Annotated in this window: 57 protein-coding genes, 1 tRNA gene and 1 riboswitch (2 of these 59 only partly in view); of the genes, 43 read left to right on the forward strand and 15 right to left on the reverse strand. The window is 45.7% G+C overall.

Going from position 1 to position 57,214, the window contains the following annotated elements; translation table 11 throughout:
* The 3 genes from ablA to Q7P67_RS07920 all read right to left on the reverse strand — a co-directional run.
* A protein-coding gene (gene ablA, locus Q7P67_RS07910; RefSeq protein ID WP_369696014.1) for a lysine 2,3-aminomutase crosses the window boundary here: on the reverse strand, nucleotides 1–65 show its start. It extends 1,249 nt beyond the left edge of the window; only the first 65 of its 1,314 coding nucleotides appear in the window; it begins with the start codon at nucleotides 63–65; its stop codon lies off the left edge, out of view.
* Nucleotides 66–168: 103 nt separating this feature from the next.
* On the reverse strand, nucleotides 169–387 hold the full coding sequence (locus Q7P67_RS07915) for a hypothetical protein (RefSeq protein ID WP_303851424.1): 219 nt from the start codon (nucleotides 385–387) through the stop codon (nucleotides 169–171).
* 310 nt (nucleotides 388–697) lie between these two features.
* Complete coding sequence (locus tag Q7P67_RS07920; protein ID WP_303851425.1) at nucleotides 698–1,537, reverse strand: DMT family transporter; 840 nt, start codon at nucleotides 1,535–1,537, stop codon at nucleotides 698–700.
* A gap of 282 nt (nucleotides 1,538–1,819) precedes the next feature.
* On the opposite strand from Q7P67_RS07920, the gene Q7P67_RS07925 reads away from it, so the two are divergent.
* The gene (locus Q7P67_RS07925) at nucleotides 1,820–3,121 is read left to right on the forward strand and encodes a citrate (Si)-synthase (protein ID WP_303851426.1); all 1,302 of its coding nucleotides are present in this window, start codon (nucleotides 1,820–1,822) and stop codon (nucleotides 3,119–3,121) included.
* 259 nt (nucleotides 3,122–3,380) lie between these two features.
* Here Q7P67_RS07925 and mobB read toward each other — a convergent pair whose 3' ends face one another.
* The gene (gene mobB, locus Q7P67_RS07930; protein WP_303851427.1) at nucleotides 3,381–3,878 is read right to left on the reverse strand and encodes a molybdopterin-guanine dinucleotide biosynthesis protein B; all 498 of its coding nucleotides are present in this window, start codon (nucleotides 3,876–3,878) and stop codon (nucleotides 3,381–3,383) included.
* A 71-nt stretch (nucleotides 3,879–3,949) separates the two neighbouring features.
* Here mobB and Q7P67_RS07935 point away from each other — a divergent pair, with 71 nt between their 5' ends.
* From Q7P67_RS07935 to Q7P67_RS07945, 3 genes are all read left to right on the forward strand, one after another.
* Nucleotides 3,950–4,537, forward strand: coding sequence for a molybdenum cofactor guanylyltransferase (locus Q7P67_RS07935; protein WP_303851428.1), 588 nt, complete (start codon nucleotides 3,950–3,952; stop codon nucleotides 4,535–4,537).
* A 2-nt stretch (nucleotides 4,538–4,539) separates the two neighbouring features.
* Complete coding sequence (locus tag Q7P67_RS07940) at nucleotides 4,540–5,469, forward strand: exopolyphosphatase (RefSeq protein ID WP_303851429.1); 930 nt, start codon at nucleotides 4,540–4,542, stop codon at nucleotides 5,467–5,469.
* A gap of 175 nt (nucleotides 5,470–5,644) precedes the next feature.
* Complete coding sequence (locus Q7P67_RS07945; protein WP_303851430.1) at nucleotides 5,645–6,298, forward strand: hemolysin III family protein; 654 nt, start codon at nucleotides 5,645–5,647, stop codon at nucleotides 6,296–6,298.
* 59 nt (nucleotides 6,299–6,357) lie between these two features.
* On the opposite strand, the gene glyA is transcribed toward Q7P67_RS07945, so the two are convergent.
* Entirely contained in the window at nucleotides 6,358–7,602 is a 1,245-nt protein-coding gene (gene glyA, locus Q7P67_RS07950) for a serine hydroxymethyltransferase (RefSeq protein WP_303851431.1), read from the reverse strand.
* 57 nt (nucleotides 7,603–7,659) lie between these two features.
* A riboswitch (ZMP/ZTP riboswitch) is annotated at nucleotides 7,660–7,749 on the reverse strand.
* Between the two features lie 37 nt (nucleotides 7,750–7,786).
* Nucleotides 7,787–8,212 (reverse strand): rhodanese-like domain-containing protein, encoded by a 426-nt coding sequence (locus tag Q7P67_RS07955; protein WP_303851432.1) that lies wholly within the window; start codon nucleotides 8,210–8,212, stop codon nucleotides 7,787–7,789.
* Nucleotides 8,213–8,373: 161 nt separating this feature from the next.
* Here Q7P67_RS07955 and Q7P67_RS07960 point away from each other — a divergent pair, with 161 nt between their 5' ends.
* From Q7P67_RS07960 to Q7P67_RS07985, 6 genes are all read left to right on the forward strand, one after another.
* A complete protein-coding gene (locus Q7P67_RS07960; protein WP_303851433.1) occupies nucleotides 8,374–9,819 on the forward strand; it encodes a glyceraldehyde-3-phosphate dehydrogenase in 1,446 nt (481 codons plus the stop codon).
* Between the two features lie 247 nt (nucleotides 9,820–10,066).
* Nucleotides 10,067–11,191, forward strand: a complete 1,125-nt coding sequence (gene carA / locus Q7P67_RS07965) for a glutamine-hydrolyzing carbamoyl-phosphate synthase small subunit (RefSeq protein WP_303851434.1) — start codon at nucleotides 10,067–10,069, stop codon at nucleotides 11,189–11,191.
* Nucleotides 11,192–12,187 carry an endolytic transglycosylase MltG gene (gene mltG / locus Q7P67_RS07970; RefSeq protein WP_303851435.1) on the forward strand — a complete coding sequence of 332 codons (996 nt, stop codon included), beginning with the start codon at nucleotides 11,192–11,194 and terminating at the stop codon, nucleotides 12,185–12,187.
* Nucleotides 12,188–12,231: 44 nt separating this feature from the next.
* Entirely contained in the window at nucleotides 12,232–13,578 is a 1,347-nt protein-coding gene (locus Q7P67_RS07975; RefSeq protein WP_303851436.1) for a hypothetical protein, read from the forward strand.
* Nucleotides 13,579–13,581: 3 nt separating this feature from the next.
* The gene (locus tag Q7P67_RS07980) at nucleotides 13,582–14,496 is read left to right on the forward strand and encodes a Ppx/GppA phosphatase family protein (RefSeq protein ID WP_303851437.1); all 915 of its coding nucleotides are present in this window, start codon (nucleotides 13,582–13,584) and stop codon (nucleotides 14,494–14,496) included.
* Nucleotides 14,477–15,976 carry a DUF445 family protein gene (locus Q7P67_RS07985; protein WP_303851438.1) on the forward strand — a complete coding sequence of 500 codons (1,500 nt, stop codon included), beginning with the start codon at nucleotides 14,477–14,479 and terminating at the stop codon, nucleotides 15,974–15,976. The genes Q7P67_RS07980 and Q7P67_RS07985 overlap by 20 nt, the downstream gene beginning before the upstream one ends.
* Here Q7P67_RS07985 and Q7P67_RS07990 read toward each other — a convergent pair.
* Complete coding sequence (locus Q7P67_RS07990; RefSeq protein ID WP_303851439.1) at nucleotides 15,961–18,120, reverse strand: transporter substrate-binding domain-containing protein; 2,160 nt, start codon at nucleotides 18,118–18,120, stop codon at nucleotides 15,961–15,963. The two genes, Q7P67_RS07985 and Q7P67_RS07990, sit on opposite strands and share 16 nt — an antisense overlap.
* 149 nt (nucleotides 18,121–18,269) lie before the next feature.
* Between Q7P67_RS07990 and Q7P67_RS07995 the strand changes: the two genes are divergently transcribed.
* The 4 genes from Q7P67_RS07995 to Q7P67_RS08010 all read left to right on the forward strand — a co-directional run bounded on the left by Q7P67_RS07995 (nucleotide 18,270) and on the right by Q7P67_RS08010 (nucleotide 20,741).
* Nucleotides 18,270–18,353 (forward strand) — tRNA-Leu (locus Q7P67_RS07995).
* Between the two features lie 147 nt (nucleotides 18,354–18,500).
* On the forward strand, nucleotides 18,501–20,135 hold the full coding sequence (locus Q7P67_RS08000; protein ID WP_303851440.1) for an ABC transporter ATP-binding protein: 1,635 nt from the start codon (nucleotides 18,501–18,503) through the stop codon (nucleotides 20,133–20,135).
* Nucleotides 20,136–20,178: 43 nt separating this feature from the next.
* On the forward strand, nucleotides 20,179–20,448 hold the full coding sequence (locus Q7P67_RS08005; protein ID WP_303851441.1) for a type II toxin-antitoxin system Phd/YefM family antitoxin: 270 nt from the start codon (nucleotides 20,179–20,181) through the stop codon (nucleotides 20,446–20,448).
* On the forward strand, nucleotides 20,448–20,741 hold the full coding sequence (locus Q7P67_RS08010) for a type II toxin-antitoxin system RelE/ParE family toxin (protein WP_303851442.1): 294 nt from the start codon (nucleotides 20,448–20,450) through the stop codon (nucleotides 20,739–20,741). Before Q7P67_RS08005 ends, Q7P67_RS08010 begins: the two co-directional genes overlap by 1 nt.
* A 13-nt stretch (nucleotides 20,742–20,754) precedes the next feature.
* On the opposite strand, the gene Q7P67_RS08015 is transcribed toward Q7P67_RS08010, so the two are convergent.
* Both Q7P67_RS08015 and Q7P67_RS08020 read right to left on the reverse strand, forming a co-directional pair.
* Nucleotides 20,755–21,162 (reverse strand): hypothetical protein, encoded by a 408-nt coding sequence (locus tag Q7P67_RS08015; protein WP_303851443.1) that lies wholly within the window; start codon nucleotides 21,160–21,162, stop codon nucleotides 20,755–20,757.
* A gap of 81 nt (nucleotides 21,163–21,243) precedes the next feature.
* On the reverse strand, nucleotides 21,244–21,984 hold the full coding sequence (locus tag Q7P67_RS08020) for a slipin family protein (protein ID WP_303851444.1): 741 nt from the start codon (nucleotides 21,982–21,984) through the stop codon (nucleotides 21,244–21,246).
* A gap of 81 nt (nucleotides 21,985–22,065) precedes the next feature.
* On the opposite strand from Q7P67_RS08020, the gene Q7P67_RS08025 reads away from it, so the two are divergent.
* The 14 genes from Q7P67_RS08025 to Q7P67_RS08090 all read left to right on the forward strand — a co-directional run bounded on the left by Q7P67_RS08025 (nucleotide 22,066) and on the right by Q7P67_RS08090 (nucleotide 35,780).
* Nucleotides 22,066–22,935: a YicC/YloC family endoribonuclease gene (locus tag Q7P67_RS08025; protein WP_303851445.1), complete on the forward strand. Its 870-nt coding sequence runs from the start codon at nucleotides 22,066–22,068 to the stop codon at nucleotides 22,933–22,935.
* Complete coding sequence (gmk, locus tag Q7P67_RS08030) at nucleotides 22,932–23,543, forward strand: guanylate kinase (RefSeq protein WP_303851446.1); 612 nt, start codon at nucleotides 22,932–22,934, stop codon at nucleotides 23,541–23,543. Before Q7P67_RS08025 ends, gmk begins: the two co-directional genes overlap by 4 nt.
* A gap of 14 nt (nucleotides 23,544–23,557) precedes the next feature.
* Nucleotides 23,558–23,770, forward strand: coding sequence for a DNA-directed RNA polymerase subunit omega (gene rpoZ / locus Q7P67_RS08035; RefSeq protein ID WP_303851447.1), 213 nt, complete (start codon nucleotides 23,558–23,560; stop codon nucleotides 23,768–23,770).
* Nucleotides 23,763–24,965, forward strand: a complete 1,203-nt coding sequence (gene coaBC / locus Q7P67_RS08040; protein ID WP_303851448.1) for a bifunctional phosphopantothenoylcysteine decarboxylase/phosphopantothenate--cysteine ligase CoaBC — start codon at nucleotides 23,763–23,765, stop codon at nucleotides 24,963–24,965. The genes rpoZ and coaBC overlap by 8 nt, the downstream gene beginning before the upstream one ends.
* On the forward strand, nucleotides 24,952–25,581 hold the full coding sequence (locus Q7P67_RS08045; protein WP_303851449.1) for a uracil-DNA glycosylase family protein: 630 nt from the start codon (nucleotides 24,952–24,954) through the stop codon (nucleotides 25,579–25,581). The genes coaBC and Q7P67_RS08045 overlap by 14 nt, the downstream gene beginning before the upstream one ends.
* A gap of 61 nt (nucleotides 25,582–25,642) precedes the next feature.
* Entirely contained in the window at nucleotides 25,643–26,848 is a 1,206-nt protein-coding gene (locus Q7P67_RS08050) for a CsgG/HfaB family protein (protein WP_303851450.1), read from the forward strand.
* A gap of 101 nt (nucleotides 26,849–26,949) precedes the next feature.
* A complete protein-coding gene (locus tag Q7P67_RS08055) occupies nucleotides 26,950–28,056 on the forward strand; it encodes a flagellar assembly protein T N-terminal domain-containing protein (protein ID WP_303851451.1) in 1,107 nt (368 codons plus the stop codon).
* Nucleotides 28,057–28,158: 102 nt separating this feature from the next.
* Nucleotides 28,159–30,243: a CHASE2 domain-containing protein gene (locus tag Q7P67_RS08060; protein ID WP_303851452.1), complete on the forward strand. Its 2,085-nt coding sequence runs from the start codon at nucleotides 28,159–28,161 to the stop codon at nucleotides 30,241–30,243.
* A gap of 8 nt (nucleotides 30,244–30,251) precedes the next feature.
* Nucleotides 30,252–31,214, forward strand: a complete 963-nt coding sequence (gene pfkA, locus Q7P67_RS08065; protein ID WP_303851453.1) for a 6-phosphofructokinase — start codon at nucleotides 30,252–30,254, stop codon at nucleotides 31,212–31,214.
* Nucleotides 31,214–31,711, forward strand: a complete 498-nt coding sequence (locus Q7P67_RS08070) for a cob(I)yrinic acid a,c-diamide adenosyltransferase (RefSeq protein WP_303851454.1) — start codon at nucleotides 31,214–31,216, stop codon at nucleotides 31,709–31,711. The genes pfkA and Q7P67_RS08070 overlap by 1 nt, the downstream gene beginning before the upstream one ends.
* Complete coding sequence (locus tag Q7P67_RS08075) at nucleotides 31,711–32,163, forward strand: GatB/YqeY domain-containing protein (RefSeq protein WP_303851455.1); 453 nt, start codon at nucleotides 31,711–31,713, stop codon at nucleotides 32,161–32,163. Before Q7P67_RS08070 ends, Q7P67_RS08075 begins: the two co-directional genes overlap by 1 nt.
* Complete coding sequence (locus Q7P67_RS08080) at nucleotides 32,150–32,851, forward strand: CvpA family protein (protein WP_303851456.1); 702 nt, start codon at nucleotides 32,150–32,152, stop codon at nucleotides 32,849–32,851. Before Q7P67_RS08075 ends, Q7P67_RS08080 begins: the two co-directional genes overlap by 14 nt.
* Nucleotides 32,851–35,127 (forward strand): endonuclease MutS2, encoded by a 2,277-nt coding sequence (locus tag Q7P67_RS08085; protein WP_303851457.1) that lies wholly within the window; start codon nucleotides 32,851–32,853, stop codon nucleotides 35,125–35,127. The genes Q7P67_RS08080 and Q7P67_RS08085 overlap by 1 nt, the downstream gene beginning before the upstream one ends.
* A 62-nt stretch (nucleotides 35,128–35,189) precedes the next feature.
* On the forward strand, nucleotides 35,190–35,780 hold the full coding sequence (locus Q7P67_RS08090) for a helix-turn-helix domain-containing protein (RefSeq protein ID WP_303851458.1): 591 nt from the start codon (nucleotides 35,190–35,192) through the stop codon (nucleotides 35,778–35,780).
* Nucleotides 35,781–35,881: 101 nt separating this feature from the next.
* Here the strand turns inward: Q7P67_RS08090 and zapE are convergent, their stop codons facing one another.
* A complete protein-coding gene (zapE, locus tag Q7P67_RS08095; protein WP_303851459.1) occupies nucleotides 35,882–36,949 on the reverse strand; it encodes a cell division protein ZapE in 1,068 nt (355 codons plus the stop codon).
* A gap of 64 nt (nucleotides 36,950–37,013) precedes the next feature.
* On the opposite strand from zapE, the gene Q7P67_RS08100 reads away from it, so the two are divergent.
* Entirely contained in the window at nucleotides 37,014–37,781 is a 768-nt protein-coding gene (locus tag Q7P67_RS08100) for an inositol monophosphatase family protein (protein ID WP_303851460.1), read from the forward strand.
* Nucleotides 37,782–38,150: 369 nt separating this feature from the next.
* Entirely contained in the window at nucleotides 38,151–38,732 is a 582-nt protein-coding gene (locus tag Q7P67_RS08105; RefSeq protein ID WP_303851461.1) for a response regulator transcription factor, read from the forward strand.
* 9 nt (nucleotides 38,733–38,741) lie between these two features.
* Here the strand turns inward: Q7P67_RS08105 and Q7P67_RS08110 are convergent, their stop codons facing one another.
* The 5 genes from Q7P67_RS08110 to Q7P67_RS08130 are packed head-to-tail and all read right to left on the reverse strand — an operon-like array spanning nucleotide 38,742 to nucleotide 42,853.
* The gene (locus Q7P67_RS08110; RefSeq protein ID WP_303851462.1) at nucleotides 38,742–39,695 is read right to left on the reverse strand and encodes a hypothetical protein; all 954 of its coding nucleotides are present in this window, start codon (nucleotides 39,693–39,695) and stop codon (nucleotides 38,742–38,744) included.
* A complete protein-coding gene (locus Q7P67_RS08115; protein ID WP_303851463.1) occupies nucleotides 39,692–40,333 on the reverse strand; it encodes an ABC transporter ATP-binding protein in 642 nt (213 codons plus the stop codon). Before Q7P67_RS08115 ends, Q7P67_RS08110 begins: the two co-directional genes overlap by 4 nt.
* Complete coding sequence (locus tag Q7P67_RS08120; RefSeq protein WP_303851464.1) at nucleotides 40,330–41,502, reverse strand: ABC transporter permease; 1,173 nt, start codon at nucleotides 41,500–41,502, stop codon at nucleotides 40,330–40,332. The genes Q7P67_RS08115 and Q7P67_RS08120 overlap by 4 nt, the downstream gene beginning before the upstream one ends.
* The gene (locus tag Q7P67_RS08125) at nucleotides 41,499–41,744 is read right to left on the reverse strand and encodes a hypothetical protein (RefSeq protein WP_303851465.1); all 246 of its coding nucleotides are present in this window, start codon (nucleotides 41,742–41,744) and stop codon (nucleotides 41,499–41,501) included. Before Q7P67_RS08125 ends, Q7P67_RS08120 begins: the two co-directional genes overlap by 4 nt.
* Complete coding sequence (locus Q7P67_RS08130) at nucleotides 41,741–42,853, reverse strand: nitrous oxide reductase accessory protein NosL (protein ID WP_303851466.1); 1,113 nt, start codon at nucleotides 42,851–42,853, stop codon at nucleotides 41,741–41,743. Before Q7P67_RS08130 ends, Q7P67_RS08125 begins: the two co-directional genes overlap by 4 nt.
* A gap of 154 nt (nucleotides 42,854–43,007) precedes the next feature.
* On the opposite strand from Q7P67_RS08130, the gene Q7P67_RS08135 reads away from it, so the two are divergent.
* From Q7P67_RS08135 to Q7P67_RS08195, 13 genes are all read left to right on the forward strand, one after another.
* On the forward strand, nucleotides 43,008–43,787 hold the full coding sequence (locus Q7P67_RS08135; protein WP_303851467.1) for a substrate-binding domain-containing protein: 780 nt from the start codon (nucleotides 43,008–43,010) through the stop codon (nucleotides 43,785–43,787).
* A 5-nt stretch (nucleotides 43,788–43,792) separates the two neighbouring features.
* Nucleotides 43,793–46,978: a PAS domain S-box protein gene (locus tag Q7P67_RS08140; protein ID WP_303851468.1), complete on the forward strand. Its 3,186-nt coding sequence runs from the start codon at nucleotides 43,793–43,795 to the stop codon at nucleotides 46,976–46,978.
* A 1-nt stretch (nucleotide 46,979) separates the two neighbouring features.
* Nucleotides 46,980–48,023 carry an HD domain-containing phosphohydrolase gene (locus Q7P67_RS08145; RefSeq protein WP_303851469.1) on the forward strand — a complete coding sequence of 348 codons (1,044 nt, stop codon included), beginning with the start codon at nucleotides 46,980–46,982 and terminating at the stop codon, nucleotides 48,021–48,023.
* A gap of 241 nt (nucleotides 48,024–48,264) precedes the next feature.
* Complete coding sequence (locus Q7P67_RS08150; protein ID WP_303851470.1) at nucleotides 48,265–48,822, forward strand: HD domain-containing protein; 558 nt, start codon at nucleotides 48,265–48,267, stop codon at nucleotides 48,820–48,822.
* Nucleotides 48,819–49,580 (forward strand): radical SAM protein, encoded by a 762-nt coding sequence (locus Q7P67_RS08155; RefSeq protein WP_303851471.1) that lies wholly within the window; start codon nucleotides 48,819–48,821, stop codon nucleotides 49,578–49,580. The genes Q7P67_RS08150 and Q7P67_RS08155 overlap by 4 nt, the downstream gene beginning before the upstream one ends.
* A 222-nt stretch (nucleotides 49,581–49,802) precedes the next feature.
* Nucleotides 49,803–51,284, forward strand: coding sequence for an anthranilate synthase component I family protein (locus Q7P67_RS08160; RefSeq protein WP_303851472.1), 1,482 nt, complete (start codon nucleotides 49,803–49,805; stop codon nucleotides 51,282–51,284).
* A complete protein-coding gene (locus tag Q7P67_RS08165) occupies nucleotides 51,268–51,828 on the forward strand; it encodes an aminodeoxychorismate/anthranilate synthase component II (protein WP_303851473.1) in 561 nt (186 codons plus the stop codon). Before Q7P67_RS08160 ends, Q7P67_RS08165 begins: the two co-directional genes overlap by 17 nt.
* Nucleotides 51,825–52,814: an anthranilate phosphoribosyltransferase gene (gene trpD, locus Q7P67_RS08170; RefSeq protein WP_303851474.1), complete on the forward strand. Its 990-nt coding sequence runs from the start codon at nucleotides 51,825–51,827 to the stop codon at nucleotides 52,812–52,814. Before Q7P67_RS08165 ends, trpD begins: the two co-directional genes overlap by 4 nt.
* 1 nt (nucleotide 52,815) lies before the next feature.
* Nucleotides 52,816–53,571, forward strand: coding sequence for an indole-3-glycerol-phosphate synthase (locus Q7P67_RS08175; RefSeq protein ID WP_303851475.1), 756 nt, complete (start codon nucleotides 52,816–52,818; stop codon nucleotides 53,569–53,571).
* Nucleotides 53,568–54,098, forward strand: a complete 531-nt coding sequence (locus Q7P67_RS08180) for a hypothetical protein (RefSeq protein WP_303851476.1) — start codon at nucleotides 53,568–53,570, stop codon at nucleotides 54,096–54,098. Before Q7P67_RS08175 ends, Q7P67_RS08180 begins: the two co-directional genes overlap by 4 nt.
* Complete coding sequence (gene trpB, locus Q7P67_RS08185; RefSeq protein WP_303851477.1) at nucleotides 54,091–55,257, forward strand: tryptophan synthase subunit beta; 1,167 nt, start codon at nucleotides 54,091–54,093, stop codon at nucleotides 55,255–55,257. The genes Q7P67_RS08180 and trpB overlap by 8 nt, the downstream gene beginning before the upstream one ends.
* Nucleotides 55,254–55,952: a tryptophan synthase subunit alpha gene (gene trpA, locus Q7P67_RS08190; RefSeq protein WP_303851478.1), complete on the forward strand. Its 699-nt coding sequence runs from the start codon at nucleotides 55,254–55,256 to the stop codon at nucleotides 55,950–55,952. Before trpB ends, trpA begins: the two co-directional genes overlap by 4 nt.
* Nucleotides 55,953–56,055: 103 nt before the next feature.
* Nucleotides 56,056–57,214: the 5' portion of a metallophosphoesterase gene (locus Q7P67_RS08195; protein WP_303851479.1), read on the forward strand. The gene runs 143 nt beyond the window's last position; the window shows 1,159 of its 1,302 coding nt (coding positions 1–1,159); the start codon lies at nucleotides 56,056–56,058; its stop codon lies beyond the right edge, outside the window.

Consider the following 57,214-nt stretch of genomic DNA (forward strand, 5'->3'; position numbering starts at 1 on the left):
TTGATGTTTGAGTCCGGGCTAAGACTCTCAGCAATTTCCTGCTGATGTTTCGTATAGATCATAATGTCTCCGTGTAATAATATATATACATGAAACATCATAGCATGAAAATGACGAATGTCAAGGTAAGTGGAGAATTAGTTCTAGTATGTTCTAAACTATTTGGTGTTAATCATATTTGTATTTAACATTAAGATTTATGAAAGAATTAAGTCCATCACCTGCTAAAGCTAATTTCTTCATTCTTTCAACATTTGCTGAACCAGCCTTGTTGTATGAGTACCTATAGATTTTTGCTGTGCCTTTAAATTTGAAATCAATAAAAGTGTCTTCTATGTTGTAAGCCTCGACGTTTGAATCACCATTAATGTTTTTATAGCGTACCATAAGCATTCTCCATCTTTTATATAATTGGGATGTTGTTGGGATTATCTAATTGTAGCATGTGGAAATAAAGATAAAAGGCATTTGTTCGAAATGTGTAGCCGAAGTATATATAAATGTTTATACAACCAATTGTCTTGGCTATAGGCAGTTGTGAAAGCATGTCCTTGCTTAGAAATGCACTGACTAATAAAATAGTCAAATTAAGGCGGGTTATATATATAAAAAAGGAAGGCCGGCCTCCTGCCGGCACTCACAGTGAGCTCCGTCTCAGCGGCGCGGTTGTTCCGCTACCGATGAGAGGTATATCAAGTTACATGCCAACTTTTATCAGAACTATGCCAGCCATTATTATAAGGGTGCCTAATATCTTGTAGGCAGTGAACTTTTCTTTGAAAAAGAGGATTCCCATTATAACTCCGAACAGCGTGCTGACCTGTCTCAGCGCCGACGCATAGGAAAGGTTTACCATGTTTAGACCATAGCGGTAGGAAATAAAAGACCCGAACACCACAAGTCCGGCAAAAACAACCCACCATCTGTCTTCTTTTATATAATTAAACGTGATTTCACCACGACGTATAGAATAAACAAATATGAACATTGTCATAAACAATGACATTGAATAGACGTATAGAATGAAATTGCCTCCACCAACGCCTTTCTTGTCCATGAGCGCACCGAAGGAATAGAAAAATGCACCGGCAAGGGCAAAAACTGCTCCTTTCCCAAATTCGCCCCACTTACCCTTTACGCGATTTAGAACAGCCGTTCCCAAAACAGTCAATATAACCCCTGTTAACCCCATAACTGTCAGATGTTCTTTAAGAAAAATTACAGCCCAGATTACAATGAAAAAAGGAGATGCTGTGGTGAGCGGGTAAACCAATGATACGTCTGCATATTTATAGGCAGTTGATACGGAGAGATGATAGATGGAGAAAAAAATAGCTGCGATAAAGGCTGTTATAACCACTCCTTTATCGAAGTACATATAGTCTCTGAAAACTACGGGGTACACAGCCGTAAAGAATATAATATTTGCAAAATGCATGTAAAAATTGAATGCGTATTTATTTTTTGATCTTTTAAGCAGCACATTCCACAATGAATGTGTGAAAGCACTGAAAATTATGAATAGAAATCCAACCATTTTTTCCCGTTTAAAATTAGAACTGGCAAACGTTTTTCAATATTTGAAATAGCGTCTTTTTTATCTTGTTATTTTTTTGATTATGACATACCTCTGACATCTGCGTCAATAATAAATATTTGTCAGACAAGTATAAAATTGCACTTTCAGGGGCTTTATGTTATTAGCTTTTTCTATGCATTAGTGCACACTGTATACAATTTGGGTGTTGACATAGGCTATCATTAATGTTAAAAATAAACACTGTTTAAATCTGACGACAATAAAAGTGGAGGCATTTCAATGGGACTTAAAGAAGTACTCAAGCAGAAAATCGATGCTCACCGCCCCAGAACAACCAGACTCCTTAAAGAGTTCGGAAACGTTAAACTGGGTGAATACACAATCGAACAGTGTATCGGCGGCGGAAGAGGCATCAAATCTCTCGTTACGGATATCTCCTACCTCGACCCTATGGAAGGTATACGTTTCCGCGGATATACAATCCCCGAAGTAATGGAAAAACTCCCCAAACCCGACGGCAAAGACTACCCTTATGTTGAAGGCTTCTGGTATCTCCTTCTGACAGGCGATATCCCCACAAAAGCTCAGGCAGAGGAAGTTGTTGCAGACTTCAAAACACGCGCTCAGGTTCCCCAGTACGTTTTCGACATCCTTCGCGCTATGCCCAGAGACGAGCACCCCATGGTAATGTTCTCTGCTGCTATCCTTGTTATGCAGCGCGAGTCTAAATTCGCAAAATTCTATAACTCAGGCTTCAACAAAATGACAGCTTGGGATTCTATGTATGAAGATGCTACTGATCTTCTGGCAAAACTGCCCGAAATCGCTGCATACATCTACAGAATGAAATACAAAGGCGATACTCCTATCGCTCCCGACTACAGCCTCGATTTCGGCGGCAACTTCGCTCATATGATGGGCATCAAACCTCCGTATGATGATGTTGCAAGAATGTATTTCATCCTTCACTCCGACCATGAGTCAGGCAACGTTTCCGCACACACAACTCACCTTGTTGCGTCTGCGCTTTCCGATGCATACTACTCACTGTCTGCCGGTATCAACGGTCTTGCAGGTCCTCTTCACGGTCTTGCTAACCAGGAAGTTCTCGGCTGGATTCAGGACGTTTATCAGAAACTCGGCGGTAAAGTACCTACTAAGGAAGACCTTGTTAAATTCCTTTGGGACACTCTGAAAAGCGGTGCGGTTATCCCCGGATACGGACACGCGGTTCTCAGAAAAACCGACCCCAGATACACTTCTCAGCGCGAATACTGCCAGAAATATCTGCCTAACGACGAACTGTTCACAGTTGTTTCAATGATCTATGAAGTTGCCCCCGGCATTCTTCAGGAGCATGGAAAAGCTAAAAACCCCTGGCCTAACGTTGACGCACAGTCCGGTGTTATCCAGTGGTACTACGGTCTTACAGAGTACGACTTCTACACAGTTCTTTTCGGTGTCGGTCGTGCGCTTGGTGTTCTTGCGAACATCACTTGGGACAGAGCACTCGGTTATGCGATCGAGCGTCCCAAATCAGTTACTACAAAAATGCTCGAAGACGCTGCCGGTATCCAGTAAGCGATTCTTTAAAGCAGAACATATCGAAAAAGGCGAGCCATCAGGTTCGCCTTTTTTTATTGATTAATAACTATTTTATCAGAAAGACTGTGGCTGGTGCATTTAAAGTAAATAACGACGCATCTTAGGACGAAACAACAAAAATAAACTAAGATGAGATCGCTTCGGGCATAAGACCCTCGCGAAGACGAAACGAAACCTTGTAACTGCGAGAAGCAAAGCGAGGAAGCAGTCTCATCTTTGAAAATGCGCAAAAGTTCTACAGAATATTTTTGATGATAAAGTCAGCTATCTGCTGCGGATTGTTCAGGTCTAAAAGCACTCTGCCCTGAACCTGAGGATTTTCAGGCATATCTGTTGCCACAGCTATCAGGTTTTCATCTTCCGCACATTGCAGCTTTGTGGAATATCCGCTTCTGAAAACCTCTATCTTTTTTTGCAGTTCCTTTTTAAAACCTTCTGCTATAATAATATCGGTGTAATCGGGCAGCATCGCCGTGAGTTCCTCGATGGACTTTTCTTTGTCAACATCGCATATCATGGCGTATTTTTCTTTATTTGATATTAAGATGGCTCTTGCTCCGGCTTTTTTGTGACGCCATGTGTCTTTGCCTTCCTTGTCCATCTGGAAATCGTGAGCGTCATGTTTAACAGTGGATACGTTGTAGCCTTTTGTCGTCAGCAGCGGAATTACTTTTTCTATAAGCGTCGTTTTTCCGCAGCCCGATGTCCCCACAAATGATACTAAAGGTTTCAAAACATACCTCCATGTGTGTATACTACCGAATGTAGGCTGAAAATATTGAAAATGCAAGAAAGGTTGTGCAAATGATTAGAAACACAGCGATTATGGCGGGGGGACAAAGCCGCAGATTCAATTCAGACAAAACTCTGGAAGAGGTTTTAGGAAAAAAACTTATCCGGCATACGCTTGACGGAATATCGGAATGGGCGGACGCTCTGGTTGTTGTTGCAAAGGACTGCGGAAAATATTCGTTTCTGGGCGTTCCCTGCGTAACAGATCTGTTTGAGCAGCAGTGCCCTATGGTTGGCATACTCACTGCGCTTAAATTTTTTGATTCTCACGTTTTTGTGGTAGCTGCTGACACTCCTCTGGTGAACAGTGTACATGCGGAAAAGCTGCTGGCGGCTTGCCGGGGAAGAGACGCTGCGGTACCCGTTATAGACGGAAAGATGCACCCGCTTTATGCCGCGTATGCGCCGAGTCTGATACCGATACTTGAGAAGCAGATAGCTGATGAAAACTACCGTCTTACTACGGCATTTGACCTGTCAAATGTGGTATATCTATACGAGAGTGACATATTAGCCTCGGAAAATGAAAAAAAATCGTTTATAAATATAAATACTAAAGAGGATCTCGAAGCAGCTATTGATTTTATGCAAGGAGAGTAAGGATGGCAGAGAAAAAATTCAGACTGGTGACAAGAAGCGATTTTGACGGGCTTGTCTGCGCAGTGCTTCTGAAAGACATGGATATCATCGACGATATCAAATTTGTTCACCCTAAAGATATGCAGGACGGACTCATTGAGATAACAGGAAGCGATATCACGACCAACCTGCCATACGTTGATGGCGTGTATCTCGCTTTTGACCACCATCTCAGCGAAACCATCCGCGTTGGCAAAAAAAATAATCATATTATAGAACCGGATGCTCCGTCGGCAGCCCGTGTGGTGTATAACTACTACGGCGGAAAGGCGAAATTTCCGAATATAGGCGACGATATCATGGAAGCGGTGGACAGGGGCGATTCCGCAAATTTTACCCTTGATCAGGTGCTCAATCCGAAAGGCTGGGATCTGATGAACTTTCTGATGGATGCCAGAACCGGACTGGGGCGTTTCCGTGATTTCCGTATATCAAACTATCAGCTCATGATGAAACTCATCGACCTCTGCAAAGACCACTCCATTGAAAATATTATGCAGGATGAAGATGTTAAGGAGCGCGCAGAGCTGTATTTCGAACAGCAGAAGCTGTTTGAAGATCAGGTGAAAAAATGCGCTAAGATATACAGCAACCTCGTTGTGCTCGATCTGCGCGAAGAGGAAACCATCTACGCAGGCAACAGGTTTATGATATACGCTTTGTTTCCTGAACAGAATATATCAATCCATGTCATGTGGGGGCTTAAAAAGCAGAATACTGTATTTGCCACAGGTAAATCCATATTCAATAAAACGTCGAAGACAAACATCGGTGAACTGATGCTCCAGTACGGCGGCGGAGGGCATATGAACGCCGGAACCTGTCAGGTTTCCAACGAAGAGGCTGAACAAAAACTCGCCGAAATTGTCAGAAAGATAAACGCTGACGGCTGATATTTTACGCATATATACCGCCGTCGGCTCCGGCGGCGGTTCTTTTAAAATGAACCAATGTTAACTTATATAAAAAGGTTGCATTTGTCTTATTTTTGTATTGACAAATCGGTTAGCAAACGAACATATTATATGGACAGGGCTATACATTGATAATCAATATCGGGAGGTTGCCATGACTGTTAAGGATCCGGTAAGCGGAATTTCGCATCTTATAGGAGCTATTTTATCTATAGCAGCACTTACTGTACTTGTGGTTCTTTCCGCTTATTACGCAACAGCATGGCACGTCGTATCGTTTTCCATATACGGAGCGAGCATGACAATGCTTTATCTTGCGAGCGCGGCGTACCACATATTCAATCTGGGCGAAAAGGGTACCAGAAGACTTAAAAAAGTTGACCACGTTATGATATTCATGATGATAGCGGGTACTTACACCCCGTTCTGTCTGATACCGCTGCGCGGCGGCTGGGGATGGAGTATTTTCGGTGTTGTGTGGGGTATAGCGGTGCTGGGCATCTTCTTCAAGCTGTTTTTCATCCATGCACCGAGGGTGATATCCACTGTCATTTATATAATAATGGGTTGGATAAGTGTTGTCGCCATCTACCCCATAGTTAAAAATATCCCTACTGGCGGTGTAATGTGGCTGGTTGCCGGAGGGCTTTTCTATACCGTAGGCGCGGTGGTTTACGCGACCAAAAAGCCTAACTTTTCAAAACATGTGGGATTCCATGAGATATGGCACTTCTTTGTTCTGGCGGGCAGTTTCTGCCACTTCATGACCATGATACTGTATGTGCTCTGGATAAACCCTGTGAAATAAGAGATAAAATAAAAGGCGGAAGTTTTTGACTTCCGCCTTTTTTTTGATGTTGGTGAGGTTTAGTATTTCAGACCGGGAGGCGGGAACTTTCTGCAAAGTTCTTTAACCTCTTTGGCTATTTCTTCAAGAAGTGCTTCGTTTTCAAAATTATCAACAGCTTTGTTCATCCACTCTGCGGTCTTTTTAACTTCCGCTTCTCCGAAACCTCTTGAGGTGAGGCAGGCAAGACCAAGTCTGATGCCCGACGGGTCGAAAGGTTTGCGGGTGTCGTAGGGAACGGCGTTGTAGTTAAGAACGATGCCGGCTTTGTCCAGAGCTTTTGCAGCCTGTTTGCCTGTGATGTTCTTGTTGGTGAGGTCTATGAGCATAAGGTGGTTATCGGTGCCTCCTGTAACGAGGTTGAATCCGTAACCTTTAAGAGCTTCTGCCATTGTTTTTGCATTTTTGCAGATATTTGCTGCATATTCTTTAAATTCGGGCAGCATAGCCTCTTTAAGAGCAACTGCGATACCTGCTGTTGTATGGTTGTGGGGTCCGCCCTGAATACCGGGGAAAACGGCTTTGTCAATAGCCGCGGCGTGTTTCTCTTTGCAGAGTATCATACCGCCTCTGGGACCTCTGAGGGTTTTATGTGTAGTTGTAGTTACGACATCGGCATAGGGAACGGGGCTGGGGTGCGCACCGCCGGCAACGAGACCTGCGAAGTGAGCCATGTCAACAAAGAGGATTGCGCCGACTTCGTCAGCTATCTCTCTGAATTTTGCGAAGTCGAGCTGACGGGGGTATGCGGAGTGCCCTGCAATTATCATTTTGGGCTGGTGTTCGACAGCAAGTTTTCTGATGGTGTCGTAATTCAGAAGACCTGTTTCCCTGTCCAGTTCGTATGAAACTATGTTGAAATATTTACCTGTGATGCTCACGGGTGAGCCGTGGGTAAGGTGTCCGCCGTGGGGCAGAGCCATCCCCATAACGGTTTCGCCGGGTTTAACGAAAGCAAGGTAAACCGCGAGGTTTGCGGGTGAGCCGGAATAGGGCTGAACGTTTGCGTGTTCTGCTCCGAAAAGTTCTTTTGCGCGTTCGATAGCCATCACTTCGATGGGATCGATGAACTGCTGACCTTCATAATATCTTTTGCCGGGGTAACCTTCGGAATATTTGTTTGTCAGTACTGTGCCTGTGGCGTCCAGAACTGCCTGAGAGACGTAGTTTTCAGAAGCGATCATACGGATTTTGTCGATCTGTCTCTCTTCTTCATGTTTGATGAGTCCGTAAAGTTCGGGATCAAATTTTCTGAGATCTTCCATTGAAAAAGCCTCCTGTTAAGTCCGAAAACAAAAAGAGCGTCCGGACGGTTCATCATTGCGAACAGCCCAGACGCACGGCTTTTAAAGGTTAATCCCCCACTTCCCGGAGGTTCTCCTCCTTAATCTGCGTCAGTCATGGGGTTCTGGTCTCTTTTAAATAATTCCTGTTCTCTTGTCAAATGATTTATTTGTACGGTACAAGGGTCACGCCCGCATCTTCGGCTGTCTTAACTCCGCCGAGAATGTCGAAAGCGTTGATGTATCCGTTATCATGGAGAACTGGCAGCAGTTTGGACGTTCTGTTTCCTGAACGGCAGATTATGCCGAATTTCTCATTTTTGTCCGGCACGATTTTTTCAAGCTCCGAAAGGAAAGCCTGATTGTTGTAATTACCTTTTTCATCGAAGTAGGTGAGTGTGAAAGCACCCGGTACTATACCCGTCTGTACCCATTCGCCCTTAGTGCGGATGTCGATTATTTTAACACCGGAATCAATAAGGTTTTGACTGAGCGGCTGGTTGCTTTCGGAGCCTGCAGGTTTCTGTATGGCGAAAAAGAACACACAGAACATAAGTGCAACTACCGCAATAATAATTCCTGTTTTTTTCATATCTCCCTCGTTTAATAAATTTATTGATTGTATATGAAAACGGGAAAAAATTCATCTTTTTTGCGCACAGGCGTTTTTTTAGTTCAGTTTTTTGCAAAAATAATATTTAATACGGCGAAACATTTTTCAGATGTTCCAATTCATTATTTAAGGAGTTGATCATGAGGACAGCTGTTGATGCCTACATGAAAGACTGGACAGAACGCGAAGAGATTGCAACCGAAATGGTTCCGGTGATAACAAAACTTTACAAGCAGAAAGGTGTTGTTATCAGACTCTTCGGTCAGTCTCTGGTCAGGAAAAACCCCATACAGGTCATGAAAGGTCACAGGTTCGCAAGGCTTATTCTGGACAAAGAGCTTTCCGTGCGCGACACAGAACCTTTTCTTACCGCCGTTGCGGCTCTGGAAACCAGCCCCGCGACAATCGACATAGGCAAACTTTACGCCAAATACGAAAAAACTGATAAAAAGCTCTCTATCGCAGACTTTGTCAAGGCGGAACTCGCCGAGATTACGACAGGTGACTTTGAAGAGCTTCCCGCAAAAGATGTCGTACTGTACGGTTTCGGTCGTATCGGTCGTCTTATGGCGCGTATCATGATAGGACGCTCCCGTGTCGGCACAGGTCTTCGTCTGCGTGCGGTGGTAATCCGTAAAGGCGAAAAGATGGATATCGCAAAACGCGCAAGCCTCCTCCGCCGCGACTCCGTTCACGGAGCTTTCGAAGGCACCATCATCGTTGTCGAGGAAGAAGACGCTATCATCGTTAACGGCAACTACGTTAAGTTCATAGCCTCTGAAGGTCCCGATAAGGTTGACTATACCCAGTACGGTATTGAAAATGCGCTTGTCATTGACAACACAGGTAAATGGTCTTCCGAAGAGGGGTTGGCTCTGCACCTCCAGTCTAAGGGAGTTGACAAGGTAATCCTCACAGCTCCCGGCAAGGGAACGCTGCCCAACATAGTTTACGGCATCAACCACAAGGACATTAAGCCTGAGGACAGGATAATCACGGCGGCAAGCTGTACGACAAACGCAATCGTTCCCGTCCTTAAAATCATTCAGGATAAATATGGCATAGTTAACGGTCACGTTGAAACTTGCCACTCATATACCAACGACCAGAACCTGATAGACAACTATCACAAAAAATCCAGAAGAGGCAGAGGCGCTCCCCTTAACATGGTTATCACAGAGACCGGCGCAGCGAAGGCTGTTGCAAAGGCTCTGCCGGAGCTTAAAGGCAAGCTGACCGGAAACGCTATCCGTGTCCCCACGCCCAACGTTTCTCTGGCTATCCTCAACCTTTCTCTGGCTAAAGAGGTCACTCTGGACGAGGTGAATGACTATATACGTGATATGTCGCTCACATCCAGCCTCACAGACCAGATACAGTTCGTAAACAGCGCAGAGGTTGTTTCTTCCGACTTCGTTGGCAACAAGTCAACAGGCATCGTTGACGGTCTCGCCACAATTGTTGACGGCAGTCGTATTGTGCTTTATGTATGGTACGATAACGAATACGGATACAGCCGTCAGGTTAACCGTATTGCGGAATATATATGCGGGCTTAGGCTCAAGACCTATCCCCAGACATATTAAATGATATAAAAACCGGAGGTAAAAACCTCCGGTTTTTTTCTGCCCATAACACATCGCATTTCGGCTTTGTCGGATAAAAAATATTGCTCATGTACAATAGACGTACACTGCGCATATTTTTTTCTCCTCCGCCTTGAACTGCTCGGTTATGGACAGAAAGTTTTGTCGCAATCGGCTGGAAATACGCTTGCACTTTTGGAAAAAAAACATAAAATCCTAATCAGCAAATAACGAGGTAGAGACTTAAATGAAAAAAGCATATCTGGTACTTTCCGACGGCACTGTCTTCGAGGGCGCGTCATTCGGCGCAGACGGCACCTGCGAAGGCGAGGTTGTTTTCAATACATCTATAACCGGCTATCAGGAGATACTTACAGACCCTTCGTATTACGGGCAGATGGTCGCAATGACCTACCCGCTGATAGGCAACTACGGCATCAACAGTGAAGACTTCGAATCCGACAAGGTCTGGCTCTCAGCTTTCATAGTTAAAGAATACAGCCACATATACTCAAACTACAGAGCCGACAAATCACTCGGCGATTTCCTGAAAGAGCAGGGAGTCATAGGCATCGAAGGCATTGACACCCGTATGCTCGTGAGACACATCCGCGAACAGGGTTCTATGAACGCAATCATAAGCACAGAGATTGACGACGTTGAAAAGCTGAAACAGATGGCAGCCGCCATAAAAAGTATAGAGGGACAGGACTACGTTCAGCATGTTACATGCAAAAAAGCGTACAAATGGACACAGAAGACATGGACTCTTGAAGATGGTTACACCGACGTTGTGAACCCCTCAAAGCACATTGTCGCTGTCGATTTCGGCATCAAAAAGAACATCCTCAGATATTTTGCAGACATGGGCTGCGCAGTGACAGTCGTACCCGCGAACACATCTTTTGAAGAGATAGACTCTCTCAAACCAGACGGTGTGTTCCTTTCAAACGGACCCGGCGACCCCGAACCCGTTAAATATGCCATCGAACTTGCAAAAAAACTCATCGGCAAATATCCTTTATTTGGAATTTGCCTCGGTAACCAAATCCTTGGTTTAGCCATGGGCGGAAAGACCTATAAACTTAAATTCGGACACCACGGAGGAAATCAGCCTGTTAAGGATTATGAAACAGGCAGAGTTGAGATAACCGCGCAAAACCACTGCTTCGCGGTTGACGTTGACAGCCTCGGCGATAAGGTGGAGGTTACTCACATTAACCTGAACGACCAGACCGTCGAAGGTCTGAAACATAAGACTCATCCCATGTTCTCCGTGCAGTACCACCCCGAAAACGGACCCGGACCGCAGGATGCGACATACCTTTTCGAACGCTTTATAAATATGATTGATAAGCATAAAAGTGCATAAATGATAAGAATCGCAGTTATTGCATTCGCTGTTGTGATGTTCCTCGCCACGGCATCGTTCGGTCTCTGGACGGTGAAGTGCGAGGACTTCCTCAGCAACACACGCGTTACAGCAGAGATAACGGTTCCGAAACAGAACGGTTTTAATGTGATGTATGAAAATGTGATAGCGAAACTGAACCCTCCGTTCATGTTCAGAGAATATCTCATTCGTGTCAAAGAGATAGATCTTAATATGAAATACGGTTACTACAAAGTTGAAGACACACCGCTTAAAGATTTCCTCAACGATATTATCCTCGGCAAACAATCTACAATGAAGATAACCTTCCCCGAAGGCTATAACACCTATGATATGGCGGCAAGGGTGGGGCGGTTCATTGTTGACGATGGTGAAGAATTTTTACGGCTGACACGGGATAAAAATTATATTTATGAGCTGACAGGACAGAATCTTGAAAGCCTTGAGGGATATCTGTACCCAAGCACATACACGTTTGAACCTATGACCAGACCTAAAAAAGTCATAAAAACGCTCTACTGGTACTTCAAAAAACAGCTTCCGGCGGATATTGAAAGCCGAGCGGCGGCGCTGGGTATGTCCGTTAACGACATAATCATCCTCGCATCCATCATACAGAAGGAAACCTACGACCCTGCGGAAGCGCCTCTGATATCCTCCGTTTACCACAACAGGCTGAAAAAAGGTATGCGCCTTCAGGCAGATCCCACAGTCATATACGGACTTCTGCCGGAGTTTGACGGAAACCTGCGCAAACGCAATTTGCAGGATCCGTCCAATCCATATAACACATACAGACACGGCGGACTTCCGCCCACTCCAATATGCAGCCCCACCAGAATGGCGATAAACGCGGCACTTTACCCAGCGGACACTGACTACCTGTATTTCGTGGCGGACAAGAACCACAGACATACGTTCAGCGTCAGCTATGACGAACACAGGGAGAAAGTGAACGTTAACCAGAAGCAGTGATAAAAACACTTTCATTATAGGAACTTGCCCGCTATTATATCATTATGCGGAACAATGTTAATATTCGTATTCACAACAGAAAATCCATAGAAATGAAGCTGGAATACGTTCCCGCCGGAGCACCTGACAGGTCGGATTACCAGATTGATCTTTTTCTGTTCTTTCCTGGCAATATGGGGATTAACGAAACTACATACGAAAAGAAACATTTCTATCAGGATCTTACAAGAAATATACGTCTGAAAACCCCCGATTTTTATCTGAATAATTACTATAAACGTCTGAAACACTTTGACGATACATGCAGGGTTGCGATGCACTCGCCGAACTGCGAATATATGTATAAAAAATTTGTCTGCGGCTACAGAGCCATGCTGCGTAACCATACGGCTAATATCACAGACGAGAGCACAGAAGAGGACATAGGGCTGCTCCTTGAGCATGTTGAAAAAAACCGTAATATATTCCGTAAACTGAGAAAAAAACACGAAGGTTCCGACATGTTCGTACTCGGCGACGAGTTTACAAGTGTCGTTTCCAACGTTTATCTGGTAAGGCTTTATGACAGGCTTAATGCACCGCAAAAAGAGATGATACTCGATACCATCAAAGAGGAACTGCATTACCGCAGGGAGCATTATCCCCAGTCGACGGCGGGAGACGACGAACAGAACGAAAAACTTATCAACCGTTATGAATGGCTTAAAAGTTATTTCTATTCAATTCTGCACCTGCAGGCGAAACGCAAAAAAGCTGATACCGCCACAACAGGGCTTCTTTACGCCTTTGCAGCGGGACTTTCCATGGTTTTTGCAACTGTAATAGCCTTCTGGGCGCAGATGAAATACGGCAATTTCACAGTTCCGTTCTTCGCCGCTCTGGTGTTGGGATATATGTTCAAGGACAGGATTAAAGAGGGTGCGCGGGCATACCTGCGCAAGAAATTCTCCGCACATATTTACGATTTTGAAACTCTCATCTATGAAAGCAGCAACAGGCACGCCATGGGTAAAACCTATGAGAAAGCTGCTTTCATAAACGTTAAAGACCTTCCGTCATACGCGGCGAACGGCTATGACCCGACGGACAACATCATCAGGTTTTCAAAGACTGTACGCATAAACCATAAAAAGATTAAAGAGGTTATGGACAGCGAGATAGACGGTATTACGGACATTATGAGGCTGAACGTCCGCAGGTTCATATCGGGACTTGAAGAACCTCTCACACTGGTGTACTCTGTGTCCGACACGAACCTTGAAAAGAAATATGTGGAAAAAACCTACGATATGAACGTTGTGCTCCGTGTTGCCGGTAAAAACGGGGAGGCGGTTATCCGCGGGGTGCTCACTGTTTCCGCAAGAGGAATAAAAAGATTCAGGATGGATTGATTAATGAGAGCAGCAGCCATTGATATAGGCTCCAACGCAGTCAGACTCATGATTGCGGACGTTGAGAACGGAAAAATTGTCAATATCGTACATAAAGACAGACATGTTACGAAACTTGCCGAAGTGCTCAGCACGAAGGGCATTTTAAGCGAAGCATCCATTGAACGCACCCTTAACGCACTGAGACGTTTTGCCGAGGCTATGACGCTTCATAAAGCGGAAAGATTCCACGCGGTTGCCACAAGCGCCGTTCGCGAAGCTCGCAATTCCAGTGTCCTCATAGAGGCTGCCGGCAAAATGGGCATCGACATACAGGTTATTGACGGAACGACCGAAGCCGGACTGATCTTCAGCGGCGTCTGTTCCGCTGTGGACACGCAGGACAAAAAAGTCCTGGTATTCGATATCGGCGGCGGTTCCACAGAGTTCATATATGCGGAGCCGGGCAAAGACCAGAAAAAAATAAGCGTCCCCATGGGCGTTGTTAAGCTGGCTGAAAGATACGATTTCGGCGGCGTTCTGGATATGGGACAGATGGACAGAATACGTATCCCCATGTTCAGCGTTTTGCAGGAAGTCGTAAAATATCTTGAGTGCAGCCCCGATATGCTAATTGGTTCCGCTGGCACACCCACGACACTTGCCGCCATTGAGATGCACATGGAAAACTATGACCAGATAAAGGTCAACGGTTTTGAGATAGCAAAACCGCAGATAGAGGATATACTTAAAAAGCTGTGCTCCATGACTGCGGAAAAAAGGCTGCTTGTCCCCGGAATGGAAGCGGGAAGACAGGAGGTTCTTATTCCCGGAATACTCATTACTCTTGAGCTTATGAGTATGCTTGGCATGGAAACACTTACTGTTTCCGATTTCGGACTGAGGGAGGGACTTGTCGTTGCTGTCGCAAACGCTTAATTTCCTGCTGACCCCTTTCGCCATGGGGCTTGTTGGATACGGCACAAACTGGCTAGCCATTAAAATGCTATTCCGTCCGCATAAAGCCTCCGTGCTGTCATTCGGATGGCAGGGAGTGATTCCGAAAAACAGAGCGAAACTGGCGCGTGAGATAGGGTATCTTGTTGGCGACAAGCTGCTCCGCAGAGAGGACATTAAAAACGCATTTCTTAACGGTGCCGTGCAGGAACGCATGGAGAAGGCTGTTGAGCATGAACTCATAGCCTTTCTTGAAAGAGATTACGGAACCCTTTCCGATATAATATCAAAATCAGGCTATCAGCCAGCAACTGTCATTAATGCCGCCGTTTCCGCACTCAATTCCGGCGGATTTCTCGACAGGGTATTTGATGCAGCTGCGGACGATATTGTCCGTACCGTATACGGGCTGAAAATTGGTGAACTGGAAAAATACCACGATAACATAAAGACAGCAGTTGACAGCTTTTTGTCTTCGCAGAAAATACAGGAAGAGACAGGAAGCGCTGTCTCCGCTTATATCAATAATTTTGTTCTTTCTGGCAAATCACTTAACGATATCATTCCTGAAAGCCTTACTAAGAAAATTCCTGCGTTTTCAGGGTTTATTACGGAAAAAATCCTCGATTCTCTGGAAACCGCATTCGACGATCCGGAAGTGCGTGAAAAAACTGCTTTACGTCTGATAGAAATGAAGAACAATCACTTCTCGGACGGCACTATGGATCAGATGAAACTGGGTTTTCTAAATATGTTTCTGAACGAGGATACTATTCGCGACCTTGTAAATAAATATCTTCCGAAACTTATTACCTCTGTAAAAGAGAGTGAGGATGTCAGACGGCGTATTGAAAAGGCTCTTACAGGGTACATTAACGGCATCGCTGAAAAACCGCTTTACAAACATGCTGACAGCATAGGTCTTGAAACCGTTTTCAGCCTGAAAAGCTCACTCGTCAGCGCCATTCAGAGAGCTGTTGCGTCGGAAGACATTGCGGAGAAGATAACAGGAAAACTCGTTCAGTATGTCAGAAGCAATCCGGAAAAGACTCTTGGAGAGATTATAGACTCTGCTGGACTTTCAGAGGTTCTGGAGGGGAATATCCGCACTCTGGCACGCCCCTCGGACCGTAAGCTGGTTTCCGTTATTGGAAGTTTCTGCGACAATATCCGCATTAATAACGTTTACAGGTATATCCCTAAAAAGATATTCGGGCGTGTTAAGTCCGCCCTCATAAACGAGATAAACAAAGTTGTTGAAAAGAATCTGGACAGGATTGTGGAATCGGTTGATCTGCCTAAGATAACAGAGAACCGTATTAATAAGCTCGACCTTTACGAGGTTGAAAATCTGTTATTCTCTTTTATGAGCGACAGTTTTAAATGGATCAATATTCTTGGATTCGTTCTCGGGTTTATATTCGGACTTGTTCAGATGCTTTTTATCTACAGCATATCCTGATTAGCAGGGGCGGGCAGGCTGCGCAGTTCCACAATAAACCTTGCGCCCTGATTCATATTTTCAAAATAGAGTCTGCCCCGCATGTTCTGCTCTATGATTATTTTTGACATATAAAGCCCTACTCCAGTGCCTTTTCCTTCCTCTTTGGTGGAGAAATAGGGCTCAAAAATACGTTCTGATATCTCTTTCGGTATTCCAGCTCCGTTGTCTGTAACGCTTACCGTGGCAAGTCCGTCCCGTTCGCCTACGCTGACCTCTATTACTCCTTTTACTGATGAGTCCTGTTCCATCCTGTCGGTTACAGCGTCCCGCGCGTTCTGCACAAGGTTCAGAAGCACCTGTTTGAACTCGTTAGGGAAGCCTTTGACATAAATTTTTTCAGCAGTGTCCGTTTCGAACGAGTCAAAATCAGTGTACTGTACCCGTCTGCCGTTAAATTCGATTATCAGCTCTATGCCGTTTCTGGTAAGCTGCACACCGAGAAGTGATGTTGAGTTCGCCGTCTCCCTGCAAAGTTCAAAAATGACTTCGTCTTTATCCGGCTTGAAGAAATTTTTAAAGTCGTCTATTGTTTTCGACATGAAATTAATCTGTTTCATAGACTGCTGAACAAGGTCGCGAACGTAAGCCTCGTCCAGTTCACCGTGTTTGTATGAATCTTCGAAATCCTGAACAAAGATGGCTATGGTGTTCAGCGGCTGCCGCCACTGGTGGGCTATGGCACTCATCATCTGCCCCATCGCCGCCATCTTGGACTGCTGCATCATGAGCCTTTCGTTTTGCCGGCGTTTCTGCACTTCCTGCTCAACCTTTTTCTCAAGATACTCCTGTCTGCGGTTGAGAAGTTCGCTTGCCTTTTTTCGTGAAGTGACATCCATAATAACGAGCTGAATAAAGGTTCTGCCGCCTGTTTCCAGCCTGCTGGCGGATATCTCCGCGTTGAAAACGTCGCCCCACGATTTTACAAAATCCAGTTCAAACGACCACTTTTTAGTTTTGTTCATCTTGTTCAGAATCTCTTCTACGCGGGGAACGTGCTCTTTCACGACGAGCATTTCAAGAAACATCTGCAAAAGCTCACCGCGGTCGTATCCGAACTGTGCCACCATCTCACCGTTAACGTCTGTCAGTGCGCCGTCTTCGCTGATTATTGCTATGGGGTTGTATGAAGTGTTGAACAGAGTGCTGTATTTCTCCTCGTTCTCTTTCAGCCGCTCTTCCATGCGTATCCGTTCATCAATTTCCTGCTGAAGCTCGATATTCTTTTTGGTGATTTCGCGTGTTTTCCGGTTAACTTCCGCGCGGAGGATAAGCACAACGGAAATGATGAAAAGCACAGGAAGCAGCAGAATAGCGAATATCAGTTTGGTATTGGTGAAGAAATCGGATTTGTTGGCGAATGCAAGCCATTTCTCATAACTGCGCTGGTAAACGGAACCTTCTGAATGTTTCATAGCCGTAATGTGCTTGTCCAGCGCCCGTATCAGAGCCGGTGTTTCCGGAAGGTTTTTTGCAAGTCCGAAACGCACTTCCACCGGATTTACCAGAATGGCGGTTCTCTGTAGATTGTATTTTTCGCTGTTTGCCATTGTATAGAAACGGTTTGCTAGGCATCCGTCGGCTTTTCCGTCTTTAACAGCCTGCATAGCCTCTTCGTATCCGTCTGTAAATATGTAGCTGATAGTTACGCCGAAGCGTTTGGCTATTTCCTGAATCCCGCTTATGCTCGTGAAGTATATATCGTCTTTGAGCACGGCAAGTGTTTTGTGATCAAGATCCAGAATCGAGTCTGCCGTGATTCCTTTACGCACGGAGATCTGACCCCAGTTGCTCGTTATATTTTCATTGTTGAAGCTCATATCTCTGGTTCGTTCGATGTTAAATCCCATCGGAACGACCATGTTGATTTCGCCTTTTTTTAATTTTTCATATATATTGGGCCATGTGTCGTAGACGTACGTGATGTCCCAGTTTTCTTCCGCCGCTATTTCTCGGAGTATGTCATAGCAAAAACCATCGATTTTTCCGTTTTCATCTTTGAATATGAGAGGGTAGTTTTGATAAATACCGACACGTATATTCTGTGCCAGAGCGGGCATTGCGGCGATGATTAAGATAATCAGAATAGTTAATGTTTTGCGCAAGACAAAACTCCATATTAAATTATATGGGATTTTATCAAATAAAAGTTTATTTCACAAGCAAATCGGCGGCTGGTGGGTATAAATTTTTGTTTTGATTGACAAAAACTGAAGGTTAAAATAGTATATTGTTCGTTTTTCAATGATACGATGCCGGAATGGTGGAACTGGTAGACGCGCTGGACTCAAAATCCGGTGCCAGCAATGGCGTGGGGGTTCGATTCCCCCTTCCGGCATATAAAATAGGGACACAGGTAAAAGCCTGTGTCCCTATTTTATTTACTGGGATATGAGGAATCGAACGGCGGTGAGCGCCGACCATATCCATGTTAATCCATTGGCTTTATGTTTTAAATATTGTCCTGTTATGGTATAACTTTCCGATGGGACACATATTCAGACTCATCCGGCTGTCGGAGGTTTCCGCGTTTCATCTTGCGGCACTTTTTCTGATGGCTGTGATATCATCACTTCTTTCTGTAATTCCCATTCAATTTCTGGGATACTCTCTGGATGTACTCTCCGGCAGGAGCGGCACAGGTATTATCAGTGTGTTTGCCGGAATCACAGGATTTTCAAATAAAGCTGTTTCAGGCATAGTTCTTTTTCTGGTTTTTTCGGTATTTGCCATATTTTTCAGAATATTTTTCTGCTATCTGGCGGAGATATTCTGTGAAACCGTTATAAACAGAGTCAGGATACGTCTGTTTGAAAAATGTATGCGTGTGGATTTTACCCGTCAGATGCAGACGGACAAGGGCGATACGATATATACTCTGGTCAACAGCACGATAGGACTTGAAAATATCTTTTCGAGACCGCTTTATACGATGTTTTCAGATATTTTCGATTTAATATGGATAACTTTTTTTATAATTTATGCAGCTCCGTCCGTTATGCTGATTCTGGTGTGCGTGCTGCCGTTTATATGGCTTTTCAGTCTGCGGACAGCGAAAAAACAGAAGAGGGCGGCGGACGACGTGCAGATGTCTGATTCGCGGCTTACATCGCTTCTGGAGCAATCACTCAGCGGATATGAAACCATAAAGGCTTTCAGGGGCGAGAAGTACGAAAACCGCCTGTTTGCTGAAACCGCCGCCGAGTCGTTCAGACACCGTTTAAGCGCGGCGAAGAGTCTTTCGATGTTCTTTCCTGTGGAAGGCTCCCTGAGGATTCTCGGAGTTTCGGCTGCACTTGTTTACACTGTCTATAAGGTTGTTTCAGGTGCCATGCCGCTCGGTATGGTCTCCATTGTATTTGATTATTCCAATAAATTTTATGCTCCTATACGCAATATCAGCCAGTATTATCAATCTATCCAGAGAGGTCTGGCATCAGCGAAACGGATTGCCGAATATTTAAATATGCCGGAGGAGGATGCGTGCGGAGCGGATGTTGAGACTGATGGCAACAGCATTGTTGCTGAAAACATATCATTATCACTGAACGGTGTCGTCATATTTGAAAATCTGTCGTTCCGTTGTAAACGGGGTGATATTGTGCTTTTAAAAGGGCAGAGCGGCAGCGGGAAGACCTCCCTTTTTCGCGTTCTGCTGGGATTTTACCCGCTGAGCGGCGGCAGACTGAACATATTCGGAAACGACATAAGCAATTATTCCAGAGAGCAGTTAAGGGGAATGGTCGCCTATGCACCTCAGAATACTTTTCTGCATAATGTCAGTCTGTCGGAGAATATCGCATATCCCGATGTTGATGCTGATTGCGGGGAGTTTATCATGAGACTGAATTTGTCTGGACTTGATTTGGACGCTCCGGTTGGCGAGGACGGCAAACGGCTTTCAGGCGGCGAACGAAGCAGGGTAGGCTTTGCCCGTGCGGTTGCCAAAGGTGCGGATATCGTTATTCTGGACGAGGTAACGGCATCTCTTGATTCTGTCAATGCCGCTGTGGTTTATGAAATTATTGATGAACTTAAACGCCGGGGAAAGATAATTTTCTATGTTTCACACGGTGATAGTCCGCTTTCTGCTGACGTAACTGTTTTTATAAAACCCTGAAATGTGCATAATGTTGCGTGTAATTATACGTATGAGGTGCAGGATGTATGGTGTAAAATATGAAATAGACGAGATGATGAGCTCAAGTACGTTTTCGAGGAATATGAACAAGGTCAGCGAACTTCTTGAAAAAATGAACAGAGTTGTTGTTCTGAGAAATAACAGCCCGGAGATGGTTGTGTTGCCGATAGAAGAATATGAACGCATCAAGGCGCTGGCGGATTTGGCTGAGCATCTTGAGATAGCAAAACTTATCGAAACCAGAAAGTCTGAGAAACAGTTTGATCTTGAAGATGTGCTGGCTGGCAAATAATGAGTTATAAGGTACGGCTTTCTGAATCTGCGAAAGACGAATTTTTGAAGCTGGATGGCAGTATTAAAAAACTTGTCGTGCAACAGCTAAAGGCTCTGGAAGAAAATCCCTTTAAAGGTGAGGCATCAGGTAATAAGGCTGGTTTTGACCTTACTGGATTTTATAAACTGTATGACCACAAGAAACAAATCAGGATTGTTTATCAGGTCATTGGTAACGAACTAATTGTTTTTGTTGTTGCAATCGGTAAATGGGATGGTTTGGAAGTTTATAGAGAAGTTTTAAAGAAGTGAGCCTGTAAAAAGGTTAATTATATTTTTCATCTATTAGTTTAATGATTTCTTCACCAAGATCATAAGTTATTTTGAATACACTATAATATTCCTGATAGTATTCAATGAGGTTCCTAATATGCTCACTACTAATAAGTTTGTCATATTGTAATTGTTTTAATACAAGAGTGTCTTGTGATACGTGGAAATAATACGGCTCTGGTTTATTAGTTGATTTGATGTGTTTGATGATTTCTTCAAGCGGAGAAAGGTAGTTACGTTTATCTATAATAGAAATTAGTGCTGATATCTCGCCTTTGAATGAATTGGCAAGTGCTTTATTTTGTGTTTTTTGTGTGACAAACTGAGTTACTAAGCTAGCGCCTACGCCCAACATTGCACCAAATCCGATGTTTATAGTATCTGAGTAATTCATCTTCATCCGCGCAAATATTATGTTTTAGTATTCTAACAGGTAATTTAGAAGGCGACCTCAAAAAAAGAGGTCGCCCTGATTGAAAGTTTACTTTTTGAAAAGGCTGCCGATGTTTTCCAGAGACATGGGGAATACTATCGTATTCGTTTTGTCGTTCGCTATCTGGTTCAGTGTCTGCAGGTAGCGTATCTGGATTGTAAGAGGGTTCTGAGCCATAATCTCGCTGGCTTCGTGCAGTTTCTGCGCGGACTGCATTTCACCGTCGGCGTTGATTATCTTCGCTCTTCTCTCTCTTTCCGCTTCAGCCTGTTTTGCCATGGCGCGCTGCATTTCGGTGGGCAGGTCAACGTGCTTCATCTCAACGGATGAAACTTTCACTCCCCAAGGGTCGGTCTGGCTGTCCAGAACATCCTGAAGGTCATGGTTGATCTTTTCCCTGTTTGAAAGCACTTCGTCAAGCTCAAACTGACCGAGGATGCTCCGCAGCGTGGTCTGGGCAAGCTGGCTGGTGGCATAGTAAAAGTCCTCCACCTCGAGAACCGCTTTGTTCGGCTCCATGACGCGGAAGTAAACAACGGCGTTCACCTTGACGGATACGTTATCTTTTGTAATGACATCCTGCGGGGGAACATCCATAACGAATGTACGCAGGTTCACTTTTACCATTTTTTCAAGAACGGGAATAAGGATTATCAAGCCGGGACCTCTGACGCCTGTATAGCGCCCCAGACGGAAGATAACTCCGCGTTCGTACTCCCGAAGAATCTTAATTGAGTTGATGGCAACCATCACAATAAGCACCAGAAGCACTAAAGGAAGCTGAAACATATTGACCTCCAAGTACAATTTGTTTATTATTCTAAACTCAAAAAGCCATTAAAGGCAAATCATTTTCTTATCAGGTGGAATATGACCGCCAAAAGCATGACCGGATACGGTAAAATAATGACAGGCAACGAACTCTGCGATATCAAAGTGGAGATGAAATCTGTCAACAGCAGATATTTCGACTGCAACGTCAGGATGCCCAGACTCTTCAATTTCATGGAGATAACCCTGAAAAACGTTCTTAAAGATGTTCTGGTGCGGGGTAAGGTGGATGTCAACATCGACCTCAAGCTGAAAAAACAGCAGTATAAGCCTGTGCTGCGTCAGGATGCTGTTGAAAGCTACATGAACGTGCTTACTGAGCTTAAAGAGCGTTTCGGCGTCCACGGCAAAATAAGCCTTGAACACATCCTTAATTTCAACGATATTTTAGAAACCGAAGAGACTGACGATCTTGGACAGAGGCTTTCGGACTTCGTTATTGAGTGTATAAAAACCTGTGCAGCTGAGATGGACGGCATGAGGCTGCTTGAGGGCAGAAACCTTGCCGATGATATCAAAGCCCGTTTAAGTACCATAACTGCGATTGCGGCGGACATAGACATTAACCGCGAGGGTGTCTATGAATACTGGCGTGAGAAGTTTGAAAAACGCATGGCTGATTTCGGCGTTGATGCGGAAGATAAAATAGTGCAGGAAGCTGCCGTCATGGCGGAAAAAGCGGATATTTCCGAAGAGATAACCCGTATCGCATCGCATGTTGAACAGTTCCGGAACATCATCGACACCGAGAAGGAGAGCGGCAAAAAGCTGGATTTCATGTGTCAGGAGCTCAACCGCGAGTTTAACACAATCGGTTCAAAGAGCGGAAAGACCGCTATTATAAATAATGTGGTTCAGGCAAAAAGCGAGATTGAAAAAATCCGCGAACAGGTGCAGAATCTGGTATGAGACAGCATAAAGGAAAACTTTTCGTGGTCAGCGCCCCCAGCGGTGCTGGAAAAACAACACTTTGCAGCTGTCTGCTGGGCAACTTTGAAACGGTGGGTTATTCCGTTTCATATACCACGCGCAAACCAAGACATGACGAAACCGATACTGAAGACTACTACTTCATAAGCACAGAGGAGTTCGAGGCGATGATAGATCGAGGCGAATTTCTCGAATGGGCTAAGGTGCACAACAATTATTACGGCACCAGCCGTACAAAAGTCGAAGAGATACTGGAATCCGGCAGGGACGTCCTGCTGGACATCGACCCCAAAGGTGCAAGACAGCTCAGAAAAACGCTGGACTACGGCATTTATATTTTCATAACGGCGCCCAGTATGAATGATCTCCGAACAAGGCTCATAAACCGCAGAACCGAGAGCGAAGAGATAATGAATATCCGCCTCACAAATGCCCGCGAGGAGATTCAGCATATTCATGAATACGACTATCTGATAGTCAATAAAGAGATTAACAGGGCATACAACGACCTTGAAGCAGTATACATCGCAGAGCATCTTCGTGCGTGCGATGTTGACAGAATAGAAGATGTAATGGATCTGAACTAACGGAGGATAATAAGTTGCCTTTACTTGACATTGAACAAATCATTTCCAAACCGAATCTGAAAAGCCGCTTTAAGCTGGTACACGTTGCCGGACTGCGTGCCCGCGAGCTGAACAGCCCCAAAGAGGACACTATCAGCAGGAAGTCCGACGAATACAGCAAAAACACCACTAATGCTCTCAATGAGATCATTACAGGTAAAATAGATTTCGACCAGCAGGATGTCTAAGAAGATACTTCTCGGAGTAACGGGCGGAATAGCCTGTTACAAATCAGTGCATCTGTGCCGTCTGATGGTGAAAGCGGGTTATGAAGTCAAGGTTATAATGACGCCCGCCGCGTGCAGTTTCGTGACACCGCTGACATTTCAGGCTATCACCGGAAACCGTATTTATATCAATGAGTTCGATGCCGGAGTAGAGCCGGATATAATTGAACATGTCTGGCTTGCCGGCTGGGCAGATGAGTTTATCATCGCCCCCGCCACAGCGAACATCATAGCGAAGATTGCCCACGGAATAGCGGACGATCTCCTCACATCAACAGTGCTCCCATACAAAAAGCCAATTTTCATTGCGCCTTCCATGAATGTGGATATGTACGCAAACCCTGTTACGCAGAAAAACCTTGCTCTGCTTTCTTCCTTTGGGCATGACCTCATAGATCCAAACACGGGTGAGATGGCTTGCCGTACAGAGGGCAAAGGGCGCATGGCGGAACCGGAAGAGATTTTTGACTATGTTTTCTGCAAAGAAAAACCTCTTTCAGGTCTGAAAGTGCTTGTGACAGCAGGCGCCACTGCTGAGGCTATCGACCCCGTTCGGTTTATAACTAACCGTTCCAGCGGGAAGATGGGACTTGCCGTTGTAAGGCAGGCTAAGGCGCTTGGCGCAGAGGTAAGACTTGTTGCCGGACTTACGAGTGTCGGTACCGAAGGTTTTGACACCGTGAAGGTGCAGTCCGCCCTTGAAATGCTTGATGCCGTTCAAAAAGAAATCGCGCAAACCGATATTCTGGTTATGGCTGCAGCCGTGGCGGATTTCCGCGTGGCGGAGTATTCCGAAACCAAGATAAAAAAGACTGACGAGGCGGAAATAACCATTCGTCTGGTTAAAAATCCCGATATTCTTAAAGAGCTTGCTCCATTGAAAAAGAACGGGCAGGTATTTGCCGGATTTGCTGCGGAATCGGACAATCTGGAAGTCAACGCGCGCAAAAAACTGGCTGAAAAAGGGCTGGATATGATAGCGGCGAACGATATTTCCAGAAAAGATATCGGTTTTGAGACGGATGATAATGAGATTATGATTTTTTCCTCTGACAGAGAACCTTTTTCCACTGGAAAAGTCTCAAAAGACACGGCCGCGGAAAAGCTGCTGCTTTTTGCCCGCGAACTCTACGGAAAAAAGAATGGCTCTGTTTGAAAATAATATAATCAAAGATGTATACGGCATATCAGAGATGATTGCCGAAGGGTGCGAAACAGTGAACGATCCTTTCGAAGCTCTCCGTCAGGAGGTCATGACCTGTACGAAATGTCCGCTCCACTCAACCAGAAAAAACGTGGTTTTTGGTGTAGGCAATACTAAGGCGGATCTTATGTTTGTCGGCGAGGGTCCCGGCGCGGACGAGGACGAACAGGGGATTCCGTTTGTCGGCAGAGCAGGGCAACTGCTTACGAAAATGATAGAGGCGATGGGACTTTCCAGAGAGAAAGTATATATCGCCAATATTGTCAAATGCAGACCGCCGGAGAACAGAAACCCCTTCGAAAACGAATCGATGACCTGTATTCCGTACCTTTACCGTCAGATAGAATATATAAAACCTAAATACATAATTTGTCTGGGCAGCGTTGCCGCGCAGAATTTATTGAGAACCAACGTAGGGATCACAAAACTCAGGGGTGAATTTGTTGATCTCAACGGAATCAAAGTGATGCCGACTTATCATCCGGCATATCTTTTAAGAAATCCGAATATGAAAAAACCCTGTTGGGAAGACCTGCAAAAAGTTATGAAAGAAATGGGGTTGAAGTAACTTTTATTTTATACCCTCGGTATTTGTGGTATAAAATGATACAAGGCGCTTGGAGGAAGTTATGAATAATTTTTTGAAACCGACAGTTTTTGTTGCGGGTCTTTTCGTGCTGTCCGCATGTGCAGGCAGCGGACCGAAAGTTGACCCCATGTCCTACCAGATAACACCCGCTGATGCGGAGAGAGTGGACATTCCCAATGTATGCAGACCGTCATACAAAATCGAAACACCCAGAGTTGCGATAGTTGAATTTACAAACAACACAACCTATGGAGAAATGACGGCAACAAACACAAATATTGATACCAAAGGCTCAAGAAAATCGGTCTCTGCCGGAGCTGCAGGGATAGTCGGCGCACCAGGCGCGGTTGGCATTGGTTATGTCGGCGCGAACAAGACAGATTTTCAGTCGAATACTCAGATCGACAGTTTTCAGCGTCAGATATCATCAAAAGTTGGTGAATACGCTCAGGCGGCCGTTGAAAACACTGTGAGCAAGATCGGCGGAACACAGATGTATGACCGCAAAAAACTGGACAAGATAATGTCCGAGCAAAAATTCCAGATGACAATAGGCGATCCCGCAACTGCTGTCAAACTTGGTAAGATGGCAGGCGTGCAATACATCATCACAGGATCTGTTGACAACATCGCAACAAAATATATTGATAAAATAGAAAATAATAACAACACAGGCGGCGGTCTCGGCGCTGCCCTTTCAATAGGCACTGCCCTTGCGAACACTCAGTCGGGATGGAACGTGAACGTTGAAATGACCGTGCAGCTTGTGGATGTTGAGACCGGACAGATACTTCTTTCCGAAAAAGTTTCGGGAAGAGAGGTTGCCGGAGCGGCGAGAAATTTTAACCCTGAAATGGCTCTCACAGCAGCTAAAAAAGCTATGGGAGAGGCCGTTGACGATATCCGTCCTGCTTTTTCATCAAAATTTGCCCAGAAAGGCTATATACAGCAGCTTAGAGGCGGCAAAACAGTTGCTCTGGTCAATATAGGCTCAGACAAGGGGATCACCCCCGGACAGAAACTGGAAGCGTTTGACTTTATAGAGATAGTGGATCCTATGACGAACGTTTCCACATGTAATATGTCCATCATCCCCGTTGAGCTGACTGTTTCGGATCAGGTTCAGCCCGGACAGAGCTGGGTACAGATAGAGGGCAAACCCGAAGTTACTTCGCGGGTGAAGGTTGGAACCATTATCCAGAGGAAAAAGCTCGAAGGACAGAGCATGTTCAAAAAAATGTTCTAAGCTGTTTATCGGGCGGGTTTAATCCCGCCCGTTTGTTATTTGTACCTTGTAAAAAACGTATTTTCTTATAATCTGATAAGAAAATACATTCGGAGAACAGTATGAGAAGATTGATACTCGGTTTAGCTCTTGTGATGTTTGCCGCCACCGCCTTTGCCGCCGCAGTGACGGTTTCCGCTGTTGGCGAGGCGGACATCATAAACGGTGATAAATCCTCCGCAAAACTGCAGGCTACTGCACGAGCCAAATGGGCTGCCATGGAAGAGGCATCGGGCGTGCGCGTCAAGTCTGAAACGATAGTACAGAACGCAGTGCTCGTTGACGAAGCTATCAAAAACGAGGTTTCAGGTGTTGTGCAGAGCTATAAGGTGACAGGAGAAGAGGAGGACGGGCAGATATACCGCGTTATGATAAGCGCAGTTATCGCTCCTGAAAAAGCCAGAGAGGCAATGGGGACGGTTGCAATGAACACCTCCGTTGCGGTTATGATACCTGTTGTGTTCCCCGACAAACATGTTGAGGAGACCAATGTTCTCACGGAAACCGTTATCAACGAACTCACCGCTAACCAGCTTGAGGTTGTGGATATTGCCGATGCCGACGGAACAAAGACCTCCGAACTGGACAAGGCCATGCGTACCAACAACTACATGGCTATGCGAGCCATAGCGTCAAAATATCTTTCCGGCACAATCCTTATCGGCAAGGTTGACACTGTTGCCACCGCCAAAGAGGGCACGGACATAGGTTACGGCGTTTCAATCCCCTTTAACGTCGTTACAGGAAGACTTTCATACAGACTGCTTGTTCAGCAAGGTTCCGGCACAAAGATACTTGCAAGCGATTTTCTCTCTGCAAGGGGTATGGGAGCAACTATAGAGGACGCAACACATCAGATGATGGACAACATGAGCAGCGAGGTCTCCACAAAGCTCGTGAGTACGGTTCTTGAGAAGATAAAAGGCATCAACAACAAGAGCATAAGCGTTCAGCTCGTCGGCAAGAGCACCATTGAAGACCTGATGGATCTGAAACAGATGCTCAGCTATACGGCATGGGTTCTTGAGGTAGATGATAACGGCAAGGACACACTGAAGGTGAAGTACCCTGAAAAAGCGCTGTATCTGGCAACTGCCATCAGCAGCAAACCAAACTATAAAATAGTGCGCCTGAACGACTATCTCATTCAGGTTGAAAAGTTATACTGACAAAAGAGCGGTTAAAAGCCGCTCTTTTTTTTACGCAAATTTCATTGAAGCCTGACCGTTTCTGTGTAAAGATTGATTTAACTAATTGGACAGGAAAATCTTATGCCTTTTCTCAAGCGTCTTCTTAAAAATTACAGATTCATCGTATTGATTCTTTTCATCATTCTCGGCTGTGCAGGGGTTTACCGCAAACCCGTTTTCATAGAAAAATTTTCACTTGGTATAGAAGACCTGAAATTCGCCGTCAGAAGCGGACTCGGTATGTCGCCGAAACCCGATAAACGTCTGGTCATCGTCACAGTGGACGAACCCAGCGTTAATATACTCGGCCGCTGGGTATGGCCTAGGGACGTGATAGCAAAAATGTTCGGGAACCTGAGTCAGGCTTCCATCGTGGGACTCGATATCGTTTTTTCGGAGCATTCCGATGGCAGGAGTGATGAAGTGCTGGCTGATTCCATAGCCAACAGCGGCAATATCATCCTCGGTTTCTTTTTCAGAGGGGAAGCAACTGAGGAAACCACGGAGCAGGCGGTTGACTATCTTGAAAACTGCGCCTATCTGAACTATGACATTCAGGGAAAATCTGTTGGCATCAAAGAGTTCCCGTATGCGGAAGTGAATATCCCGATAGTTGCCGAATCGGGGCTGACATGCGCCTCTTTCAGCACGGAGCCGGACGTTGACGGTCTTTACCGCAACTATCCGCTGGCATACATACACAAAGGATATATTTTCCCGCCTCTGGCTGTTCAGATGATGCGCTACGGGCTGGACAAAGACGTTGACCTTGTTTTGAACGAACAGGGTGTAAAGAGCTTTAAGATAAATGATATTAATATCAGAAACGACTCGTATTTCAGGCTTAATTTCTATGACGACGTGGAATACGTCTCCGCTTACAAAGTGATAAACGGAGAAGTCCCCGCCTCGTTCTTTAAAGATAAGATGGTTATCGTAGGCGTTACCGAGGTTGGCATATACGATATGCGACCTACTCCTATAGATCCTGTAACTCCTGGAGTGTCTCTGCATTACGTTGCTCTGAGCAACCTTCTCAAAAACGAGTTTCTTACCACTTCCGCGCAGTATGACTACGCGTCCGTGGTTATCCTGATGCTGGTGATATTCTCCATAAGCTATCTGCGCAAACAGCATTACAGACTGATGCTGTATTTCGGCTCGCTTCTGCTTACCACGGCGGCATCCTATGCAATGTTCATTTACGGAAACCAGTGGCAGCACGAATTTTATACCATGGCGCCTTCGGTGCTTATGATGATGACGCTGGAATCCTTTGCTTTTTTCACTGTGGAACGCAAGGCGAAAGAGGTTAAAAAGGCTTTCGCATCCTACGTTTCTCCTGAGCTTGTCGAGGAGATACAGAAAGATCCCGACAAACTGAAGCTCGGAGGAGAGGAACGCTTCATCACAATTATGTTCTCTGATATCAGAGGTTTTACGACACTTTCAGAGAAACTTTCGGCAACAGAGCTGACCTCCATGCTGAACAAGATACACGACCCTATGACAAAAGTTGTTCTGCACAACAAGGGGATGCTTGATAAATACATAGGCGACGCAATGATGGCACTGTTTAACACACCTCTTGACCTTCCCGACCATGCGGATATGGCTGTCAAGACTGCTCTGGAACTAATCCGTACTCTCCATGAGATAAACGGGAGGTTCACGGAGGCTGGACTGCCTAATATCGATGTCGGCGTCGGTGTGAACTCCGGTCCTGCCGTATGCGGGAACATGGGTTCAACAGTACGTTTTGAATATACGGCGATAGGGGACAGCGTTAACCTTGCCTCCCGTCTGGAAGGACTCTGCAAGGCTTATAAAACGCGGATAGTTGTGAGCGAGTATACCCTTGCCCACTGCAAACAGCAGTATCTTGCGCGCAAGCTGGACAAGGTGCGCGTTAAAGGTAAAAAGGAACCAGTGGAGATTTATGAGGTGATGGAGAACACGGCTGAAAACAGGGAGCTTGCAGAGAAATTTCACACAGGACTTGATATGTATTTCGCAAGGAACTTTGAAGGCGCTCTGGCTGTCTTTACAGAGCTTGAAACTGCAGGTGATCCCACCTCATCCGTGTTTACGGAAAGGTGCAGGGAATGTATTGAGGATGCGCCGTCTGCGGATTGGGACGGAACCTATACGATGAAAACAAAATAGGAGAATATATGAACAGAATAGGAGTTATGACCAGCGGCGGGGACTGCCCCGGCATGAATGCCGCAATCAGAAGCGTTGTCAGAACCGGTATCGCAAACGGTATAGAGGTGTTCGGTATCGAACAGGGATACAAGGGTCTGATTGACGGCAAAATTAAACTGCTTGAAAGCAAAGATGTTGCAAATATGATTTCCCGCGGCGGCACGTTCCTTAAAAGTGCCAGATGTATGGAGTTTAAAACTCCGGAAGGTCAGCAGGCGGCAGTTCAGCAGCTTCAGATGCACGGCATAGAGGGGCTTGTTGTCATAGGCGGCGACGGTTCGCTCACAGGTGCAAGGGTTCTCCATGAAAAATACGGGATAAAGGTAATAGGACTCCCAGGCTCCATAGACAACGATATATACGGAACAAGCATCTCCATTGGCGTTGACACCGCGCTGAACACCATCTGCCGTGCGGTGGATATGATAAACGAGACAGCAAGTTCACATGACAGAACGTTTCTTATTGAGGTCATGGGCAGAAACTGCGGTTATCTCGCCCTTATGTCCGCAATCGCAACAGGTGCGGAGGCGGTTGTAATTCCCGAAGTTCCGTATAATATAGAAAACATAATAAACAAGATAAAAGTAAGATACATTGAAGGAAAATCCAGAAGTATAGTCATTGTTGCCGAAGGCGCCGGAAGTGCTTATGACATCGGAAAGGCTTTCCAGCTTATCGGTGGGTTCGATACCAGAATTACGGTTCTGGGACACCTCCAAAGGGGCGGCGCACCTTCCGTTTTCGACAGAACGCTGGCAACTCGTCTCGGTTCCGCTGCCGTTAAAGGGCTTATAGAGGGCAGAAGCGGTGTCATGGCAGGACTTGGAGGTCGTGAGATAGTTTTCACTCCACTTGAGGAAGTGCTCACTAAAAAACGTGAACTTGATGCAACCATGATAAAGATAGCCGAGGAACTGAGTCTTTAATGAGCGTTACAACCAAAGGCGGAGACAAAGGGAAGACATCTCTTTTCAGCGGCGAGCGGGTGGGCAAGGACGACATTCGTATTGAGACGCTGGGTACAGGGGACGAGCTTGTAAGCAATCTCGGCGAGCTGAAATTTGTTCTGCCGCACTATGCGCAGGCTATTGAGAGGATACAGAAGAACATATTCACAGTAAATTCCCACTGTGCTGATACTTCCGGCGAAAAATTCAAAATAGCCGAAGGCGAACTGGAATTTCTGGAAAAGTTTATAGCAGATGGCGAAAAACAGCTTGATCTTAAAGGTTTTATCATTCCGTCCGAAAATATAAGAGCGGCTAAGGCGGATATCTGCCGCACCGTATGCCGCCGTTTTGAAAGACGATTGATAAGTCTCGGTGCATGTGCTAATGTGGATGCCGCTGTTATAAAATATATCAACAGACTGTCGGACTGGCTCTATATTCTGGCAAGGCTGGTTGGTAAGGAGAATCACTGATGTCACTTAAAGCTAGAATCACGGATGATATGAAAACGTTTATGAAGGAGAAAAATCAGCTTGCTCTGGATACCGTGCGTATGCTCCGTGCGGAGATAAAGAACGCTGAGATAGATGCTAAAGCGGAACTGGACGATGCCGGCATTCAGAAGGTGATCGCTTCCGCCATGAAAAAACGCAGGGATGCGGCAGACCAGTATAAGGCTGCGGGCAGGGATGACCTTGCCGATAAAGAACTTGCAGAAGCAAAATTTCTGGCAGGCTACATGCCCGAACAGATGAGCGAAGATGAAGTCAAAGCTGTTGTTAAGGCGGCTTGTGAGGGTGTTGATACATCCGATAAAAAGAATTTCGGTAAGGTTATGCAGGCTGTTATGGCGAAAACCGCGGGCAAGGCTGACGGGAAAATCGTCAACCAGCTTGTTAAGGATGCATTTGATGGGAATAATTGACGTAATCGTTCTCGTAATTATAGGTATTGTTGCTTTCAAAGGATATATGAAGGGTATCGTAATGGAGATATTCGGTATGATAGCCCTGTTTTCGGGCTTCATGATATCGTATCTCTATTCACCTGTGTTTGCGCAGCAGCTTGAAGTTTTCGCAATGTCGGAAAGAACCACTCAGGCACTGGGATATATTACTGCGTTTTTCACGGCTTATCTTATCATGATATTCATCGGCACCATATTGTCAAAAATGTTCAAAGAGGTTAAGCTGGGCTGGGTGAATCAGGGCGTGGGAGCCCTTTTCGGCGGGCTTAAAGCGGCGGCGATACTCAGTGTTTTCCTGAGTTTTCTGCTGACTACTCTTTCGCAGGACAGCAGTGTGCTTGCCAGCATGAAAGAGGGTTCCGTATCCCGAAAGCTGGCGGATTTCGCACCAAACGTTTATAATTTTATGAACAGAATACCCGAAGCGAAGAAACACAGTCCGTTCGATATCCCTTCGGCGGAGGCGGTTCAGCAGGCTATTGAAGATGCGAAGATGCAGGCGGTTGACGAAGCCGCTTCCCAGGCTGCTTCAAAGGTTAAGGAAACCGCTAAGAAAACTGACGACGCAGGCAAAAAAGGCGAAAATACAATACCTGCGCCTAAGAAAGAACCGAGTGTTCTTGAGGAAGATTTCCAGAAAAACTGATGATTCATTTAGACACCTTAGAATTCGGACTTTTCAAACAATATATGGAAAAGGGGTTCAGTTCTGCTCTGGCAAAGGGCAGGCTGAACGCCCTCAAGCCCTATTATGCTCTGGACAAGATAGAACGGTATAAGGCGGAGCTTAACGAAGCGCTGGACTATGCCGTTAAAGCGTCGGACATATATATCCCAAAAGACGATGAGTTTCTGTCTGTTCTGCCCAAACTGAATGACCCGCTCCTTTTTCTTGAACCGGATGAACTGCTGATATTCGCTGAGTTCTTCCATGGCGTGCGGGATATCAAAAAAGGACTCATCGAGCACGGCGCGGAGCATATGAAACTCTATCTGGGCGAGATATCTACCCTTTCGGAGATAACCGACCGCATCGATGAAACCGTGAACGATATGGGCGAGGTCAAAGACAGCGCGTCATACAGACTTTCAGAGGTTCGCGGCGAGCTGAAATCACTGCGGAAACAGGTGCAGAGGGAGCTGGCTGGCGTTTTTGCCATGGGTTCCGCATCAAAATTCGTTCAGGAACAGGTGATAACCGAGCGCAGCGGACGTTTCACCATCCCATGTAAGACCAATTTCAAACAATATATGCAGGGTATCGTGCACGACCGCTCCGCAAGCGGTCAGACCTTCTTTGTTGAGCCGTCCTCAACTGTGGGACTTAACAACGCCATACAGGAGTGCCTTGCGCAGGAACGTGAGGAGACTGTCAGGATACTTAAAGAGATTGCCGACAGCATATTCGGCGCTTTCACCCGTATTCAGGCAACTGTAGCCGCCTATACGGAGGTCGTTTTCCACCTTGAGACTGCGAAGTTCTATAAGGGAAAGGATTTTGTATTTCCTGAGTTTTCAGGTTCAGTAATGTTCCGGGACGTACATCATCCAATCATCTTTCTGGAAAAAGGGAAAGAATCGGTTCCGCTTGATTTTCAGATGATGAGCGGTGAGTTCACCGCCGTTATCACGGGACCAAACACAGGAGGAAAGACGGCTGCACTGAAATCCATAGGTCTCAACCATATTCTCGGCAAATGCGGACTGCCGCTGTTCGGTAAATACGCTGAAATAGTCAATTTTAACCATATTCTCGCAGATATCGGCGACAACCAGTCACTTGTGATGGATTTATCGACTTTCTCCGCCCATATGGTCAACATAAGGGATATTCTTAAAACTGCCGACAGCCAGAGCCTTGTTCTGCTGGATGAGGCTGGAACAGGCACGGAACCCAGAGAGGGCGCAGCGCTGGCTGTTGCCGTATGCCGGAAGCTGGCTGCAAAAAAGGCAAAAGCCGTTGTTACAACACACTTTACAGAGCTTAAAACCTACGCTCTGACAGAAGATACCTCCGTTATCTATGCGGTTGATTTCGATTATACTGACTTTTCTCCCAGATACAGACTCTTAAAGGGTGTTTCAGGGAAATCCGACCCACTTGTAATAGCGAAAAGGCTCAGATTTCCAGCGGATGTAATCGAGACAGCCACCGATATTATAGAACAGCACAAAAGTGATGCGGAGGTTTCCGTTGAAGAGATAAGCCGTATGCAGGCTGAGATAGCTGGAAAAACGAAGGATCTTGAACTTTTGCAGGCATATTTGAAGGAAAAAGAGGAGTTCATCGAACTGCGTGAGCAGGAACTCAGTGAAAAACTCGCGAAAAAGGAATCGGAACTGCTGGAAGAAGCTCTCAGACTCTATCACAGAGCAAAAAAATACGCTGAAAAACCTCATAAGATAAAAGAGTCTGTCGAAGAGGACATCAAAAAGGCTGAAACCAAGCTGGGCAAGGTCAAAAAAGAGATAAAACCTGTTGAAGGCGTAAAGACTGGAGACGTTATCTGGCTGGAAAAATACGACAAGTCCGGCAAAGTTCTCTCCGTTGACGGTGATTCGGCGAAGATGGATATCGGCGGGCTGAAAATTTCAATCAAACTGAAAGAGCTGGTTGGTAAAAAAATGGAGCAGAAGGACAGGGTTAAAGACGTTCTAGTGTCTAAAAACGTTGCTCCGTCGGCGAAACACGAACTTCTGCTTGTGGGGAAACGTGTCGAGGAAGCGCTTGATATTCTGGATAAAACGCTTGACGAGTCCGTTCTTGCTGGACTGAACAGACTGTATGTTGTCCACGGCAGAGGCACAGGGCAGCTTCGCAGCGGCATACAGGAGTTTCTGCGCAGCGATCCGCGCGTGCGTGCATATAAGACCGCTTCAAACGAAGAGGGCGGACAGGCTGTCACCGTCATTGATTTTTAATTCCCGTTGACAATCAAACATTATTCAGTAATACTTAACTCAAGCGTTGGCTTGGGGGCAATATGGAAGATATCGATATCAAAATAGGCGAAAGAGTCAGAAAGATCCGTAATGAAAGAGGGTTAACCCTACAGGATGTTGCTAATTTCACAGGATTTTCTAAAGCTCTTATCTCTCAGATAGAAAACAATATTGTTATGCCTCCGATCAGCACTCTCGGAAAAATAGCGAAAGTCCTTAATGTTAAAATGACCTATTTCTTTGAGGAAGAGGTCAACCAGAACGATTTTTTCATAGTGCGCAACGACGAAAAGAAATTCATTTACAGAGAAGGTGTTAAGCACGGCTATATGTATGAGGAACTGGCGAAAATGAAGTCGTTCGACTACATGGACTGGCTGCTTGTTACGGTTAAGCCTGAAAAAATGGACGAAAAACTTTTCAGTCACGAAGGTTACGAATACATGTACGTTGTTCAGGGCGGAATCAAAATGAAGCTGGGCAACGAGGATATCGATCTGCAAGAGGGTGATTCCATCGCCTTTAATTCAAAGATACCCCACGCCGCCGTTACGCTTGACAGCAGAACGGCTCTTATCCTTAACGCTCATCTGAAAATCGAAAAGCTGACGGAAGCCATCAAGAACGGTTAGAGCAATCACATAAATAATGTGAGACTGCTTCACCACTATAGGGGTTTGCAGAGACGGCTATTTCTTTTTGTTATCGCTCTGCACGCAAAGACTTCTATTCTTTAGAGTTTGAAAAATACCGCGAGTTCATCAAGTCTTGAGAGGCATCTGAGCAGTTTTTTCTGGAAGCTGGATTCAATAAGCTCAGGCGGGAAAATATCGGAAAGCTGATGCTGACTTCTTACGAACAGTTTCGTGTTATAGTAATAACAGTTGTCTATCAACTGGTTGAACCTGAGCGCATTATTAAGGTTGGGAAACGGTGTAAGTCCGTCTATAAATATAGCCTCCACCGCTTCTGGAATGACGAAATAGCGGAACGGGTGCACGGATTCCAGCAGCTTTATCAGATTGTCGAATGATATTTTTGATTTTGCCTTGGTTTCAGGCGTATACATTGCAAAAGCGTCCAGAAAACTGTCTTCGGATACGTTTTTCATCCATATTTTGTTTCTCTTTCTGTAGTCTTCTCCTTCAACTATGATGGTTTCGAAACTTCCCGCTATCTCTCCGAGCTGTTTTGTGAAATTATCCGTCTGAAAACGCAGCTTGCCAAGCTCGTTTGGCAGAGTGTTGGACGTGGTGATTATCAATGTGTTTTCGTTTATCTCACGGAAAAATTTAGCCATTATATGGGTCATTGCGGGGTCGTCCAGTTCAAATTCGTCTATAAGCAGCAGGCTGAGACCTGAGAAATGTTCTATGCACTTTTCAACGCCTAGATAGTGGAAATAATAGTTCATCTCGCCGAAACTCATAAACGCTTTTGTGCCGCGCTCGCATATATTGTAGCAGGAGCTTAAAAGATGGGTTTTGCCTATGCCGTAGCTGCCGTCAATATAGATATTGTTCGGCTTTTGTGAACCGTTGGATATTTTTTTGCCTTTCAGAAATCCGAAAAGGGATTTACCCTGTGCCTGTTTTGTCGGGGCGTAATGTTTCATTTGCTCAAGCGTATTCTGAAGCAGCGCTTTTATCTGTTCCTGTGTAGGGTAATTTTCATCCGGAATGTAATTTTCGAAGGTGCAGCGGGAGAATTTCGGATGTGGTCTGAGATTTTCAAAACACTGTTCCACAGATATGTCAAAGCTGATGGAGTTTAAGTCTATGTACTTTTCAGTATTGGTCATGTATAATTTCTCCCGATGGCGCGACAAGCAAAATGAATATATAAAATAATTGAGAGAAAATCAAATGCTTTCAAAGATTGAAAAAGCTGTTTTAAAAGCGGGCAAGCACCTGCTGGAAGGTTTCAACAGCAGAAAACAGGTTTCGCTTAAAGGAAAAATTGACCTTGTAACGCAGTATGATGTGGAGGTTGAGAAGATACTTCTGAATGAACTGTCGTTCATGTCCTGCGAATATGATTTTGTCGCTGAGGAGACACATAAAGAGAGAGCCGGAAAGAATAAGGCTGTTTATATTGACCCTATAGACGGGACAACAAATTTTGTCCACGGCTTTCCTTTCTGCTGCATCTCTGTCGGTGTGTACAACGGGAATGAAGGGCTGGCGGGTGTTGTGTATAATCCCGTTATGAACGAGATGTTTATTGCCGAGAAGGGACAAGGCGCTTTTATGAACGGTGAAAGGTTACGTGCCTCCGACAAGCACAAAAGTATAGACTGTCTTATTGCCACCGGATTCCCATATGGTATTGCGGAAGGTCAGGGGAATAATATATTAGATATATTAGCACGCGTACTGAAAAACACCAGGGGCATACGCAGAGCTGGTTCTGCGGCTCTTGACCTTTGTTATGCCGCTAGGGGTGTTTTCGACGGATATTACGAATTTAACCTGAGTCCTTGGGACATAGCCGGCGGAGCTGTTATAGCATCAGAAGCCGGGTGTCTTGTAACCGGAATGGACGGTACTGAATCGCCTGATCTTTATGAAAAATTTATTCTCGCCTCCTCTCCGGGGGTACACGCTGAATTGCTTGGGTTAATAAAAAAATAACGGTTTTTAATATTTGTGAAGTTAATTCTTTTCGCTAATGTGTGAATTTTGTGTTAGGATGATAATATTTCTTGATTAATATTTTATCTGGATGTTGCAAGGCGTGTATAAGATATTGGTGAATTGTGAGTGAGAAAAAACCGTAAGGTGAATACTCTGTATTACAATGTCTTTAACATTGATAATTTTGCGTATTAACTTTTATGAAATATCTAATTGTTTGCATTGTGGATATTTTCGATATTTCTGATTTTATGCGAGCGTTCTTGAAAGGCTAGTGGAATCAGTAAAATACATAAATCACAGTATTTACAATTATGTTTAATAGAAGTAAAGTTTCGCTGTGTTTAATTATAAGGTGCAGTAATAATGGCTTGTGTTCTCATATACAGTCGAGGAACCTTGGTTCGTGAATCAATGGCTAAGATGCTTCAGGAATTAAGGTCTGTCAAAGAGATATGTTCTGTTGCCAATCAGGCGGAACTGTCTGATATAATAAAAGAGAATGATCCTGATTTTGTGATCGCCGATATATATTCTCGCAATTACGGGACGGATCTGCTTGATTCTCTTGTAGCAAGCTATTCTCCCGAAAGAATCATTCTGCACACTACCAAAGAAAACAGACACATTAATTATTACAACTCCGTTCTGGGAATATGCCATTTTGTTTATGCTGAAGACTCTGTTGATGTCATCAAACGTGGTGTTGAAAAAATACTTGCAGGTGTCAACGGACTTATACCTGATAACTACTCAGGCATACTTACAAACAGAGAGTGTGAGGTTCTGCGGCTTATAGCTCTGGGAAAAACCAGCAAAGAGATAGCAGAGCAGCTTTGCATCAGCAAAAACACGGTGGATACTCACCGCAACAAGATGCTCCAGAAGCTGAACATCGCTAATTCAGCATCACTTGTACAGTTTGCATACAACACCGGACTGATATAATCATTCCTCTCAAAGCCACGTTCCGTTCGTAAGATAGTAGCTTGCCGGATACCATGCGCAAAGCAGAAGATACGCGCAGTTGCAGACCATGCTTACAGTTATCATCCTTTTTGGTGCTTTTCCGCTTATACAGGTTTGTACTCCTGCCGATATCCCAGAAGCCGTACCGCCGAACAAAGCAATATAAAACCAGTAGCCCGCATACCCGTATCCGCTCTGCAATATGCAGAAGGGGCATTTGTGTGTAGGCAGCTCATATATATACGGCGAAACACCGTATATCAGCACTGCAATCCCGGCAGCGGCATAAAGTATGTTTGCTGCGCCATAAAGCACCGGACGTTTCAGCAGAAAGGCTGCTGATGTCAGAATGAAGGCTGCCGCGAAGAGACTTACAGCGTGCTCTGAAAAGAACATTCTGAGAACGGAAGTGTCTTCTGCAAAGATAACGTTGCAGCAGCTTACAGGGACAGCGGGGTCTATGGAGGCAAAGTGCATAATAAAAAGCGTGCCTTCCATGCAGAAAGTCGCAAACAACATCGGTATCATTCTGAATTTCACAGTTGTGTAGGGCATTGTTTCGAGGCGGGTGTCGAAATGGTTCACCGTAAGCCATACCGCTGAAAGGTAGAGGTTGATTATTTTGAATATAATCAGGTATTTGCCGTATACGGTCGCGTTCAGTACGCCAGCGGCACACATGGCGCCTGTCAGATAAGCCGACAGCTTGTCGTTTGAATATATAAAAATGAGGAACGCAGGTATGTTAATCGCGAAAGCATATTTCATAAGAACCGAAACAAGATAGGTCTGCTTTTCAAGCAGGTACTGTTTTTCTGAAGTATTTGAAAAATCCCAGTGAAAAATGACCCTCGAACTCACAAAAAGACTTATGCAGAGAAAAAAGGTCAGTACGGCATAAAGGATCATCTGGACGAAAATATCGGGAATCAGGAAACTCATAGCTCAGTCCGTATTATCTTATCGGCAATGCCGCTTTCTGTAACAACTTTGTCGTGGGTTGCGATGAGCAGTGTTCTGCCTTCCGCTTTTATCCCTGCGAAAATTTCAAGCAGGTTTTCCGTCAGTTTTGCGTCAAGGTTTGAAGTCGGCTCGTCAGCCAGCACAACGGGAGGATTGTTTATCAGCGCTCTTGCAATTGCTATACGCTGCTGTTCTCCGCCGGACAGTCTTCCTGCGATGGTTTTTGCTTTGTCTGCTATTCCCAGTTTTTCCATTAGTGCAAAAGCCCTTTCCCGCTGCTGTCTGAAAGGTATTTTTGTCGGCAGAAGGGGTAGGGTTACGTTATCCAGTGTGGTCAGGTTCGGCATAAGGTTATAATTCTGAAAGATGATGCCCACAGATTCTCTGCGGAAGAGTGATGCAAACTCCTCAGGCAGTTTGGCAGTCTGTTTACTGTTTACCTCTATATTGCCGGACGTAGGGCGTGTCAGTGCCGCCGCAAGAGCGAGAATTGTGGTTTTGCCGCTTCCGCTTCGTCCGCTGAGTATGGCGGTCTCTCCGGCGGCAATATCCATGCTGAAGTTCTCCAGAGGCGTCACATCTTTATATTTTTTTGTGACGGAAGTGAATTTTATCATCTCAGGCTCTCCTGCGCGTCGGTTACTGAAGCCCTCCATGCAGGTATTATCACCGCTGCGGCATAAACTGGAACCGTTGCCATGAAAGTGAGGGCAATCTCCTTTGCGGGAAAGACGAATGGCAGCACGAAATCAGGGCGCATGTATGAATAACCTATGAATATTGATTTCAGCAGTGGAGCCTGCACACAGTAAACATAAAACAGAGCCAGAGGCAATGCCGTTATGAATGATGATATTGCTGTTATCAGGGTTTCATAGAACCTGACTTTGATTATATCGGAAGGTGTATAACCGACAGCTTTCAGAACGGCGATTTCCCTTCGCTCCTCCATGTTCAGTCCGGCAGCTCTGTCGAACACTATGATAAAGAACGTAAAAAGACTAACGGAAAATACGAGCATGAAAATACCGGAACTGAAATCGAACAGGTTTGAAACGGATGCCTGTTTAACCGCTTTGGTAGTGACCTCCGTGTCGGGGAACATCACAGAGAGCTTTTGCGCAATTGTGTCCGTCTCTTCCGGATTGCCGACGTAAACGGATATCTGTACAGCTTTTCCGTCGGGTATTCCGAGTATCTCCTTTGCGGATTCAACGTCTGTCAGCACTGTGGATGCGGACATAAGCTGCGACTGGGGAGAGAAGGTTCCTGCAACCGGCAGTTCCAGATAGGTGCCGTCCGGTTTTGCGAAACTGAACGCATCCCTGTTATAGATAGCTTTAAGAGTATCCGCGAGTTTATTTCCGGTTATCATCCAGCGTTCCTGAGTGAGTATGTTCTTGTGCCGTTTCACTGCTTTTTCAAATGACTGAGCATACTGCTGTGCAAACGGGTCTATACCGACTACTGTCAGGTTGGCTTTAAGGTAGTCGAACCTGTAAAGCCCGAAATATGCGGGTTCGGCGTACTGAACGCCTGGGATGAGGATAATGTCATCCACCCTTGATGTGCTGATCAGTTCATTCCGTCCGCCTCTGTTCATTGTTACTGAGATGTCCGGCACGGCTTCGCTTCCGTATGAGCTTTCCGCGCGCAGAGAGGCTGTTATGAAAAAAACTGAAAAACACAGCAGCATAAGCAAGGTGAGGATTATGTATACGAAAATGAATTTTGAGCGTCTGCCCGACATTGAGCAGAGTGCGAATTCAAAAAGTCCTGCTTTCATCTTCCGTACACCGCGGTTCTGATATCAGCGTTAAAAGCAGCCGGAGCATAAGGTGCGGAGCTTCGTTTATATTCGCAGAAGAGTACAGGTTCAGAAACACCCGCAAGCCGGACGAAAGCCGAGCGGACTGCTGTGTCCCCTGCAGAAGGTGAGCGGAAAGCGGCGAGGAAAATCACCTGCGCCGCCGTTACCGCTGTTAATATAAATATGAATATCAGAAACTTAACGCTTCTTAACGTCATTTAAGCATTGCCGTGGTGATTTCGGAAAACTTCACGATTGATTTTCCGTTGTGGTCGGTCATAAAGGTTTTTGCGTTCTGTTCGGATTCGAACGGAATAAGTTCGCTGCCCATAGGGCCGTACATATCGGAACCTATAACATAGAAGGCAGTATTGCCGTCTATAGCCTTTGATGTGTAATAATCGCTCACAAGTATCTTTGTGATGGTTATTTTATTATATTTGCCCCATTTTGCAGGTTTCTGCCAGAATTTGACAAGGTCTTTCACACCATCGAAATAGACTGATTTTTCTGCACCTTTAACGTCTTTATAAGTTATCTGGGCTGCCCATTTCGGATATTTAGCAACAAACATCCCGCATACAGGACATTTTGTTCCTTCGGGAACAGAGATGGTTGAATATCCGGCGGCGGTTTTCCTGAGAACCTCCCAGAGATACAGTGAAACAGCCTGAAGCTGACCCTCTTTAAGATCTCCGCAGACAGTATTGTTTTTTATATACGCTTTCATGCTGTTTATCTGCTCGAAAGAGGAGGGATCGACGGGTTTGCAGACGCTTTTGTAAATCTTTTCCCCCATAGGGTATACCATCTTCTGTTTCTTTTCCGCTGATGCGTTTTTATCCGCCTGCATGGAGTCCAGCGTCGCTTTAAGAGCTGCATCATAGTTTACGATTTCCCCGCCGTATTTTTTCCGGAACGCTTGTGCATCGGCAAGTGCAGCGAAACCGTATTTGCTGACTGTTGTCATTGTTCCGGGGGCTGAGCTGCCCATTACATATTGCGCTTTTTTAGCATTGGTAAACTTTTCTTTTGCGGCATCCATCACAAGAATTTCTTTAACATTCTCTGATATGTTTGCGTAATCTTCCGCGAAGCAGCGGATTGAGCAGTATTGTTTAGCCTCACCGTTTTTGAGCTTAACGGCGAAGTTCGTTTTGTAATACATTGGCAGATTCATGCCGCAGATGGGGCACCAGTGTTTTTGTTCGCCTTTTTGGAGAAGTTCCGGTGTGCCTGTGGCGTTGCGCTCAAATTCGTCAGGCATGTCTCCTGCGAATGCAAAAAAACTGAACATAAGTGCGAAAAAGATAATAATTTTTCTCATAAATCACCCTGAAAAGGTATTTTTATGAGGTTACCTCTGTTTAATAATATGTGCAAGGCAAATATCAGATTAATGTTCAGCAGTTCGGTCAAATAAACTTTCGCAGGGTTGGTTTTTAGTGTAAACTTAAAAAATCATACTTTTCGGGGATAGGATGAGATTTATTTTTTTTATTTTTCTCGCTGCTTTCTGTTCATTTTTCTTCGGGTGCAGCCCTGAAACACCGCCTTTTACACAAAAGAACGAAAAAAAATATATTCTGGTGTATTCATCTGCCGCGCTTGCAAGCGCTGTCGGAGAGCTTGCAGCTTCATATGAGAACAATAGCGGGTGCGGAATAGATATCCTGACCGGAGGAAGTGCGCATCAGGTTCGTGCCGTGCAGGTTAATAAAAAGGGGGATGTTATCTTTGCCTCTGTCGGCGATGTCGTGGACATACTTAAAGAGCAGGGCGTAGTTAGTGAAGAATATTCTCTCGGATGGGACAGGCTTGCATATTTCGTAGGATACGGCAATCCTCTTAAAATAGACGGAAATCTTCAATGGCTTACTGATCCTGGAATAAGGAGTATCATAGGTTCCGCTCTCACAAGCGGCGCGGGAGAAGAAACCCACATCGCACTGGAAAAAGCCGGTGTGCTGAAAGACGTTTTTGAAAACGCCACAGGGTTGGCTTCTGATTCAAAGCAGCTTTTGAAGGCGGTTGCAGACAATAACGCGGATATAGCAGTGGATTGGATGTCGCTTAAATACAGCCCCGATTCCAAGGGAACTCAGACAATTCCTATTGATTCTCCATTTTTCAGAAGGGTTACGGTTAAAGCCGGATTGCTCAGGTATTCACACGAGAAAGAGTGTGCGGCAGGTTTTCTCCGGTTTGCAGCCTCTGAAGTTGGGAGACAGGTATTTTATAAATACGGGATTGAGAAATAGAGTTTATGATCAATTTATACAAACCCAAACGATACTTTCTGTTTTTCATTTTTTTCCTGATTTTCGGATTGATAGGATTTTCAGCCATTTTCGCCATGCACAGCTATGAGCGCAGGCGTATGATCTACCTGAAAAGCTGCATGGACAACGTTAAAAACAAAGCTGATATTTACAGGTTTATCCGTATCCGTATAAGCGAGGTCAGCAATTATCTGCATCTTTACATAGAATCTGAAAAATTCAGCGAAATGGACAAGTATGAATCGAGGATATTTGAAGATATTGAGAGCATAGACAACGAACTCGGTGTTCTCGAAAATGGCGGGCTTCTTGTTGAAAAGCTGCCGGTCAGTTCGTCTGAGCTGGATAAATATACTTTTGACTACAGCTATAAAAAAACCGACAGCAAACCTTATGATATGCGAATAATCGATATGCGGGCAAAACTTGAAGAGTTGAAACTCATTGTGCATAGCTATCGGAGCCACCTTATAAACCGCATGTCGGCTGAAAAAACGTCGGATTTTGAACTCATTCTGTCTTCAGATCAGGAGATAAGGGTTCGCACGAAAGAGATAGATAATTTTTTCACAAGTTTTCAGATGATATCTAACGACGCGTACATAAGCGCTCTTTCTGACATAAAGCTGATGAATGATTACATCGCGTCCGAAAGCAGGCGGTTTTCCGTTATAAACCTTTGGATATGTTCTTTTTTCGGCTTAGTGCTCTCCGCTTGCGGTTTCTGGCTTGCATATGTCATATGGAACGTGCTTAAAGAGTCTTCACTGGCAAAAAGGGATTACGACGATCTGTTCATGAACTTTGACACAAAGCTGAAATCCAGAACTACGGAACTTTTCAGCAGACTGGACGATATTATCGTAAGCGAAAGCAACTTTAAAGAAAAATACGAATATATAAGCAAAATACTGGATTCAATGGAATGTTCTTTCTATGTCGTTGATGCGAAAACTTATGAGATAGTTTATGCAAACAGATACGCATCGGACGGAGGAAACATACTGAATCTCTCCTGCCATTCAGTCACACATCAGATGCTTTTGCCATGCAGCGGAAAAGAACATCCCTGTCCTCTTCAGTTGGTGAGGGAAACCGGAAAGCATGTTACGCTTGAACACATACATTCTCAGCCTGACGGTACAGACAAATATTTTGAAATACGTGCCTATCCGGTTTTCAATGAAACAGGAGATGTTGTGCAGATGATAGAGATGTCCGTTGATATATCGGAGTGGAAAAAGACGGAACAGTTTCTTATCAGCCAGCAGAGAAGTCTTGAAGAAAAAATAGCCGATTATTCCCGGATAGCCAGCGAACAATCAAGGATGAGGGAGAGCGCTGAGAGCCTTCTTGAAGACAATGAAAAACGTTTCAAACAGCTTATAGAGAACATAACAGATATAATAATCGTACTTGATGAAAACGGCAGAATAAAATATGCAAGCCCGTCAATGGATTTTGTTATAGGGTTCAGCAGCGAGCATATCAGGGGCAAATTTCTCGAAGATATCATTCCGGATGCTGACAGACAGGCTTTTTCATTCTGGATTCAGGAGATAAAAAGCGGAGGAACCGATCAGAAATCAGGAGAGTTCCGTCTTGTTAAGCGCGGCGGAGAAATCATAACTACAGAGGCTGTTGCCGTCAACATGTGCGAAAACCCGTCAATAGGCGGAATTGTTTTGAATATCAGAGACATTACAGCCCGTAAGAACGCGGAACAGGAGATGAACAAACTGGCGCTTGTTATGGAACAAAGCCCTGTGAGCATCCTTATCACTGATACAGAAGGTGTGATAGAGTATGCTAATCCCATGTTTGAAAAAGTCACTGGATACAGTGTTTCCGAAGTTTTAGGTAAAAAACCGAGTATATTGAAATGGGACGATTCGTCTCCTGAACTTTTCACTGAACTTTGGCAGACAATAACCTCCGGCAGGATATGGCGCGGAACTTTCACGAATAAAAAGAAAAACGGTGAAAAATATATTGAATCGGCAGTTATAGCACCAATATGCGGCAATTCCGGAGAGATAATCAACTACGTTGCCATAAAAGAGGACGTTACAGAGCTTTTACAGGCGCGTAAACGTGCGGAAGAGGCGAATATCGCCAAGTCCCGTTTCATAGCAAACATAAGCCACGAGATAAGGACTCCGCTGAACAGCATCATAGGGTTCAGCGACGTTCTTAAAATAACCGGACTTAACGAGAAGCAGAAGGGGTATCTTGCCACTGTACGCTCAAATGCAGAAACGCTTCTGGATATATTCAACGGAGTCATGGATCTGGCGGATGTAAACACTGAAGAGTTTTCTATCGACAGCCAGATTGTAAACGTTGATGTTTTAGCTGATACTGTCAACAAGGTTCATAGAAAATCTGCTGAAAATAAGGATATTTCATTCCTCTGCTATGTGGATGCTGATATTCCCAAAAAACTCAGAGGCGATTCTTTCCGTGTAGGTCAGGCTGCTTCGAACCTTTTGTCCAACGCTGTTAAATTTACCGAACAGGGCGGACAGATAGAGTTCAATATCCGTAAAAAAGCTGAAACTGATAATACTGTAAGTGTTGAGTTTGAGGTAAAGGACACAGGTATCGGTATATCTCAGGAGAAACTGGATATAATATTTGATTCCTTTGTTCAGGGGGATAGCACCGTAACCCGCAGATTCGGCGGCGCGGGGCTTGGTCTGAGCATAGCGAAGAACATTCTGAAAAAATTCGGATCCGATATAAATGTTGTAACAGAAGAGGGTGAGGGAAGCACTTTCTCGTTCGTTGTTGAGTTTGAGAAGTCCGAAAAAGAGGAGCGACCGACGGCTTCACCGGAGGTATGTTTTTCATTCGACGAGCTTTCCGCACAGATAGGGCTTGCGCCGAATGTGGTTGTTTCCCTGCTCACCGGCTTTTGTGAAGAATCGTCTGCCGATCTTAGAAAAGCTGCGGAGGAACTTTCAGCAGGAAACATCCGCACAGCCAGAGACCTCATCCACTCTGTCAGGAGCGCTGCCGGAAATCTCAGAATTGAAATATTGACCGAAAAATTGAAAAATGCTGATGAATTTGCTAAAAAGAATAATGCTCTTTATGTCAAAGAACTGATTAAAGAGATTATTGATATGCTTACCTTTATTAAAAATGAAACATTGAAGCGGGGATAGTATGGGCTTTAACGGAAAAATCGTTTCTGTTGACGATAATAAGCTCAATCTGATGCTTATTGAATCGATGCTTGAAAGTATGAATATTGAGATTAAAAGTTTTACTGATCCGGCTCTGGCGCTGGACTATATCAGGACTGCCCAGGCAGACCTTATCCTGACAGACTACATGATGCCTGAAATGGACGGTATTGCGCTTATTAAACGTGTAAGGGAGATGGAGGCGGACGTTCCTATCGTCATGATAACCGCTGTTGACGATGACGACAGTATCAAACTTTCCGCGCTTAACGCAGGCGCATCGGACTTTCTTTATAAACCGCTGAAACTTTACGAGTTTCAGGTGCGCGTTAAAAACCTTCTTTCACTCAGAAAGAACCAGCTTTTGTTGCAGGACCGCGCGGCACTGCTGCAGCGCGAGGTTGAAACAGCAACGCTTAAAATCCGTATGCGTGAGTTTGAAACACTTACAATAATAGGTCGCGCAAGCGAATATAAAGATACGGAAACAGGCAACCATATCAAACGGGTTGCGCACTACAGCAAGGCGCTCTCAGAGCATATCGGCATGGATGGCGAGTTTACGGACGCGCTGTATTTTTCAGCGCCGCTGCATGATATCGGAAAACTCGGTATTCCTGACAGCATCCTTCTTAAACCGGGAAAACTGGACGAACAGGAATTTTCCGTTATGAAGGAACATACGACCATAGGGTATAAAATACTCGCCGATTCCGAGGGGAAATACCTTAAATTCGGCGCGGACATAGCGCTTTCACATCATGAGCGGTGGGACGGAAAAGGATACCCGAACGGACTGAGCGGCGATAATATCCCCATCTGCGGGCGTATAGTCGCTGTCAGCGACGTTTTCGATGCTCTGTTGTCGAAGCGCCCTTATAAACAGAAATGGGAATATGAAGATGCAAGACGCTTTATTCAGGATAACGGCGGAACCATGTTCGATCCGCAGCTTGTGGACGCTTTCGATAAGCTGAAAAGCGTTTTTCAGGACATCATGCACAGCTATGACGATGCGGATTAGATTTTGAGATAAAAATAGTCTTGACATGATTTCAATAGTACCTATTTTAGTTTTAAATACTCCTTTTGCAAATAACGTCAAATACGATTAGGCGGTACGGGTAGGCAGACCCCGTACCGTTTTTAATCTGACAGTCAATGTTTCTTTTCAGGTGCCTTTTAAATTAAAAAGAAGTTTAAATGACACCTACCCAAACACAATCAAATTAATTATTATGTCAGAAAAAGAACCGGAGGTTCCCATGCAGGTTAACAGGGAAGACGCATACAAAATTCTGACAGAATACACAAAATCAGACTCACTCCTGAAACATGCGTTCAGCGTTGAACAGGCGATGCGCAAATATGCGGAAAAATTCGGCGAAGATGTTGAACGCTGGGGTGTCACAGGGCTGCTGCACGATTTTGACTATGAAAAATACCCGACATTAGAGGAACACCCCTATAAGGGCGTGGAGATTCTTCGCGGTATAGGATATCCAGAAGATATACTTGAGGCTATCATGGGGCACGGCACGTCTACAGGCGTTGCCAGAGTTACCCCCATGGCGAAGACGCTTTTTGCGGTGGACGAACTTTGCGGTTTTCTGCTTGCCTGCGCATATGTCAGACCCGACAAGTCCATCGCAAACGTTGAAGTTAAAAGCGTTAAGAAAAAGCTGAAGGACAAAGCATTTGCCCGCGCTGTAAACCGTGACGACATTGCGTTGGGCATAGCCGAGATGGGCGTTGACCCGGATGAGCATATAGGCTTTGTAATTTCAGCTCTGTCTGAAATTTCGGACAAGCTGGGTGTATGAACCGGCTCACCGCTGTAACTCTCGACGACGGGCTGACGGTGGAAACCGTCATGTACCCGTATGGCACTCTGTGCATCTCTTCGCAGGCAGGCTGCCGGATGGCGTGTCCTTTCTGTGCATCCGGACGCAGGGGGCTTGTCAGGGGACTCACGGCGGAGGAGATGCTCACACAGGCTGAAACGGAACCGACAGCTAAACGCATAACGGTTTCAGGTATAGGCGAACCTCTGGATAATTTTGAAGAGGTCGCCCGTTTCATCCGCATGTCGCTGTTGCCTGTGTCTGTGACAACTACAGCAGTCCACCCCGAACTGCTGATTAAGCTGCTTCTGCTCCCGCACAACGGGGTGATGATATCGCTCCATTCCGGAACTGATGAGGCGCACAGAAGACTTGTGCCCAAGGCTCCGCCTTTGTCTGAAATATACTCCGCACTGGCTGAGGCATGGAAAAAAATGTCGGTGCGCGCCAGAAAAAAAGTGGGGCTCAACTACCTTCCTGTGGAGGGTATAAATGACAGTGACATGGAAATTGAGCTTTTTGCGGAAAGCGCACTGAAATTTCCCGAATCGTCCGTGCACCTGCTCACCCTGAACAAGGTGGAGAACAGCCCGTTCAGACCCGTAAGCTCGCTGCGCGGGGAGGAGATTTTCCGCTTTCTGCGAGGCATGGGACTGAATGTCCGCAGGGCTAATTCTTTTCGCAGACAGGAGAAAGGCGGCTGCGGAACATTATGGCTTAAAAAATATCTTGACTAACGGATAAAGATTATGCATTATACGCTCATGAATATATTTGCATCTAAAACAAACGTTAAAAATTGGTGGTGGCGTTCTTCTGTTATATAAGAAGGTTTTCGCCATGAGATTGTGTATAACAGCCGTGCGGTGAAAACCGCACGGCTTTTTTGTTGCCTTACAGGGCCGTGTTCTGAAAAGACCACGGCCTTTTTTTTGAATTTAAACACATAAGGAGATAAAATGAACCTCAGACAGCCCGTTTACCCCGACAGGGAAACATTTCTGACACTGGCAAAGGACTACGACAGAGTCACTGTGTACCGCGAACTGATGGGCGACACCGTAACGCCTATCTCGCTCCTGCGCAACTTCACCAACGAAGAGAACGTGTTCCTTCTGGAGAGTGCGAATCTGGACAAGACATTCTCCCGTTTCTCATTTTTCGGAAATAACCCCAAGCGGGTCATCACATTTCAAAACGACACCATCACAGAAAAATCCGGCGGAAAAAAGAAGACGTTCTCAATGAACCCAATGGAATACATGGCACAGCAGTTTTATGCTGAAAAGGGTTTCAATGACGGCAAGTTCGGCGATTTTGCAGGCGGTTTTGCAGGTTTTTTTGCTTACGAGTCCATAAACTACATGAATATCCTTAAAAAGCCCGTCAAATGTTCCAAGAATAACAAACTGCTGGGATTCATGGAGGTTGACGAGTTCTTTGTGTTCGATAACCACCTCTCAAAACTCTACGCAGCCATGAGTGTCAGAACCTCCGGCGGTGAAGAGGCTTACGACAAGGCAGTTAAGCGCACACATAAGATGGGCAATGATCTTAACCGTTTCAATTTCGACAATTTCGATTCGGATCTGGACTGCGAAATAATCAAGGATATGGAAAAGGATGAATACATGCGCTGCGTTGAGCAGGTTAAGCAGGAGATAAAAGACGGTGAAGCGATTCAGGTTGTTATCAGCAACGCGTACCGTATTCAGGGCAGTCTGAACCCACTCAGCCTCTACAGGTCGCTCCGCAACATCAACCCTTCTCCCTATATGTTCTTCCTGAAGTTCGGCAGCGAGGTTCTTTTGGGTTCGTCTCCTGAGATACACCTGAAGGTTGCGGGCAGAAAAGCCACCCTGAAACCCATTGCCGGAACAAGCCCTATAACAGACGACATAGAAGAGGCAAAGAGAAGACTTCTTGCGGATAAAAAGGAGTGTTCAGAGCACCTTATGCTGCTGGATCTCGCACGCAACGACCTTTATACCTGTTGCAGACCGGAAAGCGTAAAAGTTGTTCAGGAGTTTGTACCGGAGGTATACAGCCACGTTATCCATATCGTGAGCGAGGTTGAGGGGCAGCTTGAGGATTCCGCCAACCCCCTTGAGCTGTTCATGAGATGTTTCCCCGCGGGTACAGTTTCCGGTGCACCAAAGGTCAGGGCTATGGAACTTATCGAGCAGTACGAGAAGTCCGAGCGTGGTTTTTATGCCGGATGCGTTGGTTATTTCGGGTACAGCGGCAACATGGACACCTGCATCACCATCCGCAGCGCGTTCGTGACGCCGAAAGAGACTGTCCTGCGCGCAGGCGGAGGGATAGTTTTTGATTCAGTGCCGGAGAACGAGTTCAAAGAGGTCGAGAACAAGCTCGGTGCATTATTCGCCGCATACAAGAATATAGCGGCAGCGGAGGGAAGAGATGTTTCTGTTGGTTGATAACTACGATTCGTTCACATACAACCTGTACGCGCTTTTCAGACTGGCGGGCGCAGAGGTTGACATTATAAAAAATACGGAGTTCAAAGCGGCGGACGGCTATAAGGGGATAATCCTTTCCCCCGGACCTTCAAATCCGTCGAACTCCGGCACAACCCTTGAATACCTGAAAAAGTACACAGGTAAAATCCCGATGATGGGCGTTTGTCTGGGTATGCAGGCGATGGGGTATCATCTGGGTTATGAGATACGCGGTGCGAAGACCATAATGCACGGAAAGACCGACAGCATAAGAAAAACGCGCGAATCAAAACTTTTTAAAGGGATTGAGGACGGATTCGCAGCGGTGCGTTATCACTCGCTGGCTGTGGCTGCCCCCGAAAGTGTTATGACGGCAGTTGCCGCATCCGACGGCGAGTGCATGGCTATGGAGGATGATGCGAACAGGCTTTACGGGGTACAGTTTCACCCAGAATCGATTCTGAGCGCATACGGCGACGTTATGGTTAAAAATTTCATGAATATATGCGGGGTGTCAAAATGAGCGTTGAACTTGTAAAAAAATCTTGCATGGGCGGGAGCCTTTCTTTTGAGGAAACATACAGCGCGTTCATAGATATGATGGACGGAAAACTGGAAGAGGCAGAGATAGCCGGAATACTCATTTCAATGAGGCTCCGCGGTGAGACGGTGGACGAGATTGCTGGTGCGGCGCGCGCCATGAACGAGAAGAAGATAAATTTCGATACCGACGTGCAGGTTTACGACACATGCGGTACGGGCGGCAGCGGAAAATCCACCATGAACGTATCATCCGCAGTGGCAGTTCTGCTCTCCGCAATGGGGTATCCGGTGGTTAAACACGGCAACCGTGCAGTAAGCGGTGTTGTGGGTTCCGCTGATATATTTGAGATGTCAGGCGTTCCGGTAAGCAGTGAAAAATCCGATATGCAGAGCTATTTCGGTAAACATAATTTCGCATTCCTTTTCGCTCCCATGTACCACCCTGCGCTGAAATACGCTGGCGCTGTACGCAGAAAACTCCGCGTTCCCACGATATTCAACTTTCTGGGACCGCTGGCGAACCCTGCGAACGTCGGCGGACAGATCGTGGGCATGGCGATGCGCGACAAGCTGGCAGTCCTTGCCGAAAGCCTTCTGATGCTGGGGCGTGACAGGGTAGCCGTCTATTCGTCTCTGGACGGATATGATGAGATATCCTCTTTCGCCCCCACAGAGGTTCACGAGGTTTCCGGCGGCAGGATTATAAAGCATTACATCAATCCGGCGGAATACTTTACGCCTTTCCAGATGCCTGTTGTCAAAACCAACGGGGACGCTGATTTCTTTTTTAACAAGGCGATTTCCGCGGACGGCGGCGATTATTCAAAACTGATAGCTCTCAATGCTGGGCTGGCGCTCACGGTGTTCGGTAAGACCGACAGCATCCGCGACGGCTACAGGCTGGCGCTTGAGACCATCAAAACCGGAATCGTAGTTGAAAAACTTGCAAGTCTGAGAGGAAACTGAGATGTCTGTGCTTGATAAGATACTGGAAAATAAACGGAAAGAGATGAAGCATTTTACCGTGCCGTTCTTCCCGCGGAAAAAGAAACTGCTGGATTTCAAGGCAAGTCTCTCTGTTAAACCGTTCATCTGCGAGGTGAAAAAGGCTTCCCCCACGCTTGGGGATATCAACGTGGGCGCAGATCCAGTTGAAACGGCGAAACGCTACGAGACGATGGGCGCAGGCGCTGTGAGCGTGTTGACCGACAAAGAGTTTTTCAAAGGAAGTTTCGAATATCTGCGGGATGTGGCGAACAATATCAATCTGCCTGTGCTATGCAAAGATTTTATCATAGACGAGAAACAGATATATGCCGCGTACATATTCGGTGCGGATGCGGTTCTGCTGATGGCTTCGGCTCTGCCGAAAGATGATTATGAAAAGCTGTATCTGTATGCGAAGTCCAAAGGGCTGGCCGTGCTGACTGAGATTCACGGGGAAGAGGAATACGATATAGTTTCCGGCGCAAATCCTGATATAGTGGGTGTGAATGCCCGCAACCTTAAAACGCTGGAGATAGACATGGACAAGGCGGCGGGGATAATCTCGCGGCTGGATGCAAAACATTTCAGGGTAGCTGAAAGCGGTATGAAATGCGGTGCGGATGTCCGGAAGATGCGTTCGGCGGGAGCAGACGCATTTCTCGTGGGGTCGGGGCTTATGTCCTCGCCGGATCCGCAGGCGGTGTTCGCAGACCTTTCGTCGGGGCTGAAAGCGTGATAAAGATATGCGGAATAAAAGATATTGAAACAGCCGAAAAATGTATTGAGCTTGGTGCGGATATAATAGGTTTCGTTGCGCACAGGTCGAGCAAACGATACATTGAGCCGGAAGGGGCTAACATTATAGCCGCCGCTGTGCGGGGCAGGGTAAAGACCTGCGCCGTGGGTTTTACTCTGGCTGAGTGCGATGGATATAATACGGACTTTGTTCAGGCGAATGATGCCGACAACGGGGCAAACCATATACTCAGCGGGCACGAAAGACCGTCTGGCGAGTTCAGTTATTTTCTGTTCGACAAGAGCAGCGGAAGGGGAGAAACCTGCGAGTATCCCGCCTGGGTTTCTGATTACCGCGGTAAGCTGATTCTGGCGGGCGGGCTTACACCTGAAAACGTCGGGGACGTAATACGCCGTTACAGACCTTTGGGCATTGACGTTTCCAGCGGTGTTGAGACAGACGGCGTTAAGGATATCAATAAGATAGCAGAATTTATAAAAAATGCTAAAGAGGCATATAATGGATAAAAAAATGTTTTTCGGGGAGTACGGCGGGCAGTTTGTACCTGAAACCCTGATTCCAGCTCTGGACGAGTTGGAATACTGGTACAATAAACTCAAAAAGGACGACAAATTCAAAGCGGAACTGGACACTCTGCTTCGCTCATACGCTGGCAGACCCACGCCAGTTTACAAGGCGGAGAACCTTTCGAAAGAGTGCGGATGCGAGATATACCTTAAACGAGAAGACCTTATGCACACAGGCGCTCACAAGGTCAACAATACGCTCGGTCAGGCGCTCGTAACAAAATATATGGGCAAAAACAGGGTCATAGCGGAAACCGGAGCCGGACAGCACGGAGTTGCCACCGCCACTGCGGCGGCACTTTTTGGCATGGAATGTACGGTGTTTATGGGCGAAGTGGACGCGCGAAGACAGGAACCGAACGTGAAGCGGATGCAGCTTCTGGGTGCTGAAGTGGTTCGTGTTCAGGACGGTCAGCGTACTCTGAAGGATGCCACAAACGCCGCACTGCGCGAGTGGGTAGCGAGTGTTGAGAATACACACTATATCATAGGCAGTATCGTCGGTCCCTATCCGTTTCCTGAAATGGTTGCATATTTTCAGTCAGTAATCGGTATCGAAGCAAACGAGCAGTGCAAAGAGCTTGGGTTCGACCCCGACTGCGTTGTCGCATGTGTAGGCGGCGGAAGCAACGCCATAGGTATTTTTCAGGGATTTCTCGATAACCCGAATGTTGAGATTTTCGGTGTTGAGGCGGGGGGCGTATCCGACAAAGACGGCGAGCACGCCAGAACAATCGGTATGGGCAAACCGGGAATACTCCACGGCGCATTCTCATATCTGGTGCAGACTCCGCAGTTTCAGGTTGCGGACGTGCACTCCATCTCAGCTGGTCTTGATTATCCCGGCATAGGTCCCGCACACGCCGCGCTGAACGACAGCGGAAGGGTCACATACGGCTACGTCCGTGACGATGAAGCGCTTAACGCATTCAAAATGCTCACACGCAAAGAGGGCATAATTCCTGCGCTGGAATCAAGCCACGCGCTTGCGTATGTGATTGAAAATAAAGACAGATTCAAAGGGAGAAAGGTCCTTGTTAACCTCTCCGGCAGAGGCGACAAGGACATGGCGGCTATTCTTGAAAGGGGGCTTGTATGAGAGGTTTTTATATCGTTGGCGGATACCCCGACAGAGAGCAGTTCAAAAAATGCCTGAACGCCGTTGCCTCTGCAGGGTTCGAGTTCGTGGAGGTAGGAATACCGTTCAGCGAACCTGTGGCGGACGGTCCCGTTATAGCGTCTGCCATCCATGAAGCAGTGATGAACGGAGTTGATATTGAAGCCATAATGGCTGACGTTCGTGAGATGAAACAGAAATATCCCTCCATAAAAGCTACCGTAATGACCTATGCAAACATTATCCACGGCTACGGTGAGAAAAAATTCTCAGATGATTTCGGCGATATCCTGAGCGGGGTCATAATTCCGGACCTGCCCTCAAGGATGCACTACTGGATGATGGAAAAAGGGCTTTCAATACCTGTGATACCGTTTGTCACTCCGGTTTCAAGGAATGAAGATATCGAAGCCGTAAAGGATACCAAGGCGCCTTTTGTATATTATATCAGTATCATGGGTGTCACCGGTTCTGACAAAAAAGGTGCGCAGAACGATAGAAGCGAAACGGCAAAGAAACTGACAGGGAAACCAGTTGTCACCGGTTTCGGCATACGCACGAAAGAGGACGCGGACAGAGCGCTGAACACTACCGGAGGCTTTGTTATAGGAACGGAGGTCGTAAAGCGTCAGAAGGATTTCGATAGCTTCTGCAAATATATCCAACAGTTTCGTTAATCGGCATAATCATATTTGTTCAAAATTGAACAATCATATGATACGCCTGTGTAAATAAAAGGTTAAAGAGACCTTTGATTATTAATTTTCGGAGGTCTCTTTTATGTATTCAATTTCAAGAAGAAATTTTCTCCGCACAACAGCCGTTGTCGGCACCGGTCTTTCACTCGGTCTCACTACAGGATGTTCAGAAGATTCCGACACGCAGACCACTGCAAAATTCGCAGTTCTTTCCGATCCACACGTTTACGACACCTCTCTGGGGACTACAGGGGAGGCTTTCGAGGACTATCTTTCCAGTGACAGAAAGATGCTTGCCGAAAGCACGGAGATAATGGAGGCGATGGTCGATGAACTTCTTAACGTCAAAGACCTTGATTTCGTTATAATCCCCGGCGACCTTACGAAGGACGGCGAAAAGATAAGCCATGAAAAGATGGCATCACTTCTGGCAAAGCTCAACGATAAAGGGATAAAGACCTACGTCGTGCCGGGTAACCACGATATCAACAACCCCCATGCCGTCTCTTTCAGCGGCAGCACAACCACAAAGGTTCCGTCAGTGACCCCCGAAGAGTTTGCGGAGATACACAATAAAAGCGGTTTTGCCAAGGCTATTTACAAAGATAAGAACTCGCTCAGCTATGTTGCCGAACCGGCTGACAACGTGTGGCTTTTCGCTATAGACTCCTGCAAGTATGACAACAACGACACTTATCCTGAAACATCAGGAGAAATATCCGCTGAAACCCTTAGCTGGGTACTGGACAAACTCGCCATTGCAAAAGCAAAGGGAAAACTTGTTATGGGTATGATGCACCACGGCATAATTGCTCACTTTGCGGCACAACCCATGCTTTTTGCTGAATACGTTCTGGATGAATACTCTACTGTTGGGGCTGCTCTGGCTAATGCAGGCATGAATATAGTTTTCACAGGTCACTTTCACGCCCAGGATGTTGTTAAATATACGTTTTCAAGCGGGGTTCTGTACGATGTGGAGACAGGTTCCGGCGTCACCGCTCCCAGCCCTTACAGGATAATAGATCTTGATATCCCCACGAAGACTTTCAATATAGCTAGTTATGAGATACACTCGATACCTTCTAAAACTGATTTCGATACTTATAAGAAAGAGTTCACCGAGCAGGGGATGCTTGAGCTTTATACGACACTGGGACCCCAGTACGGTCTGCCCGTTGAATATGCGGCTGTCGGTGCTGAGATACACGTTGCACACTATAAGGGAGACGAGACTTTCG

The sequence above is a fragment of the Seleniivibrio woodruffii genome, assembly GCF_029267515.1.
GTDB lineage: Bacteria > Chrysiogenota > Deferribacteres > Deferribacterales > Geovibrionaceae > Seleniivibrio > Seleniivibrio woodruffii_A.

Excerpts from the sequence above, each read along its gene's own strand:
- Q7P67_RS08020 (WP_303851444.1), bottom strand. The coding sequence starts at position 21,984 with ATGTTTCAGCTTCCTTTAGTGCTTCTGGTGCTTATTGTGATGGTTGCC.
- Q7P67_RS07925 (WP_303851426.1), top strand. The coding sequence starts at position 1,820 with ATGGGACTTAAAGAAGTACTCAAGCAGAAAATCGATGCTCACCGCCCC.
- glyA (WP_303851431.1), bottom strand. The coding sequence starts at position 7,602 with ATGGAAGATCTCAGAAAATTTGATCCCGAACTTTACGGACTCATCAAA.
- Q7P67_RS08115 (WP_303851463.1), bottom strand. The coding sequence starts at position 40,333 with ATGATAAAATTCACTTCCGTCACAAAAAAATATAAAGATGTGACGCCT.
- mltG (WP_303851435.1), top strand. The coding sequence starts at position 11,192 with ATGATAAGAATCGCAGTTATTGCATTCGCTGTTGTGATGTTCCTCGCC.
- Q7P67_RS07945 (WP_303851430.1), top strand. The coding sequence starts at position 5,645 with ATGACTGTTAAGGATCCGGTAAGCGGAATTTCGCATCTTATAGGAGCT.
- Q7P67_RS08125 (WP_303851465.1), bottom strand. The coding sequence starts at position 41,744 with ATGACGTTAAGAAGCGTTAAGTTTCTGATATTCATATTTATATTAACA.
- Q7P67_RS08135 (WP_303851467.1), top strand. The coding sequence starts at position 43,008 with ATGAGATTTATTTTTTTTATTTTTCTCGCTGCTTTCTGTTCATTTTTC.
- Q7P67_RS07960 (WP_303851433.1), top strand. The coding sequence starts at position 8,374 with ATGAGGACAGCTGTTGATGCCTACATGAAAGACTGGACAGAACGCGAA.
- Q7P67_RS08175 (WP_303851475.1), top strand. The coding sequence starts at position 52,816 with ATGTCTGTGCTTGATAAGATACTGGAAAATAAACGGAAAGAGATGAAG.
- gmk (WP_303851446.1), top strand. The coding sequence starts at position 22,932 with ATGAGACAGCATAAAGGAAAACTTTTCGTGGTCAGCGCCCCCAGCGGT.
- Q7P67_RS07920 (WP_303851425.1), bottom strand. The coding sequence starts at position 1,537 with ATGGTTGGATTTCTATTCATAATTTTCAGTGCTTTCACACATTCATTG.
- Q7P67_RS08160 (WP_303851472.1), top strand. The coding sequence starts at position 49,803 with ATGAACCTCAGACAGCCCGTTTACCCCGACAGGGAAACATTTCTGACA.
- Q7P67_RS07975 (WP_303851436.1), top strand. The coding sequence starts at position 12,232 with ATGCGGAACAATGTTAATATTCGTATTCACAACAGAAAATCCATAGAA.
- Q7P67_RS08120 (WP_303851464.1), bottom strand. The coding sequence starts at position 41,502 with ATGAAAGCAGGACTTTTTGAATTCGCACTCTGCTCAATGTCGGGCAGA.
- Q7P67_RS08145 (WP_303851469.1), top strand. The coding sequence starts at position 46,980 with ATGGGCTTTAACGGAAAAATCGTTTCTGTTGACGATAATAAGCTCAAT.
- Q7P67_RS08010 (WP_303851442.1), top strand. The coding sequence starts at position 20,448 with ATGAGTTATAAGGTACGGCTTTCTGAATCTGCGAAAGACGAATTTTTG.
- Q7P67_RS08045 (WP_303851449.1), top strand. The coding sequence starts at position 24,952 with ATGGCTCTGTTTGAAAATAATATAATCAAAGATGTATACGGCATATCA.
- coaBC (WP_303851448.1), top strand. The coding sequence starts at position 23,763 with ATGTCTAAGAAGATACTTCTCGGAGTAACGGGCGGAATAGCCTGTTAC.
- Q7P67_RS08150 (WP_303851470.1), top strand. The coding sequence starts at position 48,265 with ATGCAGGTTAACAGGGAAGACGCATACAAAATTCTGACAGAATACACA.
- Q7P67_RS07935 (WP_303851428.1), top strand. The coding sequence starts at position 3,950 with ATGATTAGAAACACAGCGATTATGGCGGGGGGACAAAGCCGCAGATTC.
- Q7P67_RS08090 (WP_303851458.1), top strand. The coding sequence starts at position 35,190 with ATGGAAGATATCGATATCAAAATAGGCGAAAGAGTCAGAAAGATCCGT.
- Q7P67_RS08165 (WP_303851473.1), top strand. The coding sequence starts at position 51,268 with ATGTTTCTGTTGGTTGATAACTACGATTCGTTCACATACAACCTGTAC.
- Q7P67_RS08100 (WP_303851460.1), top strand. The coding sequence starts at position 37,014 with ATGCTTTCAAAGATTGAAAAAGCTGTTTTAAAAGCGGGCAAGCACCTG.
- Q7P67_RS08005 (WP_303851441.1), top strand. The coding sequence starts at position 20,179 with ATGTATGGTGTAAAATATGAAATAGACGAGATGATGAGCTCAAGTACG.
- Q7P67_RS08080 (WP_303851456.1), top strand. The coding sequence starts at position 32,150 with ATGGGAATAATTGACGTAATCGTTCTCGTAATTATAGGTATTGTTGCT.
- Q7P67_RS08050 (WP_303851450.1), top strand. The coding sequence starts at position 25,643 with ATGAATAATTTTTTGAAACCGACAGTTTTTGTTGCGGGTCTTTTCGTG.
- Q7P67_RS08025 (WP_303851445.1), top strand. The coding sequence starts at position 22,066 with ATGACCGCCAAAAGCATGACCGGATACGGTAAAATAATGACAGGCAAC.
- Q7P67_RS08000 (WP_303851440.1), top strand. The coding sequence starts at position 18,501 with ATGGGACACATATTCAGACTCATCCGGCTGTCGGAGGTTTCCGCGTTT.
- carA (WP_303851434.1), top strand. The coding sequence starts at position 10,067 with ATGAAAAAAGCATATCTGGTACTTTCCGACGGCACTGTCTTCGAGGGC.
- Q7P67_RS08055 (WP_303851451.1), top strand. The coding sequence starts at position 26,950 with ATGAGAAGATTGATACTCGGTTTAGCTCTTGTGATGTTTGCCGCCACC.
- Q7P67_RS07955 (WP_303851432.1), bottom strand. The coding sequence starts at position 8,212 with ATGAAAAAAACAGGAATTATTATTGCGGTAGTTGCACTTATGTTCTGT.
- Q7P67_RS08130 (WP_303851466.1), bottom strand. The coding sequence starts at position 42,853 with ATGAGAAAAATTATTATCTTTTTCGCACTTATGTTCAGTTTTTTTGCA.
- Q7P67_RS08015 (WP_303851443.1), bottom strand. The coding sequence starts at position 21,162 with ATGAAGATGAATTACTCAGATACTATAAACATCGGATTTGGTGCAATG.
- trpD (WP_303851474.1), top strand. The coding sequence starts at position 51,825 with ATGAGCGTTGAACTTGTAAAAAAATCTTGCATGGGCGGGAGCCTTTCT.
- Q7P67_RS08085 (WP_303851457.1), top strand. The coding sequence starts at position 32,851 with ATGATTCATTTAGACACCTTAGAATTCGGACTTTTCAAACAATATATG.
- Q7P67_RS07980 (WP_303851437.1), top strand. The coding sequence starts at position 13,582 with ATGAGAGCAGCAGCCATTGATATAGGCTCCAACGCAGTCAGACTCATG.
- Q7P67_RS08070 (WP_303851454.1), top strand. The coding sequence starts at position 31,214 with ATGAGCGTTACAACCAAAGGCGGAGACAAAGGGAAGACATCTCTTTTC.
- pfkA (WP_303851453.1), top strand. The coding sequence starts at position 30,252 with ATGAACAGAATAGGAGTTATGACCAGCGGCGGGGACTGCCCCGGCATG.
- Q7P67_RS08105 (WP_303851461.1), top strand. The coding sequence starts at position 38,151 with ATGGCTTGTGTTCTCATATACAGTCGAGGAACCTTGGTTCGTGAATCA.
- Q7P67_RS08060 (WP_303851452.1), top strand. The coding sequence starts at position 28,159 with ATGCCTTTTCTCAAGCGTCTTCTTAAAAATTACAGATTCATCGTATTG.
- zapE (WP_303851459.1), bottom strand. The coding sequence starts at position 36,949 with ATGACCAATACTGAAAAGTACATAGACTTAAACTCCATCAGCTTTGAC.
- Q7P67_RS07915 (WP_303851424.1), bottom strand. The coding sequence starts at position 387 with ATGGTACGCTATAAAAACATTAATGGTGATTCAAACGTCGAGGCTTAC.
- Q7P67_RS08155 (WP_303851471.1), top strand. The coding sequence starts at position 48,819 with ATGAACCGGCTCACCGCTGTAACTCTCGACGACGGGCTGACGGTGGAA.
- trpB (WP_303851477.1), top strand. The coding sequence starts at position 54,091 with ATGGATAAAAAAATGTTTTTCGGGGAGTACGGCGGGCAGTTTGTACCT.
- Q7P67_RS08110 (WP_303851462.1), bottom strand. The coding sequence starts at position 39,695 with ATGAGTTTCCTGATTCCCGATATTTTCGTCCAGATGATCCTTTATGCC.
- trpA (WP_303851478.1), top strand. The coding sequence starts at position 55,254 with ATGAGAGGTTTTTATATCGTTGGCGGATACCCCGACAGAGAGCAGTTC.
- Q7P67_RS08140 (WP_303851468.1), top strand. The coding sequence starts at position 43,793 with ATGATCAATTTATACAAACCCAAACGATACTTTCTGTTTTTCATTTTT.
- Q7P67_RS08075 (WP_303851455.1), top strand. The coding sequence starts at position 31,711 with ATGTCACTTAAAGCTAGAATCACGGATGATATGAAAACGTTTATGAAG.
- Q7P67_RS07940 (WP_303851429.1), top strand. The coding sequence starts at position 4,540 with ATGGCAGAGAAAAAATTCAGACTGGTGACAAGAAGCGATTTTGACGGG.